This window comes from Pontibacter aydingkolensis, from assembly GCF_019443125.1.
In the GTDB taxonomy this organism is placed as follows: Bacteria; Bacteroidota; Bacteroidia; order Cytophagales; family Hymenobacteraceae; genus Pontibacter; species Pontibacter aydingkolensis.
In genome coordinates, this window is sequence record NZ_JAHYXK010000017.1 from 1 (window position 1) to 57671 (window position 57671).

The window sequence follows — 57671 nt, forward strand, 5'->3', positions numbered from 1 at the left end:
CTGCTTGCCCGTGCACTTTACCCCGTTTTTCACTACTTTCACACTGTGGCAGTAGGGGCAGTTTATCTGGATAGTTATCTCGCACATAACTTCCTGTAAACACCCTTGCTGTCATACTTATTCTAATATCATACATTATAGACCACAACCTAAATTTATAACCTATTACAACGGAGCACCTCCGGTAGAAGTTATAAAGTACACCAGGCAGCCTTAAGTATGCATTTTTATGAAACTTACACCTATCAAACAGAAAGGTTGCCAGGAGGATCAAATCCTATACTTTAGCTGTATAAGGCAGTAGTTTTTCTGGCAATTACTTTATGCACTTAAAGATCAGTTCTCTTCGGCCATCTCCCAGGCTGTTCCTTTTTACCACCTCTTGGGGCAGTGCTAGCCGGTAATCTATTTGCGCTACATTAAAACCCTGCTTTGCGAGCCTTGCTCCAAAATCCGCGCCATGCAACCGGCATAGATCGGGTTCGCCATACTTTTGCAACCTTTCTGCGGCAGTTGTTATACTTTCATCCTCAAATGTATAAGTTAACTCCGGGTTGATGAGGGTAAGTATAAGTGCAGTACCATTTGACTTTAAAACTCTTTTAAGTTCCTGTATTGCCCTGGCCTCATTGGGTACGTGACCCAGCACATGGGAGCAAATAACCAAGTCGAAATAGCTATCAGGGTAGGGTATAGCAGTGATATCTATAACATGATTCGCAAAAGCCGGATTTATGTCTGCATCCACATATTCGCCAGGCAGTTTATACAACTTGTTATATAAACAGGGCTCTGGGGCAAAGTGTAATACCTTTAAGGACCTGCCAAACACTTCAGTTTCGTTTTGCAGGTATAAGTGCAGTAGCCGCGTTCTTTCCAGCGAACCACAGTAGGGGCACACAGCATTTTCACGTTTGATGTTGCCTTTCGGTAAAAACGTTCTGAAGCTTTTACCACAGCAGTTGCAGTAAAAGCGATTTCCAAAATATAAAGGCGATACAAGCTTATTCAGGTCCTGTCGAATGCTGATCCTGTGTTTTTCGGATACTATACTTTTATAAAGGGATTTGATCATTTCCGCCTGATGGAGTTTTTAAGAAGTGGTGCTTTTAAAAGATAGTACAGGTATTCCGATTTAATAAGTTGCTCTACAGGTTTTGATGTGCCTTCTACTGGTATTCTGTGTAAATGGCAATCACTAAAATCGGCTTTCAATCCTGAAATACCAAACGTTAGCTTTAAGTTTGCCTCCGAATGCAGCCATTTTAAGAACTCCAGACTAACACCATCGTCGCTGAACGGAAACGAAAAATATTTGTCTGTAATGCCAAATCGTTGCTCCAGTTGCTTAAAACTCTGCTTTATCTGGCGTTTCTGCTCCTCCAAAGTTATACTTTTAAACAACGGATGGTCTATACTATGCGAGCCCATGGTAAAGCCTCTTTTTATCAGATCGGATATTTCGGTGGCGCTTAAGTATGGTTGCTCTTTTTTTAGATAGGTGTCAAAATCAATATCCAGCAGTTGACTAATTGTAGCTATATTTTGCTGGTCGTGATATGAGAGTTGAAGCAACCGCTGTTTTATGATCTCTTTGCTTTGGAGATCAGTACCTAAGACAGCTGTTATTTGCTTCAGTATAGCGTTATCATCCGTCAGGTTAGCAGCATCTATCAAAAGACTTACTTTGTACCGGTAAAACAAGGCTGTGTTGTCTATAAAATCTGAGTTCAGGAAAACAGTAGCCGGTATGCCTTTTTGCTCCAGGATAGGGGCAATGACAGTATAAAACTCTTTTAAGCCATCGTCGAAAGTTAAATGAAATACCGGCTCAGTAAGTGCTTCCTGGCCAGAGATAACCAGGTACAGTTCACTTAAAGTTATTGGTTTATAATGTCTGCAGTAAAACTCCAGGTCGTTTATAAACAGCTTGGTGTTGCGCAAAGTATACAGGTTGCAGATGTGTGCCAGCCGCTTGTCTGAAACAGTATGGTAAAAGGGGAGAAGTATGTTTTTACCCGTAACACTAACTAAACTTTTCATAGAAACCTGCTGGTGTAAATTACCTAACAAGCTCCGGAGTTGCTGTTTCATATTTATTGAAGAGGCTATACTTCTTTAGCGATCAGAATGTGCTTTGGTATTCAGTGGGTTATACTTCAACGAGATCGTATATATCCCATCATACTACTCAGCTCTGAATGTAATACACTTTTTTCTACTTTATCTGGTGTGAATCTCCAGACTTTAGCATATCCATAACTTTTCTGGTTTGGCACTATTCACATTATAATTTACCAGGCGAATCAACCAATTGTCCCCTTGAGGGGACTTTAGGGGTGTTTACACCTGAGAAAACATCCAAGCCAACTAAGTTAAAGCGGATTCCCCCGTAGCGTTACACCCCTGTAGCCCCCTCATGGGGACAATTAATCAGAATCTGAGTCTATTCCAAAAAAGTTATGTGACAGGATAAGGCGAGGACGCTCGCGCCATGAGAAATAGGTTTGACTATTGCAGGCTAACACATTGGCTTTCTGAATCGCAACTTAAGTTGAGTTCTAACCTTAAAAGTATAAATTTTTTGAAAGGAATCAGCAGCTTAAGTTAAAATAAAAGAGCCAGACCACACAGGTCTGGCTCTTTTATTTATCTGTAAAGTATAAACTTAGTCAATTATATTAAAGATGCGGCTCCATCGTACTTTGCTCAGGAAGCTGCCATTCGGGTCTGTAGACATCCAGATCATCACCGCTTTGCCTACTACGTGGTCCGCTGGTACAAACCCCCAGTAACGAGAGTCAAGAGAGTTGTGGCGGTTATCACCCATCATAAAGTAGTAGTCCTGCTTAAACGTATATTGGTTAACCTCTTTGCCATCAATATACAGTTTACCATCGCGAACTTCAGCATTTTCATTGTGCTCATACTTTAAAATAACACGCTCGTAAAGCGGCAAGGTATTCTCGTTAATGGCTACAGTTGCACCTTCCTTTGGGATATAAAGCGGGCCGAAGTTGTCTTTGTTCCATTCATACTTGCTTGGCACATGCGGGAAAACCTCCGGATCGCCTTTGCCTGGTATGTCCTTCAGCAACATAGTTTCCTTTACAAAGTCAAGAGTAGCCAGTTGTTTTGCTTTTTCCTCAGAGGTATCAATAATATAGCCTCCCTGCCAGCGGGTTACGTCAGTAATGTCACGGTCCAGGAAGAACTTCTCGTTCAGGATGTTATCCGTAGACAGGAAGTACTTGTACTGAATCTGCTCCGGGTTTTCAACTGCTTTGCCATTTATATATACTTGCATGTCGCGGATGGCAATAGTATCGCCGGCAATGCCAATGGCACGTTTAATATAATTTGTGCGAAGGTCGGCTGGGTGTTCGTCCTCGGGAGGGTAGTTAAATACCACTACATCACCGCGGCTTACTTCCGAAAAGCCAGGCAGACGGTAAGACTTAAGCTGTATGGCATCTGAGTAAGACGGAATGTTGGTGCCCCATATGGTTTGGTGTGTTAGCGGAACCTGCAGCGGAGTGATTGGTGTACGGGGCCCGTAATGCAACTTACTTACAAACAGGAAATCGCCCACCAGCAAAGACTTCTCCATAGAAGGAGTAGGGATAGTATAGGCCTCAAACGTTGCCCAGCGTATTAAGCTGGCTGCTATTACGGCAAAAACAATAGCGTCGCCCCATTCTCGGGCAAAGCTTTTTCTTTTTTTGGGCTCTTTGGTCTCAGGTTTCTTATCCCAGAATTTTACTTTCATCAGTAAATGCTATGGTTACAGGTTCAGCATGTCTTTCATGCCGTAAACACCCTGGCGGCTTTTAAGCCACTCAGCGGCCATTACGGCGCCTTCGGCAAAACCAGTACGGCTGTGGGCAATGTGGCCTAACTCAATCTGGTCTACTTCTGAGCTGTAGGTAACGATATGTGTGCCTACAACATCAGGCTCACGCTCCGAAGTGATGTTTAATTTACTTTTTTCTTCCGGATTATCAGCAACCCAGCCTTCTAAATTGTTATAGCTGGCCAGTATGCCTTCGGCTGTTGTAATGCCGGTGCCGCTTGGCTTGTCTACTTTTTGCAAGTGGTGTATTTCACGTATGGTTACTTCGTACTCCTTATACTCCTTCATTTTGCTGGCAATGTACTCATTAAAATGGAAGAAAAGGTTTACGCCCACGCTGTAGTTAGACGCATAAAAAAAAGCGCCTTTGTTTTGATCGCAAAGCTGTTTAGCCTCGTCAAACTTATCCAGCCAGCCAGTAGAGCCAGACACAACAGGAATGCCATTTGTAAGGCAGTAAGAAACGTTACCAAAAGCAGCCTCGGGGTGTGTGAATTCTATGGCTGCGTCGGTATTGCTGCCGTTATAGTTCTGCAGTTCTTCGGCATTGGTGTGGTCTATTTTACCAACAATCGTATGGCCTTTTGCCAGTGCCAGCTGCTCTATGGTTTTACCCATTTTGCCGTAGCCAATTAAAAGTATCTTCATTTTTATTTAGAGTATAAAACAAGCGTTACCCCCGGAGCCATACTATACGATGAGCCCCTCATAGGAATAAGGTTAGGCTGCACCTGTAACGATATGTCTTCGCTTACGTCAAAGTCTTTCAGGTGTGCATGCACATAGGCTTCTGCAATGTTTAGTCCGTAGGCCAGCACCGAAAGCAGGATGGTCAGGTCGCGGTTGCGGCGGTAGAAGTCGCGGCTGTAACGCAGGTTCTCTGTGCCCCGCTGTGTAAGTACCCCGTTTTGCGGATTATAAACACCGTAGATAGGGCTATTTACATACTTGTCGGTTTCGTTGCGGCTCCGTTGGTTTAATGCCAGCCTGAAATCCTGGTAATTTTTATTGTTGTCTATCAGAAAGTAGCCTAGCACAGCGCCAGTGGCATAAACGATGGGTACTTTCCAGTAGGCTTTGTTGTATACCTGGCCGGCTCCCGGTATAATGGCAGAGTAAAAAGCAGCTTTGGCTGGCTTATCCCATGTGCTCAGGAAAAAGCGCTTCTGCGCAGTATCTGGTACAGCTACGGCCACAGGAATAGAGTCCTGCCCGGCAGTTACTACCTGTCCCATGGTTATAGCGGGAGAGAAGTATGAAAGTATACTTAACAGGAAAGCTGCAGCGCCAAAACGTAGCTTCATGTAGGTTTAGTAGTTTAGTATTTCTAAAATACGGTTCAACTCATCAACCGATACAAACGGGATCTTGATCTCGCCTTTGCCTTCGTTGTTTGCCTTTACCTGAATTTTAGTACCGAACTGGGATGTAAGCTTAGACTCAACAGTCTTCAGTTCGCTTTCATACTTGTTAAACTGAAGCTGCTGTTGTGGGTCTGGTTTCTTTTTGGCGTTCTGTAAGTTACGTACCAACTCTTCAACCTTTCGTACAGACAGTTCTTTGGCCACTACTTCTTTAAACACATCCAGCTGCTGCTCTATTGTATCGATGTTAATGAGGGCACGGGCATGGCCCATACTGATGAGGTTGTCGCGCAGGGCAATCTGGATATCCGGCGGAAGCTTAAGCAGGCGCAGGTAATTGGTGACAGTCGTTCTTTTCTTACCTACACGGTCTCCCAGTTCTTCCTGCTTCAAGCTGCACTCGGTTAAAAGGCGCTGGTAGGAGAGGGCGATCTCGATGGCATTGAGGTTCTCACGCTGAATGTTCTCTATCAAAGCCATCTCCAGCATCTGCTGGTCGTCGGCCTTGCGGATGTAGGCTGGTATTACCTCCAGACCGGCTATTTTAGCGGCCTGGTAACGGCGCTCACCCGAAATAAGCTGGAAAGTGTTCTGGTCCAGCTGGCGAACGGTAATAGGCTGAATGATGCCCTGTATCTTGATAGACTCTGCCAACTCTTCCAGTGCCGCCTGATCGAAATGCGTGCGGGGCTGGTAAGGGTTGGTCTGTATTTGGCTAATGGCTATATCTGCGATAGTATTAACTTCGTTAGCGGTGGATGACTCAGTTTTGCCGGTATACTTGTTGCCCTCCAGAAGAGAGCCTAGGCCCCTTCCGAGGCCGCCTTTGCGTTTTGGTGCTGAATTCTTGTTATCGGACATGTAATCGTATTGTGTTATTTCGCCAGCACGACGCTGTTCTTCTCTGCAATCTCTCGTGCCAGGTTAAGGTAACTCAAAGCACCTTTGCTTTCTGCATCGTGCAACAAGGCCGGTATACCAAAGCTAGGCGACTCACTCAACTTCACGTTTCTAGGGATAATGGTATCAAAAACCATCTGCTGGAAGTGTGTTTTCACCTCATCCACTACCTGGTTGCTCAGGCGCAGGCGCACATCATACATCGTTAACAGAATGCCTTCAATAGCCAACTCAGTGTTCAGGCGCGACTGTATGATCTTGATCGTGTTCAGCAGCTTACCCAAACCCTCCAATGCAAAATACTCGCACTGCACCGGAATTACCACAGAATCGGCAGCCGTCAGGGAGTTTACCGTGATCAGGCCCAGCGAAGGAGAACAGTCGATAATGATGAAATCATACTTGTCTTTTAATGGCTTAAGCGCCTCACGCATTTTCTCCTCACGGTTCGGGATATCGATCATCTCTACCTCGGCACCAACCAGGTCGATGTGCGATGGAATCAAGTCCAGGAACTCGATATTTGGCGACTGAAGTATGATATCTTCAACCTTTACATCCTCTACCATGCACTCGTAAATGCTGGTGGTAATGGTGGCAGGGTCGAAACCAAGGCCTGACGTGGCGTTTGCCTGTGGGTCTGCGTCAACTAAAAGCGTTTTATATTCTAAAGCTGCTAAACTGGCGGCAAGGTTAATAGCCGTGGTGGTTTTACCCACGCCACCTTTCTGGTTTGCAACTGCGATAATTTTTCCCATTCTAAAATTATAGGTTAATCGTTTGACCTATTTCCATCAAAATAAGTTCTTTGTCGGCCATTCTGGCCACTTCCTGCACCTCCTCGTGGTCAATCTGAATGTAAGGGAAGGTGTCGTAATGCATGCCTATCACCTTATCCACCTGAACAAAATTGGCGGCAATCATGGCATCGTGTATGTCCATGGTAAAATTGTCGCCAATTGGCAGCACGGCAAAATCCACGTCAAATTGCTCTGGTATAAGCTTCATGTCGTAGGTAAGGGCGGTGTCGCCGGCAAAATAAAATGTCTTTTCTTCGGTTTCTACTACAAACCCAGCAGCCTGACCTCCAGCTGTACCATCTGGCAAAGTGCTGGAGTGTATGGCATTTACCATTTTAACTGTTCCGAATGGTAGTGTTACTTTACCTCCGATGTTCATCGGGTGCACTTTCTCGATACCTTTTTCACCATACCAGCTGGTAATCTCGAAGGCAGCCACAAGGGTGCTGTTATTGTTTTTGGCAATCTGCTCTGCATCGTGCACATGGTCCTGGTGGCCGTGCGAGAGCAGGATATAGTCAGCTTTGATATCGTCTACGTTTATACTTGAGGCCAGCTCGTTAGGGGAAATGAACGGGTCGAATAACACGCGGTTTTCTCCGATTTCGAATAAGAAGCAAGATTGTCCGTAGTACGTTATTTTCATAATTTCTAAAATTTAGTGCTGAACTAGTAACGCAATTTACCTGAAACTTGCACAAAGATACATTTTTTTAACCACAAAGATTGAAGTGTTCCACGGTTCGTTACCTTTTTTTATCCACCTATTTACCCACATTTTTCCCGTGCTCCGGGGCTGGTGAAAGTGCACCATGAGAAGGGGCTTTTGTATTTATTTTGGGGTCTTCAACAGATAGATGCCAGGACTGCATATAGCTGTTCAAGTGCTTTCCTGAGATGGACAATAAGCTGAAGTAAGTGCCTGTCATGGTTAAAAAGTGAGAGGTGTAGAAGAAATGTAATGGTTGTATGGTAAGTTTAAATAATGATGTTTATTCATTTGACAATTAATATTTTACAAATATCTGTATTAAGGACTGATAGCAAAATGAATTTGTACATGTCGCAAGTTTAGCGTCAGCGCAACTTGTGACTGAGTATGAGGCCAGTTTGTAACTGGCGATATTCGGTATTATACTTACGCCTTTACAAACTGACTCTATGTCTAACCTGTGAGTTATTTAGTGGCGTCCCGCCACTTATGCCTTAAGCACAGTTTTAAACGGCCAGAGGCCCTGGGATAGCTCACACTCGCCAGAGGCGAGCGAGCTCGTTACATTAAATGATTTGCACTTGAATGAAACTGCCTCAAGGGGAAATACTTTTCTTAAAGACAGCTTTTATTAAAAGTAGGGCTATAACTCAACCTGACAGACGCTAAAAGCAGCAGAAGCCGGAAGTATAAATTTCCGGCCTCTGCTGCTATACTTCATACTTGCTACTTGTTCTTCATCGTCCAGTTGGCGTAGTCTCTGAAATAATTTGCTTCCCAGTGTTTATACCTTGGAATCACAGTCTGCTCCAGGCGACGTTTGAATTCTTCGAAATCTTTACGCTTTGGATCAGTCCATAAAGCTTCGCTCAGTGCTGTCATCCTCGGGAAAACCATATACTCCAGTTGCGAGATGGTTGAGATGTACTCTGTCCAGACGTTGCCCTGGGCCCCCATGATATACTTTGCCTCTGGCATGCCCTGCAGTTGTGCCGGAATAGGGTTGTAGTTATAAACGGCATCCAGCGGGTTGTAACCGGGTATTTGCAGATTGTCGGCTTTAGTTTTAGACTGATACTGATTAAAGTATAAGGGGAAGCTTGGTGTCATGATAACCGGATGTTTTAGCATGGCTGCTTCAATGCCCTTTTTATCATCTGCCCAGTTCATTACAACAGCAGTGGTGTCCAGTTTACCCTCCAATATCTCGTGCCATCCAATGATCTTCTTGTTCTTTTTATCCAGATAGCCTGCTACCTGCCTTACAAAGTAGGTTTGCAGGCCTTTTTCATCTTTCAGGTTGTTCTTTTTGATAAACTCCTGCGCCTGTGGACTGGCTTTCCACCACATTTTGCTGGTTTCGTCTCCGCCAATGTGAATGTAAGGCGAAGGGAACAGATCAGCCACCTCCTCAAAAACAGTTTTCAAAAACCTGAATGTTTCGGGATGTGGGGCCAGTACGTTGTTCTGGCGGTTATACATGCCCCAGGTATAGGCCACATTCCAGGTAGTGTCGGGGCGAGTACTGAACTCAGGGTAAGCGGCAATAGTGGCGCGGCTGTGGCCCGGTATGTCAATTTCCGGGATAACGTTTATACCTCGTACTTGCGCATACTTTATTACTTCCTTCACTTCCTCCTGGGTAAAGAAACCGCCATAACGCTTCGGGTTATACTTTATAGGTTTATCAAAGAAATGGCCAATCAGGGTAGAGTCGCGCCATGAGCCAATAGAGTTAAGCTTTGGGTAGCTTTTGATCTCTATACGCCAGCCCTGGTCATCGGTCAGGTGCCAGTGGAAATTGTTGAACTTATGGAAAGCCAGATAATCGATGTACTTTTTAATAAACTGTAACGGGAAAGTATGGCGCACTACATCGAGGTGCATGCCACGGTAAGCGAACTGAGGATAGTCTATGATCTTAACCGGCTCTACTTCATATACATTCTTTTTCTCCAGCGGTACCAGTTGCAGTAAAGTCTGGATGCCGTACACGATGCCGTTCACATCCTGTGCTTTAACAGTGATTACTTCATCACCAGACTTCAGCACATACATTTCCTTACGGTTTGCCACTGCCGGGTCGTGCTGTAGGATAATGGCATTTTTTACTTTATGGCCTTTGGAAAGTGGTTTTACACTTAAATCCAGGCCGGTTTGCCCTTTAAGCATAACCTTTAACAGGCTTGCCTGCGTGGAGTAGGGGGCAGCGTAATAAATTATACTTTGCTGGTCTAGCTTTACAGAGTTTTGTTTGAGCGTAACTACCTGCTGCGGCTTGGGAACAATGTCGGTTGCTCTTTGAGCTGATGCTTTTACAGGTAGGTATAAAAGGCAAAAGAGGAGCAATAACTGGATTAGGCGTTTCATGTTACTTGTGGGAGATGTTGTACCGATAAAATTAAGCATTTCAAATTGTCTTGCCTATTTAATGGATGATCCTCTTGATGATCCTCTTAATGATCCTGCTGCTGATGTGAATAGTATCAGAATCGATGCCCCGAAGTTTAGGTAGCATGGGTGTTGGCTTAGCTATACTTGATTGGCAAAACGGTTAAAATAAAAACGGGCAACAATTTCTTGCTGCCCGTTTTTATCAAAGTATGGTTATTTAGCGTCTGTCAGGACCCCTGTTCTCATTTCTAGGATCTAATCTGTCCTTGTCTGACCTTGGATTAAGTTTATCAACTTCAACGTCGGTTTTACGCTCTGTACCTCTTACAGTCTCTTCGCGTTGTTCTACTTCTTTACCCAATCTTACTTCCTCTACTACACGAGCCTGCTTATTAACAATAGGCTTTTCCGCATGCTCAGTCATGGTAATTTCGCCTTCTTTAAAGCCTGCCATGTCTTTTTCGTTGGCTGGGCGGTTTACAGGTCTGCGTTCTACGTGCACGTGTTCTTCGCGCAGGCGCAGTTTCTCTTCTACCGGACGTTCAATTATACGGCTTTTCAGAGTTACACCACCAGTTTCTACTTCACGTTTACCTACCTGCATTTTTTCTTCTACTACAGGTATAGACTGGTTTGAGTTTGTCCATTTACCTTTATCAGAACTGGACATGCTGCGGTATTGTGCCGAACGTTCGTTAACATCTATCGCACCGCACTTATCTAAAAGCTCAGCTGCTTTTGTAGCCTGTTCTTTAGAGTTAGCATGCACTGTTACAATAGAGCCCTGCTTAGCTACTTTATAGTACTTACTCGATTCATCGCGACTATCGAAAAGAGAGTTAAAAAAGTCGTTATCTCTTTTATTGTCTGTTGTGCCGGTAGTTGCTGTTGTATTTGTTGGCCCACCCATATTCGGATTCGATGGGTTTGGTCTATTTTGGTTTGGCGCATTTGTTTTATCTTTAGCACCTCTTACTGCGATATCAATATTATTACTAGGAATACCATTGCGTTCCAGTTCCTGTGCTGCCATTTGGGCATCTACGCCATAGTCGAAAATTCCTATTACTGTCTGTTTCATAGTAGTCGTTGTTTTGGTTTAAAATTGAATGGTAGCATGATTTTCATGCATTGTTATTGTATTGTAGTATTATTTTCTTGTCTGTCTACTTTAACTTCCTCTTTTCGGAGCGTTACTTGTTGCGGATGGTGCTCTTCCACTCTTCTTTTGGTAATGTGAAGTTCTTCAACCAATACAAGTCGTTTCTGAATAACCACCTCTTCCTTAATAACAGGAATTATCATGGTATCACCATCGTAACGTACTTCAGGAGGAGAGTCAATAGATAGGTTTTTAGCAACGCGTTGAACATCGATGTCTTCATAGGCAAAGGGTACGTCAACGATTACATCTTCTTCATGCACCAGCTTTGACACACGCACTTTCCCTTTCTCAACAGTCTGCAAATCAAAGTCTACCTGCTCCTCAATAACCGGGACTACTTCATCTTCCTGAGCAGGGTCATGGTCTTCTATTTTACTTTGCTGCAGTTTTTTTTCGAATTCAGATTGTTGTACTTTATTTTTGTTTATATTTATTTTCATTGTCCATTCGTATATAAAAATATACCTTAAGCAAGATTCTTATTATGGTGTCTATTATATGTTTACGGGCTTAGTTGCATGGAGTTAAGTTGAAGGTTATATTTAATGTTTAAACATTTATATCTGTGCTCAAGTATTTGGCAGGCAAGTATACATAAACTGTGAGTATCCTATAATATTGAGCGAATAGGAGGAGAATGGCGGCTATTTTTTGTTAATTAAACCCCTTTTATGCTTGGCTGCTTAAGAGTGTTCTTATTTATTAAGAACCCAATTGGCCTAAAACTACAGTTAGTATCTACCTAAATGAGCAGTGGAAGGTAAGTAGCACCGAGTATTAACGAATATGATTATTTGCTCTTCTACATCCAGTCCCAAAGTATAATATCCCAATTCTCTCCAGTATCAGATCTGAATTTAAGAATGGACTTAAAGCCAACTTTATAATGGGCATGAACGGAGCGTGTATTGCGTTGGGCAACTCCTGTAACCACATAATCAAAGTGTGGTTGCATCTGGTGTCGTAGGTGGTTGTAAAGGCCAGAAAACACATTTTGTCCGCGGTATTCTTTTGCTACACAAACCTGACCCATGATAAAGTAAGTAGCTGTATTCAGCGGAACATCTTTATAGGTCAGTTCTTCTACCACGTTAATTAGCGGTGTGAGTACAGGCAGCTTATCAGAGAATTCCTTTAACATAACAAGCGCATAACCAATTACTTTTCCATCATCTTTGGCCAGTACATGTTTATACTTTTGGCTCATCTCTTCCAGAAGCGAAAGGGAGTGACGGGCAGTTAGAAAGCCCTGTTCAGTTATTTCGGCAGGAGACAGGTTGTCTTCGCAGTTGAGAGACTGTAAATCGAGTATCTGCTGCAGGTCCTCTGCATTTTTGGCCTGGGCGAATGTGATCATCGGGCTTTGCTTTACATATGGTTAACAAAGGCAAGTATAAAAATTGTTTGGCAATTTTAGGATAGTATAATTTGTAGTATGCAAATTTAGCTAAAGTATAGCTCCAGCTACTGCGCCACCTGATCGGCATCCTTAGGCTTTGCCTTTTTCTTCTTTTGAAAAAGCATTGTCTTTTCCCATTTCTCGAATCGCACAAAAGTATTCTTTATTTTAGGATTGCCAGTATCAACAGTGGCGGAAGTGTTAATATATAATGTCCTTTCCTCATTGCTGCCACTGATTTTCGAAAACAACGCCCTGAAAACCTCGCCTATACTTAGACTTATGGGCACTTTTACAATACTTTGCCCTAGAGGAATATCATAAGTCCTGTTTATGGTACCACAAGCATCCAAGAGGTTTTGGGCACAGATGTTATATGTTATATCACTTATTTCTAAACCTTTAGTGTTGGCATTTTGTATCTGTACCAGTGCATTTAATACAATTCCACTCTTAAGGTTTATACCTTTCAACTTTGTTTTTTGCAGCTCCGTTACCGGCACCTTTGGCATCGGAATCATAAATTCGTTTGCAAGTTTAACCCTTTGTGGTGCTAAATCGGCTATGGTATAGTCCAGCGTTATATTTTCTTTTAAAAGCATGCTGTCCTGCTGCTGATGGTGCTTCAGGTGGTCGCGCCATGTTTTATAGTTAACTCCCAGCGTAATCCAGCCTGTTTGCATACCTCCCGGAGGTAACGTTTTACTTATATTTTCCTGGCTCAAGGCAAAAGTATCAGCCTTATGGGATACTTGTATGCCTATATAATTGATGTGAATCGGAATGGGCAGTGGATTCTTTACCTGCACATTTAACTTTACCCAGGCTGTATCATAAGCAATGGTAACGTCAAGGGTATCAATTTTAGTGACCTGTGGCATTAGCTGACCACCTGATCCTTTGGCTAATTCCAACACTCCGGTAAACTCCAGGTTTATTTTAGTTGAGCCAAGTATTTTGTTACTGCTGACAATAGTCGCTGTGGCTTGCAGATTATACTTCCAATCTGTACTGCCACTAATTGCTCTTTTTATCAGTTGGTTTACATCTGCTGCAGATAGCCGTATCGGAATTTCCACTTCTGCATCCTTACCTGTAATTTCGAGAGGCTCTTTTGTCTGGCCTGTCAGCAGGATATCCTCGCTTAACTGCAGCCGGTAATCCAGGTTTTTAATTTGCAGGTCGGGTAGGTTTGAGCTTTGTACTTTCAGTTTTAGGCCAAGATAGGCACCTTTCTGTGGGTCGAGTTCTCTTACCTCGAGGCCTGCAACCTGTATACCTGCCTGCCCGGGCACCGGTACCTGCACCTGCCGTCTTAATGCCAGCTTTTGAGTTTGCTCCGAATCAGGAAGGTTATAGATCAGGTTGAGTTCAATATCCAGCGCCACCTTCTCCTGTCCTTGTACCTGCTTCATTAGATTTTGGTAAGCGCTTTCGTCCACGAGCAACTCAAGGCGCAGCGACTGATCACCAGACTTTGGCAGAATCTTTTCAAAATCGCGTTTACCTTGCGCTATCACCTTTCCCTGGTGGCGGATAAAGTATGAGGCGCTGTCGATATAAAAAGGGAAAGGAGAGGGGTTGTGTACTACAATGTCAGCCTGTATTCTTGTCTTTTCTTCGTTAGAGTCTATTTTGAGCCGCTTTACTTTGCTAACCGAAGGCATATAGTCTTTACCCGTTCCCATTCCGCCTACATCTAATTCACCGGATTTCTCTACACTCAAACTGAACGAATCAAACAGAGGGTGCTCGCTTTTGATCTGTGCCTCCAGTGCTGCATCATATTCCCAACTCTTATCACCTTTCAGCTTTTTCTTGATAAGAGCAACGGCATCAGATGTAGATAATACCAATGGTATTTCAAGCAGCTTGCTTCCTTTTTCAACTGTAAAAGTTGTATCTACCTGCCCCGTAATCTTAAGTGTATCGCCCAGGGTAACGTTATACTTAAAGTTATCTATTTTAAGCCCGGGCAGGTTTTTGTTTGTCGCTTCTATACTTAATAGCATAGAATACCCATCCTCCACACTAAAGCCTCTAACCTTTAATTCACGTATCTTCATCTCTGGTGATCTCGCAACGGGTACCGTAATTTTACGGTTGATGGTGATGCTTTTAGGGCTCATTAGCGGCAGATCAAAATAAACATCCATGTCCACATTTACTTTGATGCTGTCTTTGCCTTGGTTGTTCTTTATATGGTCTCTGTACTTTTCAAAGTCGAGGAGCATTTTAAAGTCAATCACTCTGTCGCCAAGTGCTGGAAGTGTGTGATCTGTCGTCATCTGTCCGCGCCCCAGGGTGTCTTCTGCACCCTTAAAAACATAATTTACGCTGTCGATGGCAATGGGCAGAGGTATTCTGTTTTGTACATTAATACCTGCTTTTACTATGGCTGTGTCTCTTACCAGGTCCAGGTTGATGTATTCCACACCCTTTACCTTAGGATAGTACTTCTCCTTGATCACGATATAGGCAATGCCACCAATAATTAAAAGGAGCAACACAACAAGAACTATCCATCCAGTTTTCTTCACAGATTTGTATGATACGGTTTGTTACCTCTGTAAACGGGTTTTATACTTATGCTGTTTTTGTGAGGCAATAAGGGGCAGTGTGAAAAGTACTATGGCTGCTCTGCTTTCTGTTTTACCAAATGCATTATTTTTTGGTGTAGCTCCTTCTGAAAAGTAATAAGTGATTCTGGTCCTCCTTCCTGATGCTTTACCCGCTTTATGGCTTTGCCCTTCTCATAAAAAGTGAGGTAGGTACTAGGCCTGTCTGTCCACTGAGTTAAGTAGGAATCTTGCAATGAAGTATAATTAAGCGCCGCTATATCTCTTTTTAGCTGCTGCAACTCAGGCTTAGGCAAACAAAGCTGTACAGTGTCATCTTCGGGTATACCAATGTTACCCCACGAAATCAAGGTTATACTTCCATCGTGCATAATGTTGGCCTCGTAGGAAGGGCAGGGGCCATAGCAGGGGGCTTTCTGGAACTGAAGCAGTGGCAGGGCAGGTTGGCTGCTGTTGCTTGTCTGGCAACTAGCCTGGCTTATACAGCTGCCTAAAGCCATACTTGCAAACAGCAAAAGTATAAAAGACATTAGTTGTTTCGTTATGTTAAATAATCTTGTTCGTAACATAGCTAGTCTCATCATTTTTGAGCTGCCTTTGTAAATCTGCCGTTCTCGAAAATATATGCCTGTGGTTCACAATTGCGACACTCCTGGTAGTCAATTGCAGGGTCGGGGGGATTAATGATAAACAGGCGGCTGTTAGGGCCATACTTTGCGCCATGGTTACTTTGTAGCTTGTCAGCTATTTTACCATTTTCCCGGTCTATAACATAATGCATCTGGCAGTTAGTGCCGCAGCCAACGGTTACTACCGTATACTTGCCGGCGAAATTTACACCTTGCTTTAAACCCTCGTCCAGAGCTGTTTTATATGTGCTTACTTCGTTGCTGCTCTCATCATTTAGCGGCGACAGACGGCCACGGTACATGTTGCCAACATCGTAATCGCTTCTTTTCTGGTATTCTTCCATGGTAATGCGGTATCGCTGGTAGAGTTCCGGATTTTTGCCCTCGGTTATTGGTTCCGACACTGTCTTCTTATCGAGCTGCTTTTCAAGCTTTGGGTGCGTTTCCGCAAAACTACCCTCATTATCTTTTTCTCTGTCCTGCTGGCAGGCTGTACAGGTAATGGCGGCTGCAAACAAGTATACTTTATGTAATTTCATATTTATCTTATTATACTTCCTCATACGGCTGCGCTTTAAGTATAGCCAAAAAAAGAGCCTCTCCGGGTGTGGAGAGGCTCTTTTATACTTTAGCGGTTAAGCTTATTTCTTTGCTTTGTTACGCTTTTGCTGCTCTTTCTCAGCGGCCTGGCGCATGGCTTCCTGCATACGCTCGGTAAACGATGGGCCACCGGATTTCTTTTTCTCTTTGATCTTGTCCTTGTTGGCTTCCAGTTTCGCTCTTACCTTGCCTTCATCCACAAACTTACGGATGATCGCCTGCTGGCCGAAGGTTACCATGTTAGAAACAAAGTAGTAGAACGATAAACCGGCAGGGAAGGAGTTAAGCACGAACATGAAGATAACAGGCATCAGGTAGCTGTAGAACTTCATCGGGCCTTGCATCTGCGAGTTTATCTGATTGTTAGACCAGGTATAAAGTATGGTAGAGGCCGTCATTAACAGCGTAAACATACTCACGTGGCTACCATAGAATGGAATCGTGAACGGCAACCTGGCAAACACATCGTAAGTAGAAAGGTCATCTGCCCACAGGAATGCCTCCTGGCGCAATTCAATAGAGTTCGGGAAAAAGTTGAACATCGCAAACAGGATCGGGATCTGCAACAGCATCGGGATACAGCCGCTCAGCGGGTTAACTCCCATCTCGTTGTAGAGCTTCATCGTCTCCATCTGCGTTTTCTGCATATCGCCGTCGTTACGCTCTTTGATAGCATCTATCTCCGGCTTCAGCACCTTCATTTTCGCCATCGAAGTATACGACTTGTAAGTAAGCGGTAACAGGATGGTTTTGATGTAAAGCACCAGTAGTATAATAATGATACCGTAGTTGCCAATGTAGTTCTCCAGGAAGTCGAACGCCGGGATAATGATCCACTTGTTTACATAAGAGAAGATACCCCAGCCCAGATCAAGGTTCTTGTCAAAGTCGTTGCCGAAGTGCTTCAGTATCTTGTAGTCGTTAGGACCGAAATAGAATGTGAAGTCGGCAGCGCCTGAAAGCACATCTTTTGTAGGGATGAGCACTTCTGAAGATAGCGCTTTTACTACTGTAGTATCTGCTGGGTCTACAGACGACGTTAACTTGGCACCTGTAAACTGGTTGTTGGCAATGATACCGGCTGTAAAGAAGTTTTGCTTGTTAGCAACCCACTTCAGCGGCTCTTCTACGGTAAGTGTTTCTTTATCTTCTGAAATAGAAAGGTAGTCGTAACCATCCTCTACAGTAGCAAAGTTGATAGTGGACTTAGCACGGTTCTGTGTCAGGTCGCGCTCCAGCTGCTTTAACCTGTCGTTCCAGGTAAAAGTAACAGCGTTTCCGCTTAGTTCATTATCGAGGCCTTTGAAATCAAGCTCGTAGCCCATGCTAAAGCTTTCGTCATACAACGTATAAACCTGCTCAATAAACTGCCCGTTACCAACATTGGCCCTGAAAGCAATTGACTTGCCAGGAGTCTCGCCTGTGGTTACAGTACGAACATCAGTAGGAGTAAAGTATAGATCAGACAGTTTAACGGTTTTACCGTCCTTTGTCGAGAAGGCTACATCTGTCTCACTGCTTTCCTTGTCGAACAGGTATAAAGGCTGATCGGTATAGGTTTTGTAATTCTTGAGTAAAACTTCTTCTACCTGGCCACCTTTGGTGTTAAAAGTTACTACCATGTTCTGGTTTTCCAGGGTTACTGTGCTTGCCTCACCGGTTGCAGCAGCGCCAAAAGCACCCAGAGCTGATGCTCTGCGGGCCTGAGCCAATGAGTCGTCTTCAGCAACTGCTATACTTTGCACCTGCTCTACCCTGGCTTTTTCCTGTACTGCCTGCTGCTGCTCAGCCTGCTTCTCCGTTCCCGAAAAGAAGAAGGAGTAAGCCAGGAGCAACACAGCAATCAATCCAAAGCCAATCGCTTGATTTCTATCCATTTACTAAAAATTCTAATTGTGTTGTGTGTATTGTGCTTATTTAGATTTAGCGTAATTATTTGCCGCTTTCACAAATTTAACAAAAAGCGGATGTGGGTTTAAAACTGTACTTTTCAATTCCGGGTGATACTGTGCTGCCACGAACCACGGGTGGTTCTGCAACTCAATTATCTCTACCAGTCCGGTGTCCGGATTGAAACCCGTAGCCATCATTCCAGCCTCTTCAAAAGCAGCTAAGTACTTGTTGTTGAACTCATAACGATGCCTGTGGCGCTCCGAAATGCGGGACTTCCCGTAAATAGAATAAGCCTTTGAACCCTTTTTTAGTTCACAAGTATAGGCACCTAATCGCATAGTTCCACCCATTTGCTTGATTTGTTTTTGATCCTCCATCATATCGATCACAGGATGTGGTGTTTCCGGATCCATTTCTGTGGAGGCAGCATTCTCTAAACCAAGCACATTGCGGGCAAACTCTACGGCTGCGCACTGCATACCCAGGCAGATGCCCATAAATGGTATATTGTTCTCTCTTACAAACCGGATAGCCTCTAGTTTTCCTTTAAAGCCACGCTCACCAAAGCCAGGTGCCACCAGTACGCCGTCCATGTCTTTTAGCAGGGAAGCCACGTTCTCGTCGTTAATATTCTCCGACTGGAACCACTTGATGTTAACTTTGCACTCGTTGGCAGAACCAGCGTGTATAAAAGACTCTACTATGGATTTATAAGCATCCGGCAGCTCTACATACTTACCCACCAGGGCTATATTTACTTCTGATAACGGGTTCTTCAGCTTGCCTAAAAACTCTTTCCAGCTATCTAAATTAGGATCAGCTTTATGCGGCAGCTTTAGTTTGCTGATCACACGCTCATCGAGCTTTTCTTTGCGCATCAGCAATGGCACGTCATAAATCGTTTCTGCGTCGATAGACTCAATGACCGAATTCTGCTTTACGTTACAGAAAAGCGCTATCTTTTTGCGCAGATCCATTGGTATATGGTGCTCTGAGCGGCAAACGAGTATATCGGGCTGCACACCTGCCTCTGAAAGGTCGCGTACTGAGTGTTGTGTCGGTTTTGTTTTTAATTCTCCGGCAGCTTTCAGGTAAGGCACCAGCGTCAGGTGTATAACGCAGGTTTCGTTTACACCAAGCTCCCAGCGAAGTTGGCGTACCGCCTCAATAAATGGCAGTGACTCGATATCACCCACACAGCCGCCAATCTCCGTTATCACGATATCATATTCGCCAGACTCCCCTAAAAGCAGCATGCGGCGCTTGATCTCATCTGTAATATGCGGCACTACTTGTACCGTTTTGCCCAAATAAGCACCCTCACGCTCCTGCATGATCACATGGTAATAAATGCGGCCAGTAGTTACGTTGTTTGCCTGGGAGGTAGGCACGTTCAGAAAACGTTCGTAATGCCCCAGGTCCAGGTCGGTTTCAGCGCCATCCTCTGTCACATAGCATTCGCCATGCTCGTACGGATTCAGCGTGCCTGGATCGATGTTAATATAAGGGTCGAATTTTTGGATGGTTACGGAGAAACCTCTTGCCTGCAGCAACTTAGCGAGAGATGCGGAAATGATACCTTTTCCGAGGGAGGACGTTACACCACCAGTAACGAAAATATATTTAGTAGCCATAAGTTAGGTTAAACTATATGGGCTACAAAGGTACTCTAATTATTTGATTTTCCTGATAAAAGACGCAGGTAGTAGATAAGCCTTAAGATATCTTTCTTAAAATTCAAGTGTAATTCGGCTTAATATCGTTGTTGGTTATTCGTTTTCCAAATGTAGAGACGCAATACGTTGCGTCATATTTGCTACAATAGTAAGCTTGATTTAACGCCAATACTTAACGGCAAGACTTCCCTGCATTACAAGTCACAATTCACCGGTGCGCTGAAGACCTGCGCCAGAAAAGATTAAAAGGCAGGGGAGTTGGCAGTATAAAGTATAAAACAAAACCGCCCCAACCAAAATGGTTGAGGCGGTTATAAAGTATAACTTAACGTAGAGACGCAATATTTTGCGTCTCCAACATTAGCTCTTCGGGTTCAGGATATTGTCAATTCTAACAAGCGCATCCTGCAGGTGATACTTTGTCATGGTGTCTTTTGCCTGCGGAATTGATCTTCTGATCTGGCTTTGCAGGGAAATCAACTCACCACGAACTACCGGACGGATATCAGACTGAGATACATCTACAGAAGTACCTCCTCTGCCAGCACGACCAGCTGCTGAAGACTGCTCCTGATCTTTCATCAGGTAAGCCATGCGCTCCAGGTAACCGCGCTGCAGGCTTCTGCGATAGGTATCAATTGATTTACCAGCATTTAGCTCAGACCAGACACCACCGCGAAGGTCAGACATCATCTCTGTTAACGTATAGGTTTTGTTACCTAACATCGCCTGCGCTTCAATCATACGGGCCATTCTGCCGGCATCCAGCACGTTGTTCAGGATGTTGGTCTGTGCATTGCTTACACGCTCAACAGCACCTGCCGCTTCTATTTTGCGCAGAATGTTATCGTCTAACATCCAGGTTGGCGTACTGAAGCCTTGCTCGTTCAGGAACGAAAGGGCACGCTTCTGCTTTTCCTTTGGTACAAAAGTATACACATCGCCTTTCTGGTCGTAGGTCTTGTAGTTTTCGTATACCCCACCAATGTTTGCCGTAACGTGGCCCATGTAGCGATTCCACTGGCCAAGTACCTGGCCGTACATTTCCTGCAGGTCTGTGTAGTTCTTGTTATCCTCTTTTGTCCACTCGATCAGGTTCGGCATAACGCGCTTCAGGTTCTTGATACCGTAGCTGCTGGCCAGCATCGCATCGTCACCTAAATCTTCTGTTTGAGAAGACGGGTCTACAGGGTTGCCCTGCTGACGACCAAAGCGGTACATCGGGTCGTTCTCGTGCTGACGGATCCAGCTACTTAGTTTAGCAACGTTATCGTGTCCTTTTGTTTCCGGGAAGTAAGTATAACCCCACTTCACAGAGTGTTTGTCGTAGATACCGATGCCTGGCATTAGAGCCACACCCTTGTCTTCCGGCTGCGCCACGTAATTAAAGCGGGCATAGTCCATGATAGATGGGGCAGTACCCATTGTTTTGGTAAACTCAGGATCGCGTAGTTTCTCTACCGGGTAGGCAGCACTGGAACCCATGTTGTGAGGCAAACCTAAGGTATGGCCTACTTCGTGAGCCGAAACGAAACGGATCAGCTCACCCATAACCTCGTCCTTGAACTTGATGCCACGGGCATCCGGGTTAACGGCAGCTGTCTGGATAAAGTACCAGTTGCGCAGCAGGTTCATTACGTTGTGGTACCAGCCAATGTGGCTCTCCAGAATCTCGCCTGAACGTGGGTCGTGTACGTTTGGTCCGTAAGCGTTCTGCGTTTCAGAAGAGAAATAGCGGATAACTGAGTAACGCGCATCTTCAGTGCTGAACTCCGGATCTTCTTCATAAGAAGGCGGGTCTTTGGCAACAATGGCATTTTTAAAGCCGGCCGCCTCAAAAGCTTTGTTCCAGTCTTCAACGCCCTGCTTTAAGTATGGGCGCCATTTCATTGGCGTAGCCGGGTCTATATAGTATACAATCTGCTTTTTAGGTTCAACCAGTTCGCCACGGGCATAAGCAGCCTCGTCTTTCGGCTCCAGTCTCCAGCGTACAATGTAACGGCGCTTGGCGGCACGTTGCTCGTCTGTGCCAAAGTCTGTCTGGCTGATGGTAAAGAATCCAACGCGCTGATCAAAAGAACGTGCTGGCATTGGTGTTTTAGGCAACAGGAGCATTGAGTGGTTTAGCTCCAGCGTAATAGTACCTGTGCTTGAGTTTGCCGGTGCATCAGTAGCCTCATAGGTCATCAAAGAACGTGCTTCAACGTTTATCGGGAAGCTTTTAACGCTCTCAATAAATGAACGTTTGTCGTCCAGCTTACGCACTTTATACTGTTCGCGTCTTCTTTTATCCAGGCCGAGCGGGGTAATATCCTTCGAGAAGAAATCTGTAACATCAATTACCTGTGTGCCAGGGCCGAAGGCTTTGATATCAAAAGCATGAATTACAGGAGCCAGGTTAGAGTTTTGTACAGAGTGGTAAATCTCCAGTGTATCTGCGGCAACGTTCTGGTAAGAGATCACACGTAGCAGGATGTTATTGCCTTTGCGTTCCCAACGTAACATCTGCCTGTTCAGCTCCTCACCGCCATAACCGATATCAGTGGCAGTTTTGGCAATGCGGCTTACCATCAGCATGTCGCGGTTAAGCAGGGTGTCCGGAATCTCGTACAGGTACTTATCGTCGATCTTGTGCACTTTAAAAAGACCTTCGTCAGTAATGGCTCTTGAGGTAACTACCTCGTTGTAAGACTTTGGCTTGCCGTCGTCTTTCTTAGGGGCTTGTGTTGGTGCTGTGGCAGTAGTTTCCTGCTTTGCTTTTTTCTTCTTTTTGCTCTTCTGGGCAATTGCCGACGACGGTGCTATGGTTGCACCAGCCAACAGTAATGCAACCAGCGGAGCAAAACGTAGATTTTTACTCATAATAGGGTGATTAGTTAGTGATTAAGGATTAGATTGTATTAGTTTTTTGAATGTAAGAAATAAAAGTCACAACATCTGTTTCTGTTGCAGCTTTTGTTAAGACTAGGAATGGGGGAGATGGTTTAACGAGGAATCAGGATTTGCAGGATTATTGGTTGGACCAGGTGCTGCAAAAAAATCCTGTCCATCCAATAATGCTAAAAATCCTAGTCTAGAGATCCAACGTTAACTGATAGCCTTCCTGCAATCTGTCATGTTGGTAGAGCAGGCTGCTGACAGATACACCCAGTAGCCGGACTGGTTCTAAAGGGAGTTGGGGTGTGAGCAGTAAATCTCTGGCAATAGTATAAATAGCATCGGGACTACTGAACTCGCTCAGAAATGTTTTGCTGCGGGTGTTCAGGGTAAAATCGAAATACTTGATCTTGAGTGTGACGGTTTTGGCGGTGGCTTTCAGACGTTCCATATCTTGGGCAACTTCCTGGCAAAGCTTGTCTATCTGCAAAAGCATGTCATGTTCCTCTATCAGGTCAACGTCAAAGGTGCGTTCCGAGCCAATGGATTTCCGGATGCGGTGTGGTTGCACGTCACGGTCGTCCTGGGCTCGGGCAATGCGGTAGTAGTAGCGGCCCACTTTACCGAAATTACGCACCAGTTCTTCCTCACTGCGTTCCCTCAAATCGGCGCCGGTAAGTATGCCCATACTTTGCATTTTGGCAGCTGTAACTTTTCCTATGCCATGAAATTTTTCGATAACCAAACCCGCCACTAGTTCCTCTGCTTTATCCGGAGCGATGAGCGTAAAGCCGTTCGGCTTGTTCATGTCGGAGGCGATCTTGGCCAGAAATTTATTGTACGACACGCCGGCTGATGCTGTAAGGCCTGTTTCCTCGAAAATTCGCTTCCTGATTTCCTGGGCAATGATGGTGGCAGAGGGCATGCCTACTTTGTTCTCGGTTACGTCAAGGTATGCTTCATCTAACGATAGTGGTTCTACAAGGTCGGTGTAGGAATGGAAAATTTCTCTAATCTGTCTTGAGACGGAGCTGTATACTTCAAACCTTGCTTTCACAAAAATCAGGTGCGGACATCGCTGGGCTGCAATTTTAGATGCCAGCGCAGAGTGCACGCCATACTTTCGGGCCTCGTAGCTGGCAGCAGCCACCACGCCCCTTGCTCTGGAGCCACCCACCGCCACAGGCTTGCCACGCAGCTCCGGGTTGTCGCGCTGCTCCACCGACGCAAAAAAAGCGTCCATATCAATATGGATGATCTTACGGAAAGGTGTTATCAAGAGGAACGAAATATTTAGGCCTGGCTGGTTCTTAAAAAGCTGTAAGCATAGGTTACCGCCATACTTGCGCTGGCAGTACAAAGATACGCAGCCCGGAAAGTTTTTTAGCAACTATACTTACATATTCCCCTAGGTATACTTTTTTAAGTTTATATTTTACTGAAAGGCCATACTTTTTTATCAGCCTATAGCCCCTAAATTAAAGTAAAACTATACTTTGGGGTTATGCATTAACAGATGCGCCCTCAAGTAACCTGATCTCTGGTGTACCAACAACTCCTGCGCGCTTCATGGCCTCTTTCAAATCATCAGATTCGATAAAATCCAGTGCCCTGTTGTCATTTTTAGCTTCAAACAAGAGAATAACTTCGTTGTGATTATACTTATTCTGCAGCAGGTATACTTCATGCAAACCTGCTGCATCTCTCACATTTTTGTGCTCGTCGTAAACTGTTTTCCACTTGTTAAAGTCGTTTACCTCATGCTTGATTAAGATATATCCCATTTTAATGTGATTTATGTTTATACTTTGATTTTCGTTGAACTGGCTTTAAGGATGCAGGTACTGGTATAGCGTAGTCCAAATTGCCTGGCGTTGTACTAAGCAAGGTTACTCCGGACCTGCAGGGTAAGTAGCAGGCCCGGAGTAAATCTTTCCCTATCTGAGTCAGGCCATGGCCGGTTTTATATTCTGGTTAACCCTGAACAAGTTATCTGGGTCATACTTCCGTTTAATCTTTGCCAGTTTATCATAATTGCCGCGGTATGTGGCGCGTATGCGTTCATCGCCTTCTTCCATCATAAAGTTTATGTAAGCACCTTCCGAGCAATAAGGGTGAAGGGCATCGTAGTATTCGCGGGTCCAATCTGTAATTTTCTGTCTGTTAGCAGGGTCTGCATCCACACCTACAATTACTTCTGCCCAGTTGGCATCCCGGTAACTCCAGGCAGTGGCGTCTGACTTAACATCATGCACGGCACCGTTAATAGGGTATAGGTGCATCGAAGAACCCATACTTGGCAGGTTACGTCCGTGGGCAATGTGCAGGTCTATGGCTTCGTCGCTTAGTTTTTCTACAAAATCGGCTTTCCAGTACCATTGCTGGCCGGCAGGGTACAGCGCATCGAACATACTTTGCAGGGCAGGGTGCGGAATTGGGCCTGTAAGATCTACGGCAGGTGGCGGCAACTGATTTTTTATTTCTTTTAATACTTGCGCCCCTTTATCCAGCGGACCAGTGTAGCACCAAATGATGCCGCCCAAAATCTTAAGATGGTGCTCTTTAGGGAAAGGCTCTACAGGCGGTACCTGCACAAAGGCAAAAAATCCGTTCAGTTCTCTTGGTGCTTTTAGTATAAACTCACGGTACCATTGCATCACCTGTTTTACATGGTCCATTTCCCAGAGCGTTGGGCCGGCATAATCTATACTTACCGGGTGCAGCTTAAAGAGGAAGGAGGTAACTACTCCAAAATTGCCGCCTCCTCCGCGAATTGCCCAGAACAGGTCCGCGTTTTCTGATTCGCTGGCCCGCACAAAGCTGCCATTGGCCAGCACCATTTCTGCCTCCAGCAAATTATCTATGGTTAAGCCATACCTGCGACTTAAATACCCAATTCCCCCACCCAGGGTCAGACCGCCTACACCTGTGGATGAGATAATGCCGCTCGGTACCGCCAGTCCAAAAGTATGGGTAGCATGATCTACTTTGCGCCAGGTACATCCGCCCTCCACGCGTGCCGTTTTCCGGTCCGGGTCTACACGCACACTATCCAACCGCGACAGGTCTATCACCAACCCATCATCGCACATGCCCAGGCCGGCACCATTGTGTCCGCCGCCCTTAATGGCAACAAGCATATTATTTTCGCGGGCATAGTTTACGGCAAATACCACATCGGCCACATCCTCACAGCGGGCTATCATACGAGGGTGCTTGTCTATCATGCCATTGTATACTTTTCTGGCCTCGTTATAATCCTCGTCTGTTTGCTGTATGAGCCTACCAAGTAAACCGGCTTTTAAATCCTTAACTGTGCTATCTTCCATCGTGGTTATCCCTTTCTTTTTAGTGAAGGATTGCACCATGTTATAAAGGGAGTGGGGTGATGACGAGATGTAGAGATGCCTTGAATTAACCTGGTGCAACCTGGTATAATTTTCAGAATAATTTACAGTATTTATACGATGTTAGCAGCCGTATGGTAGGCGAATGGGGAATTAGTACGTGACCACACCCTGACCGCAGTCGGATGCAACAGCGATCAGGGTTAATAGCAATATGTTGCAGATATATTTTACAGAGCAGGTGCGCTTACAGAGAGTGTAATGTTTTCGATGAGCTGCATGAGGCTGGTAGGGTATACCCCAACATAAACTAAAAGTACAGCCAGCAGTGCGATAGTTATGCCACTTACCAGGTAAGCCGATGGATGGAGCGCCTGACGTTCGCGGCCAGCGTTGGTCTGGTAAAACATAACAGCAATGATCTTAATATAATAGTATAAACCGATGACACTATTGAGGGCCAGCATTACTACCATTAGCCACAGATCAGTTTTAACACCTGCCGCCAGCACATAAAACTTGCCTACAAAGCCTGCCGTTAACGGAATGCCAGCCAGTGAAAGTAACATGGCCGTAAACGCAGCTGCCGTCCAGGGGCGTCGCCAGAGCAAGCCGCGGTAATCTTCCATCTGCTCCGCATCGCGTTCTTCATCCGAAAGCAGGGTTATGATGCCAAAAGCGCCCAGACTTGTAATAAAATAAGCCACCAAATAAAATGTAACCGCTTCTACTCCCAAAACATTACCCGCCAGAAAAGCCACCAGTACATAACCCAGGTGCGCAATGGAAGAATAGGCCAATATACGCTTTACGTTGTTTTGCATCAGTGCAAGTATGTTGCCTATAAACATAGAGGCAATGGTAATTATGGTGAAAATAAGTATAAGCGCAGGGTAGTTAAAGCCATTGGTCTCTAAAAAGAACCGGATCAGCAGGGCTACCATGCCACCTTTGGAAACTGTGGCAATAAAGGCCGTAACAGGGGCAGGAGCACCCTCATACACATCCGGCGTCCACATATGGAAAGGCACCACGCCTAGCTTAAAGCCAACCCCGATCACCATCATCCCGAACCCGACCAGAAGTATAAGTGGTGTTTCCTGGAAAGCAGACAAAGCGATGCCAATCTCCGTAAAGCCCATGGTGCCTGTTACAGCATATACCAGGGCCATTCCGAAAAGCAGGAAAGCAGAGGACAAGGCGGCAAGTACAAGGTATTTGATGCCGGCTTCGTCTGAGCGTTCACGGGTACGCAGGTAGGCAATTAGGCCATAAAGCGATACGCTGAGTACCTCCAGTCCCAGAAACAAAGAGGCAAAGTGATTGCTGATCACCATCACGCAGGCACCCAGGGTTGCCAGAATGTGCAGGATATAGTATTCCTCTTTCCGTTCTTCGCGCTGCTCAAAGTAAGCGTACGAAAGCATGGCCACCACCAATGAGGATAGGAGTATAAGTCCGATATAGAACAATGCAAAGCTATCGATCACAAATAGCGGCCTGATGTAGTATGGCTCATCGTATCCGATCTCGAACAGCGAAGCAAAGGCTGCAATAAGAGATAGTAGCGTGATGATGTATATGATCTTATGGTAGCGTTTTACTGCAATTACCAGCATCGTGATGAGCGAAGCCATTACAAGTATAAGCAACGGCATCAGGTATATAAAATCATTTAAGACCATAAGCGCCTCCCTTATTTTTGAGTTTATTTAGTTGCGAAAGAGAATCTGCAGGCTGAAGTATAAGTTGAGGTTGCTCCAGCGAAATGGTTCTGTCTTCAGGCACATTGGTGTAGGCCTGCAGTTGCTCGTCGATAGATGGTTTCGCTGTGTCGATTACCGGTTGCGGGTACAGGCCTAGCCAGAGGATCAGCAGCACCATCGGTACCATGATCAGCATTTCACGGGCAGACAGATCATGGATGATATGATCTGTCAGGTTCTGTCCATAAAATATTTTCTTGAGTATGCGCAGCGAGTATGCGGTTGCCAGCACCAGGCCGATGGTGGCAAAAACCGTTAGCCAGTTGTTAGCCTGCCAGCTACCAACCAGGGTCAGGAATTCTGCGATAAAGTTGCCCAACCCCGGAAGCCCCAGCGAAGCCATCACAAACACCATGGCGATCACACCCATTTTAGGCGCCGTAGCCCAGAAGCCACCCATCTTTCTGATGTCGCGGGTATGAATGCGATCATACAAAAAGCCGGCAAGTATAAATAGTGCACCTGTGCTTAAACCGTGCGTGATCATCTGCATAACCACACCTTGCAGCGCGAGTTCGTTAAAGGCAAAAACACCCAGTATTACAAAACCCATGTGGCTTACCGAAGTATAGGCTACCAGTCGTTTGAGGTCGGTTTGGGAGTAGGCAAGTATGGCCCCGTAAAGTATACCGATCACGCCCAGCAGCATGGCCCAGGGCGCAAAAGCCTGAGCAGCCTCCGGAAAAAATGGAAGCACAAAACGAAGCAGTCCATAAGCACCGGTTTTAAGCAGCAGTCCGGCAAGTATAACGCTACCGGCCGTTGGTGCCTGTGAGTGTGCATCGGGTAACCAGGAATGGAACGGCACCACCGGAAGCTTTACCAGGAAGGCAGCCAGGAAACCAAACATCAGCCACATGCCCACAGCAGGAGAGAAGCTGGTACCCAGCAATTCAAAGTAGTTAAAAGTATAAACTCCTGTCTGGGAGCCATGTATAAAGTATAAACTAAGTATAGCCAGGAGCATTAAAAGTCCACTTGCCTGCGTAAAGATGAAAAACTTGTAAGCTGCGTAGGTTCTGTTCTCATGCCCCCAGATACCGATGAGGAAGTACATCGGTATCAACATCACCTCCCAGAAGAAATAGAAGAGGAACAGGTCCATGGTCAGGAACACACCAGTAATGCCAGCCAGTACCCACAGCAAGTTAAAATGGAAGAAGCCGACTTTGTTGTAGATTTCGTTCCAGGAGACCAGCACAGCTATAAAACCCAGCACAAACGTTAGCAGCAGCATAAGCAGGCTCAGTCCATCCAGGGCCAGGTCAAAGCCAACACCCCATTGCGGAATCCATTCTATGTTCAGTTGCATGAGCCAGGCACCTGTAGCCTTAGGGTTTGCTGCCGGTTCTGCCAACCAGATCCAGGCTGCTAGGGCCAGGTTAGGAAGTATGGCCAGCAGGGAGATCCAGCGGGGCAGGGCATCGTTTATCCTTCCGGAAAGCCAGGCAAGTATACCACCTACCATTAGTATTACGATCATCCAGAGTAGTATCATAGCAGCATGCTTATAGTTACAATAAGTATGGCACCCACCAGCACACCCATCATGTAAGTGCGCAGCATTCCGGTTTGGGTGCGTGAGAACACGCTGTTTAGCCAGCGGGTAAAGTTGGCCAGTCCGGTATAAAAGAAGTCAATTCCATCGTTGCGGTTTACTTTAGACAGATAAACAAACGGACGAACAAACAAGGCATCATAAAGCGCATCGAAACCCCAGCCGGAATACCAGAAACGGTGCAGGCTCATGGCGAATCTGGACCGCTCAATGCTCTGTACCAGGTGCGGTTTTTTAAGATAGAACAGGTAAGCGATGTAAATGCCCGAAAGTGCCACCAATGCTGCCACGATCTGGAAAATCCATTCGATGGTAGAAAGGCCTTCGTCGATCACAATAACAGGCAGCACCGGCTCCAGGTAATTCGTGAAAAGCGTAAAGTGGGCAAAGTTGTGCGGCAACTCTATAAAACCGCCGAATACAGAAAGTATGGCCAGTACGACCAAAGGAAGCTTTATCCAGAATCCCGGCATGTGGCTGATGTACGTTTTCTCTTCCCCGAAAAAAGTGATGAACACCATCCGGAACGTATAAATAGAGGTAACAAAAGCTCCCAGTAAAGCTGCAATGTAAAGTATAATACTCCCGCGTTCTCCTGCCAACCCAAGCCACAGAATCTGGTCTTTACTATAAAATCCGGCGCTTATCAAAGGCACAGCAGCCAGCGAGGCAGAACCAATCAAAAAGGTCCAGAACACAATGGGCATTTTGTGGCGCAGGCCTCCCATCTTAAACATGTCGTGCTCGTGGTGCAATGCCATGATTACTGCTCCGGCTCCAAGGAAGAGTAGGGCTTTAAAAAACGCATGGATCATGAAGTGGAACACCGCGGCTGACCAGGCACCAACGCCCAAAGCCAGGAACATGTAGCCGATCTGGCTGATGGTGGAGTAGGCGAGTACCCGTTTCAGGTCGTTTTGCGTGAGGGCTGTAAAGCCAGCTATAAGCAAGGTGGCAGCACCGATAAAAGCTACTACCATCTGGGCAGTAGGAGCCAGCTCGAACAGCACGTAGGTTCTGGATATTAAGTATACGCCAGCCGTAACCATGGTTGCTGCATGTATGAGCGCACTAACAGGAGAGGGGCCGGCCATGGCATCGGGTAGCCAGGTCTGCAAAGGCAACTGCGCCGATTTACCCACCGCGCCACCTACCAGCAGCAGCGCCACCAGTACGGCAGTCTGTGAGCCAACCGACCAGGTTTGAGGTGCCTGCGTAAGAATTTCCTGAATATTTAATGTGCCAAAATACTGGAAGAGCAGGAACAGGCCAATGGCCATAGCCGTATCGCCTACACGTGTGATGATGAAGGCCTTTCGGGCAGCATATCCATTGGCCGGCTCACGGTACCAGAATCCGATCAACAGAAAACTGCACAATCCCACACCTTCCCAGCCTAAGTATAAAAGCACCAGGTTATCAGCCATCACCAATACCAGCATGGCACAGACAAACAGGTTCATGCTTGCAAAGAAGCGTGAGTAATCGGCATCTTCGGCCATAAACTCGGCAGAGTATAAATGAATGAGAAAACCGACAAAGGTGATCACGAAAATAAACACCATCGTAAGCGCATCCATATGGAAGCCTATACTTGGGTTAAAGCCTGCCACGTTAAACCATTGCCACACTTGTTGATCGTACATGGCAACGCCATCTGATAAAAACTGCAGGCCTAAAAGTATGGTTAATAGTGCCGAGCCCCCCACACTGCCAGCACCTATTACTGGCACCAAAGCACGCGGCATTTTAAGTCCGAAAAGTATAAGCAGGGTTGCCCCAAGTAAGGGCAGGGCGGGAATAAGCCAGATCAGATTTTCCATAATTTATCCTCTCATTCTACTTGCGGCATCGCTGTCCAAGGTTTTTAACTGGTGATACAACTGAAGTATAAGCGCCAGACCCACAGATACCTCTGCGGCTGCCATGGTAAGTATAAATATGAACATGATCTGCCCATCGGGTTGGGCCCAGCGCATGCCTGCCACAATAAAGGCCAGGCCAGCAGCATTGAGCATGATCTCTACCGAGATGAGCATAAAGATGATGTTGCGCCGGATGAGCACCCCAAATAAGCCAAGTATAAAAAGTATGGCCGCTAATAGCAGTCCGGCTTCCATGCTTACTCCGTTCATTGTGCTGCCTCCTTTTCCAGAAATCGGTGAATAACTTTTTTATTCTGACGGCCCAGATGATAAGCTCCTACGATACCAGCCATGAGCAGCATGCCACACAACTGGACTCCCAGCATATAAGGCCCAAATAACGCGATACCAACCAGCCGTGCATCTACAGCCACAACGGCAGTTTGCTGAAATTCAGCAGCCGTGAATATGTACACCAACTCAGCCAGCAGCACCGCTGAAAGTATAGCCGGCCCTATCCAGATGCGGGGCTTCAGCCATTCTTCCTCTGTTTTTACTGATTCTGCATTCAGGTTCAGCATCATGATCACGAAGATGATAAGCACCACAATGGCTCCGGCGTAAATAATGATCTCGAGGGCAGCCATGAAGGGAGCCCCTAGTGTGAAGAACACCACCGCAATTGCCAGAAAAGACACCACTAAGTATAACAGTGCGTGTATCATGTTGTACCTGGTGATAACCATGACGGTGGAAAGTATGGCAACAGCTGCCGCGATGTAAAATGTCAGTTCCATGGCCTTATGGTAATAAGCTTTTGATATCTACCGGAGGAGTTTCGTTCTCTGCCTCTCCTTTGTCTTTGCCGCCGATGGCCATACCGGCCACCTTGTAGTAGTTGTAGCCGTGGTACTTGCCCTCTCCGTTTATGAGCAGATCATCTTTCTCGTACACCAGGTTCTGGCGGTTGTATTCTCCCATCTCAAAATCTGGTATAAGTTGTATGGCATAAGTAGGGCAGGCCTCTTCGCAGAAGCCGCAGAAAATGCAGCGCGAAAAGTTTATTTGGAAAAACTCCGGATAGCGCCTGCCGGTTGGATCTTCGGTGGCTTGCAGTGCAATGCAATCTACGGGGCAGGCTGCAGCGCACAGGTTACAGGCCACGCAGCGTTCGCCGCCGTCGGGGTCGCGGGTAAGTACAATGCGGCCACGCCAACGGGGAGGCAGGTAGTTTTTCTCTTCAGGGTAAAGTACGGTGTCACGCTTATGGAAAGCATGTAAAAACGTGAGCCACATGGTACGCAGTAAACTAAACATATTCCTGCTCCTTTCTTAAAGTGTATTTTATGCTATATTTCTTACTGTCATTTCGAATGGAATGAGAAATCTGAATACTTTTACAGAACAAAATAATCCAGATTTATCCCGAAGGTCGAAATGACAATTGTTATTCACTCATTCACTCACCCATTCATTCAAAATCATTCTCCCAGCCACAACAACACTCCACCTGTAACCACCAGATTTAGCAGTGTTAAGGGTAACAGTATCTTCCAGCCGTACTCCATTAACTGGTCGTAGCGGGGGCGTGGAAGCGAGGCACGGAGAAGTATAAACACGCTGATAAACGCAAAGACCTTAAGTATAAACCAGACAATAGGCGGCAGTAAATCAGGGCCCAGCCAACCTCCAAAGTATAACAGCACCACCATGCAGGAGATAAGCGTAATGCCCATGTACTCTCCAATAAAGAAGATACCGAACTTCATACCCGAATACTCCGAGTGGAAACCGGCACTCAGTTCACTTTCCGCTTCAGGAATATCAAAGGGTAGGCGGTGCGTTTCGGCTATACCGGCGATAAAGAAGATTACAAAGCCCAGCAATTGCGGAATAAAGAACCACAATCCGCGTTGCGCCTCCACAATCTCTGTTAGGTTAAAAGAGCCGCTCATCAGCACCACACCCATCAACGACAAACCCATGAAAACTTCGTAAGAAATCATCTGTGCCGCGCCGCGCATGGCACCCAACAAACTATACTTGTTATTGGATGCCCAGCCTCCAAGTATGATACTGTAAGCACCCATCGACGACATAGCCAAGAAAAACAACAGACCAATGTTGAGGTCTGCCACTACAATGCCGGGGGCAAAAGGTACTACCGCGAAAGCCATCAGCACAGAGGCCATCACAATAGCCGGGGCAATGATAAACACTGGCTTATCGGCAAAAGGCGGAATCCAGTCTTCTTTAAAAAACAGCTTCAGCGAGTCGGCCAGCACGATAAACAACCCGAAAGGCCCGGCGCGGTTAGGGCCGTAGCGGTCCTGCCAGAGGGCCAGCATGCGCCGTTCCACCCAGATGAGCCCTGCTGCCACATTAAGCAGCGCAAACAGCACACCGCCGATGATCAGGAGATAGGTTGAGGTTGCTTCTTCCATGATATTTCCCTGTTTAAAATACCCCATGCCGGTAACGCCGCAAAAGGCAAACCTGGCAAGCCAATTGGTAATCCTGCTGCTCCACGCGCTATAAACGAACCCGTTTTTACAGGCAACTGGTAAACTTGTTCTTCAATTTTAAAGGCTAAGGTATCGCCTTCTGCCAGATTCATTTCCTGTGCATCGTGGCTGTTGAGCATCACGTATGGTTCCGGCGATTTTTCCAGTATACCTTTGGTGTGGACACTTAACTCTTCTGTTCCGAAAGTATGGTAAAGCGGTACCAGGAACAGGTGCCTGTCGAGTGGCTGGAAATGTTCCGGGGCTTCATTGAAATGTGTACTTCTGCTTTGGAGTGTAGGCTTGATGAGTCTTGCTCCCGGATCGCCGCCTCGTAATGGTCCGCCTACCTCCAGTTGATACTTATTAATGGCCTGCACCGAGTTCCACCCCGGCGACCAGTAAAATGGTATGATGGAGGATGGGGCCTGTCCGCGGTAACCTTCCATAGTAAAGCTTAGCGCTGAGTCCGGGTCTTCGGCAGGTTTTGGCTCACTCACGTTGTTAACCGCGTTCATGGCGGTGCGTCCGCTAAAGCGATGGGTGGCGCGGGGTATTTTCTGGCCTGCAATCCGGAATTCTGCAGGTGGCGTTATACTTTCTATACCTATCAGATTAGGATGAGCAACTACCATGGCAGGAAGCAAATCGTCGAAATGTTCCCATCCGCGCATGTGCTGGTGTTGTACCTGGTCGCCAAGCTGTATGAGCCAGCGCCAGCTTTCCTGCATATCTTCTGTAGTAGGGTATACCTGGTAAAAGCGTTGTGCCCGGCCTTCGTTGTTCACTAATGTTCCGTCAGATTCAGCATAAGTGCCAGCAGCAAATAGCACGTCTGCCCGTTCTGTTGTTTTGTTGTGCAGCGAGTCCAGCACGATCACATGCTTACACTTGTCGAAGAACTTGTTTACCTGTGCGGCGCTTGCTCTGCGGTAAAGGTCATTTTCCAGGATGATCACTGTATCTGCGTAACCATTACCAATAGCATCGAAGGCAGACTCCAACCTGTGACCTCCCAGCATATCTAGCCCAATGCTGTTGCATTCAGGGGCAGTAAGCATGATACCGACATCTTTGCCTTTGGCCTTAAGCGCATTGCCAATGTTAGCAGCCGCTTTTATTATACTTTCGCGTCCGCCATGGGTGCCGGAAATAACTGCTGGTTTTTGTGCAGATAAAAGAGTATCGGCAATTTGCTTTGCCAGCCGTTGTGTTTGTTCGCTTACATCGTGCACTGTAATCTCTTCACCGGCAATAATGCTTGCAACTATAAAACCGAGCCGGGCAATCTCGGCGGGTGTTGCATTAAAGGTTTCAGTGGCAATCTCATCAAGTTTCGTAGGTTGGAAAGAGGCGATAAACAGCGGTCCTTTTTTGTCCTGAATCAGTTCACGCACAGCCGCGTCCTGCCACATGGGAAAACCTGCTTTGGGTACATCTTCCAGCATGGGTTGCTGCCTGACAGATTGCCTTACAGCCAGGTCGAGCATAGGGGCAGTATTGGTCAGGTCTTCACCAAGTATAAACACGGCATCGCAACGCTCCACTTCTTTCAGCGAAAGTATGTGAGCCTCTGTTTGCTGCAAAACTTCCAGGTTAAACTCTACCAGGTCGTGGTCCGGCTCTGAAACACCCTGGTAAAAATGCTCGTCGCCAACCAGTGTCTTTAAAGCAAAGTTAGATTCCATAGAGGCACGCGGTGAACCAATGCCGATTACCCTGCCATTACGGATCATTTTTGCTGCTTCTTCCAGGGCTATACTTTTGCTTGTCGACTCAGGCAGTTTACTTCTTACCAACGGCTTGCGCACACGGCTGGCGCTGTTTACAAACTCATATCCAAAGCGGCCACGGTCGCAGAGGAAGTAACCGTTTACTTCGCCGTTAAACCTCGTGGTGATGTTGCGCAGCGTGCCGTAGCGTTCGCCGGCAATGGTGTTGCAACCGAGGCTGCAGTGCTGGCAAACAGAAGGTGCTGTGGTAAGGTCCCATTTACGGGTATAGTGCTCTTTCAGCGTTTTGTCGGTGAATACGCCGGTTGGGCATACTTCTGCCAGGTTGCCGCTGAACTCGCTTTCCAGCATGCCGTCTTCGTGACGCCCAAAGTATAAATGGTTGTGTGCGGCAAATACATCCAGGTCTTTTCCGCCGGCATAGTCTTTATAGTAGCGCACGCAGCGGTAGCACTGTATGCAGCGGTTCATCTCGTGGTTCAGGAACGGACCCAAGTACTGGTTACGGTAGGTGCGCTTCTCAAACGTATACTTTCGGTAGTTGTGTCCGGTCATCACAGTCATGTCCTGCAGGTGGCAGGAGCCGCCCTCGTCGCACACGGCACAGTCGTGGGGGTGGTTGGTCATGAGCCAGCCTATGATGTTGCTCCTGAAATCCTTTGCCTGCGGGTTTTGGATGGAAAGCCGCAGGCCATCGCGCACCGGCTCCATGCACGACATGATCAACCTGCCAACTGTATCGTTTTCGTCTTTAAATACTTTTACTGCGCATTGGCGGCAGGCACCTACTGAGCCCATAGCCGGATGCCAGCAAAAGTATGGCAGGTCTTCGCCAAGGCTCAGACATGCCTCCAACAGGTTTTTGCCTGGCTTTACCTCAAACGGCTGGCCGTCTATGAATATGGTTACCTTTGGTGCTACTTCTTCCATGGACATCTTTTTTCTGTGATATGCCGTTCAAAATCAGCTCTGAAATATTTGAGGGCGCTTTGCAGAGGCTCCATTGCGCCAGGTGCCAGGGCACAAAAAGTGTTGCCAGGCCCTAAAAACTGTGTATGAAAGTCAAGGATATTTAAGTGTTCCGGTTTACCTTCGCCGCGCTCCATGGCCAGTAAGATCTTCTCAACCCACGGCAGGCCTTCCCGGCATGGCGTACAGAAACCACACGATTCCTGCGCAAAGAAATGCTGCAGGTTAAGCACAAACCCAACCGGACAGGTTTTATCATCCAGAATGATCATGGTGCCGGTACCCATACGGCTGCCTGCCTTGGCTACAGACGCATAATCCATCTTCACATCCAGGTGCTCCTCTACCATAAAGTCTGTGGAGGCCCCGCCAGGTAAAAGACCTCTGAACTTAAGTCCGTCTTTCATACCGCCGGCGTAGTCTTCAAGCAACTCCCGCACCGTTACGCCCATAGGTAATTCCCAAACGCCAGGCTTTTTTACCCTGCCGCTGATGCCGTATATCTTGGTGCCGGCATCTTCGGAGTTGCTTATACTTTTAAACCACTCGGCGCCTTTGTTTACGATATGCGGCAGGCAGCAAAGGGTTTCTACATTGTTCACGATAGTTGGCCGGCCATACAAACCACTTACCTGCGGGAAAGGAGGTTTAGCTCTGGGGTTGGCACGTTTACCTTCCAGTGCATTCAGTAGAGCCGTTTCTTCGCCGCACATGTAGCGGCCTACGCCGGTATGCAGGTGCATGTCCAAAGTATAACCGGTACCCAAGATGTTTTCTCCGAGATAGCCGGCATCGTAGGCTTCCTGTATGGCTTTAGTAATTTCGTGGGCTGCCAGTTTGTAAGCCCAGCGCAGGAATACGTAAGAAATGTTTGCCTGTATGGCGTAAGACGCTACAATCATACCCTCGATCAACTGGTGCGGGTTGCCCTCTAGCAGCAGCCTGTCTTTAAAGGTGCCCGGCTCCATTTCATCGGCGTTGGCTACCAGGTATTTCGGGCCCGGTACATCCATCGGCACAAAGCTCCACTTCACGCCTGTACCAAAACCTGCTCCGCCACGCCCTTTCAGGTTAGAAGCTTTTACCAGCTCAGTTACTTCTGAGGGTGTCATCTGCTTCAGCACTTTTCTGACAGACTCATAGCCACCCACACGCTCATACTCTTTTAAGCTGAGAGGTTGCCTGTCTGCTACGATATGTTGGGTCAAGGGCGTTTCCATGGTAGCCATATTTTAGGCGTATTTGTTTAGTATTTCGTCCAGCTGGTTCGGTTCCAGATCTTTGTACAGGTCGTTGTCTATCATCAGGGCAGGAGCGTGATCGCAGCAGCCAAGGCAAACATTTGGTAGCATGGTAAAACGGCCGTCTGGTGTGGTTTGACCATACTGTATGCCGAGTTTAGCTGTGAGGTATTCGCGGATGTTCTCATAGCCAACAACCCAGCAACTGATGCTGTCGCAAACCAAAATTACGTGCCTGCCCACGGGTTGCCTGAAAATAAGGTTATAGAATGTAGCCACGCTATCAAGCTCCGCCGGAGACATATCCATTAGGTCTGCCACTGCTTTTATACTTTCATCCGACACCCAGCCACGGTGCTGCTGCACCACTTTTAATGCTTCGATGCAGGCTGCTTTTTTTACAGGCACAAGGGAGATCTCATGCTCGATCTTCTCTATTTCTTCGGCTGTTAGGTTTTCCATTCCAGTAGGCGTTATAAATTCTTCGATTCAGTTAATCTTGCCTGCTTCGGATTGTATCCGTAGCTTTTTGATTCTAGCAGCTGCCTCCGCTTTTGCGGATTATAAAACCGCGGCTATTATACTTTCGGATTGCAACCCCGAAAGAGCAGAGGGGTGGGTGTTGGTAGTAGGTAGTATATTTTGGTGGTACAAGTGGCGACGTACTTAAATACATGCGCCGCTTTGTACTATTTTATTCACTCATCCACTCATTCAAAACTCACACATTGCCTACCTGTCAATATCGGCCAGCACGTAATCCATGGCTCCAAGTATAGACAGCATATCCGCTACCGTATAGCCTCTGCTGATGTAGGGCAGCATTTGCATGTGCGGAAACGATGGAGTGCGAATGCGCACCCGGTACGGCGACGTATTTCCGTCGCTGGTCAGGTAGTAGCCGTTGGCGCCCTTGGTTGCCTCTATGCAGCTCATGGCCTCGCCGGCAGGTATCACAGGGCCCCAACTTACACCCAGAAAGTGCGTGATCAGGGTCTCAATATCGTGCATGGTGTTTTTTTTGACAGGAGGGGTGGTTAACGGATGATCTGCTTTATAAGGGCCCTCCGGCATGTTTTTGAGGCATTGCTCGATAATGCGCAGGCTTTGGCGCATCTCTTCTACGCGAACCACAGCACGGTCGTAGCAATCTCCGTTGGCAGCAGTTGGAATATCAAAGTCGAACATTTCGTAGCCGGAGTATGGCTGCTTCTTACGGAAGTCCCACTCCATGCCGCAGGCCCGTAAGCCCGGACCTGTTACACCCCATTCAATGGCTTCATCCAGGGTAAAAATGCCGATGCCTACGGTTCGTGCTTTAAACAGGCTGTTCTTCATTACCATGCTGTCGTACTCGCGGAGTCGTTTCGGGAAGTAATCTAAAAAGTCCTGCACCAGTTTTTCCCAGCCTTTTGGCAGGTCCTGTGCTACACCGCCTATGCGGAACCAGTTTGGATGCATGCGGCCACCGCAAATTCCTTCTATGATGTTGAATATTTTTTCACGATCTGAGAACATGTAAAATACAGGCGAAAGCTGGCCCAGGTCTTGTGCAAAAGTGCCGTACCAAACCAGGTGGCTGGCAATCCTAAACAACTCACAAAGCATGACCCTGATCACTTTCACCCGCTCCGGCACTTCAATGCCAGCCATTTTTTCCACTGCGAGCAGGTAGGCCAGGTTGTTCATTACGCCACCCAGGTAATCTACTCTGTCGGTATAAGGTATGTAAGTATGCCAGGTCTGGCGTTCGCCCATTTTCTCGGCCCCACGGTGGTGAAAGCCTATGTCCGGAATAGCATCTACAATATCTTCTCCGTCCAACTGAAGTATGATGCGCAAAACACCGTGTGTGCCAGGGTGCTGCGGACCGATGTTGAGAAACATGAAATCGCTGTCTTCGCTTTGCCGTTCCAGGCCCCATTCTTCGGGTTTAAACTGCAATGCCGCCTGCTCCAGGTCTAGTTTTTCATCAGATAGCAGGAACGGTCCCATTTCGGTGGCGCGTGAGGGATGCTCTTTCCGTAGGGGATGGCCTACCCAGGTACGTGGCATAAGTATGCGAGACAGGTGAGGGTGCCCATCGAACTTGATTCCGAACATGTCGTAGATCTCGCGCTCGTACCAATTGGCATTTTCCCAGAGGCTTGCTATACTTGGCGCTTTCGGGAATTCATCTGAGAGGGCTACCTTAAGCCTTATAAAACTGTTGCGTTCGAAGGAAAGAAGGTGGTAAACAAGTGTAAAAGTAGAGGAGGGGCTGCCGTTTCGTTTCTGATGTGTCCGCTCGTCGATGGCAGTAAGGTCGTAGAGCATTCTGTAGGGCTGCTGTATTCCTGTTTTCAGGAATTGAAGAACTTCTTTCAGCTTATCGCAGGGCAGCCAGAGGGTGAGCATGTCATCCATGGTGCTTTGCTGTGTAAACGTGTCTTCCCCGAACCGGGACTGTAGCCCGATCAGTATGCTGCTGTTATTTTCCATAAGGAGGAATGAAAAATGATTGCCTGTAACCCTTTAACTCATTGTAATGCTATGCGTGTGCTCTTTATGCTTGACTAATGATTTTACTTGTATAGTGCTTACTTAAAGTAATTTACTCTGCCGTAACAGGATCGATTACTGACTTTACCTCGCTAACTGAATTAGCAGGTATGCCTACCTGCCTGGCATGCTCCCTGATCATCTCTTCGTCAGGCGCATTGTAAATGCAGTATACTTTTTCGCCGGTAACGTAACTGTGCACCCATTGTATCTGTGGACCCAGCTTAGAAAGAACGCCACAGGATTTCTGTGATACACCTTTCAACTCTTCAGGGGATAAATTTCCGGCTCCCGGTATTTCCCGCTCAATCACATATTTTGGCATATTTATACTTTTAAAATTTTGAATCTTATACCTAATTGTTTCAAAGGGCCTGCAAACGTTAGCAGGCAAGATGCTCACAGGTCTTAAAGACACTGTGAGGTCAATACTTCTCTAACTCCTAAACTTCATCTGGCGAGCGGAATTCAGTCATGGTTTTCCAGCGTTCTTTTTTGCGTTCGTTCACTTCTATTTTGTCAGGTTTGATGATGCCTTGCTCACCAATGGTCCAGCTAAGTGGCCTACGTTCTTTGCCAACACTTTCAGCCAGCAGCATCAGGCCTTCCATAAACGCATCGGGTCTTGGCGGGCAGCCTGGTACGTACACATCCACCGGTAAAAATTTATCCACGCCCTGCACCACGCTATAGATATCATACATACCACCGCTGTTTGCGCAGGAACCCATTGAGATCACCCATTTGGGCTCCATCATCTGCTCGTGCAAACGCTTTATGATAGGGGCCATTTTAATGAAAACCGTTCCGGCAATGATCATCACATCGGCTTCACGGGGAGTACCACGAATAACCTCCGCACCAAATCGGGCCACATCATACTTTGGTGTCATGCTGGTGGCCATCTCCACAAAACAACACGATAAACCAAAGTGGAACGGCCACATGGAATTTTTGCGCCCCCAGGCCAGCAGGTCCTGCACCGTGGTAAGCATGATACTTTGCTGCACAGCTTCCTCGTAAGAACCTGTACCTTTCACGGTATTTGCCGGTGCGTTGGGTTTACTTAGCCACCATTTCATAGGCTCGTTATTAGTTGTTCGTTATTGGTTATTCGGGCAGACCTTTTAAAAATCAATCCTTTTGTCTCAGGTCCATTGTGTTTTGTCAAAAAGTCCTTTGTATAATTTAGATCGTGCTACGAGATACGTCCTTCGTCAACTGGCTTGTTCAGCAGCTTCTTATAGGCTTTCAGTATCTTTTTTCCGTCCGGGCCAAAGTCCAGGGCTCCGTTTCGCCATTCGTAGACCAACACCACCACCAGCAAAAGTATAAACACCACCACGCCTATGTAGCCGTACCAACCAAGATCCCGAAAGGCTATAGCCCAGGCAAGTATAAATACCGTTTCCACGTCGAAGATGACAAAGAGCATGGCAACAAGGTAAAACTGAGAGGAGAAGCGGAGACGTGCAGAACCGGCGCTAAGTATACCGCCTTCGTAAGGCTGCCCGGTGGCACGCTCGTTATGCTGCTGGCCAAGCACGTAAGACAGACTCATGATAAGCGCGATGAGGCTAAGCACAATGGCGCCATATACAAGCAAAGGCCACAATACCACACTATTTTCCTGAAGCATACACAACCACTCCGCCCTGCGGCGGCATTTAAGTGAAACATCCTGTGTAGGTAAGCAACACGACAAAAAACAACCCAAGTGCACATGTGTGACTTTGCCTGTATCAGATGATGAAAGGGCAACAACCTGCTTTAAGTCCTTTGTCCTTTATCATACTTTCTTTTGTCAAGCTCCCTAATTCAATTCCGAACCCTGGGCTTAACTAACCATCAGGTACCGGAAATGTAATGCTCGAGATTCTCGATTATGAATTTTTGCTCGTCGATTATATACTTCACAATGTCGCCGATCGAGATCAGGCCGACAAGGCTACCAGCTTCGAAAACAGGAAGGTGCCGGATGTACTTGGTTGTCATCAGGCTCATGCATTCTTCAAGTGTGTTGTCCGGTGTTACAGAAACCGGATGCTCGGTCATCACTTCTTTAATGCGGGTTTCTTTGGAGGCTTTGCCTTTCAGGATCACTTTGCGTGCATAGTCACGCTCCGTAAAAATGCCGGCAAAATGTTCTGTTTCGTCTAATACTACTAATGCGCCTACGTTTTTCTCCACCATCTCTTCCAGCGCGCTAAAAACAGTATCATTGGGATGAACAGCGAAAATTGAATTTCCTTTAGCTTGTAAGATACTTCTGACTGTTCCCATACTAACCTCCTGTAAATTAATGGGTAATAAGATGTGTTATTTTCGTTGTTATACGGTAATTAAAAAAAAAGGACAAAAAAATTATATAAATGTGATATTTTTTCAAAAATCTTTCCCATAACGCTCCAACCTAACTTTTTAAAGCAGGAAATTTACTGAATGGCTTAATATATCGCGTTAATGGTTAAACAGTTATCAAGGTTGGGAGTAAACTTAAAGTATACTTTACAGGCTTGCTTATGAACGATAATCAGTTACCCCAGGGATTTACTGAGATGCTAGCGTTTGGACTGGTTGAGGCATTGCTGGGACGCAGGTCACGGCGTTTTTTTATGGGTGCTGAAATACCTGACGGTGTCTTTGCCTACAAATCAAAGCACAAGCCTGTGCCTCTCTCTGAACTTGAGAAGCTGTTGGTAGTTACGGCATGCGGTGGCAACACAGGCTGGCACTACATGATACAACGGGCACAGCGGTATGCACCACACCTTTCAAACTACGCGGCTGCAGCGGGTGGGCGTACTTTCCCGTCAGCAGCGGGGTTTCATACCAGCAAGACTTTTTTTACCGATGATGAGGGTGTATATGTGCTGGATAACCGCGATGCTCCTGCAGCCGCAGACAGAAACCAGGACGGCTCTCTGGATCATGATGCTATACTTTCTGCATTAAAAAGTAATGTAAGAAAACTGCAGGATGGCCGTTTGCGCCTGCCCTCTGAGGTGCCTTACGTAGAGGCGCACAATACGTGGGTAGCCAATAAGCCGGGCACACTGCTGGTTTTTCCGGTGGCAGACCTGGCGCAGCATGTGTTGCTTAGTTTATGCTATATGCTGCAAAATGGCATGGTACTGACCGATGATATAAATAAGCGACCCATACCCGGCATCGAAAAGTATAAAGACATGGTAGACATCACCAATAACTGGAACATAACGTTTCTGGAGCAGTTAGCGCTGACCGAGGTAACCGTAGAACTATCAACCGGTTGTTATGCCGGCGCTTTAATGTTGCAGGCAATGGGTCTGGGCGGCTGGATGTACGATGGCATAGACCTGTTCAGTGTGCTGGGGGCCAGCGGTAACCCGGATGTGCCCGGCCTGGGTTTCCGGTACGATACAAACGACAACTGGCCGTATCCAAACCCAACAGGTTTAAAAGGCGTGATGGAAGGATTCTGTCCACCGCATTACCCCGACATGCGTGCAGCCGTTGAGGCAGTTTGCGACCGTAAATTCGGCAAAGGTGGGCCTTTTAACGAAGCCACTTCCGGACCATGGAAAGAAACAGCAAAAGTGCGGGGAGCAGCGCAGGTGCACGACGAACGGTTCAGAGAATGCGTTGCATTGCAGGCACAATACGTTTATGATACCTTTGGCAAGTTTCCGGCAACAGTACCCTCTATTTTTATGCTTACCTACCTGCAGGCGCACCACCTCGACCTGGAGTTCTACGATAAGTTCTACAAGCCAGGCGCGTACTTAAAAACACATGCAGATCATATGACTAAGTGGCATTAAAAGTATAAACTATCTTTTAGCTCTGAATCTTGTGGTTGTATTTGCTGCTTGAGTAACATTTATACCTGATTTACTTACTCGCGTATGGCATAAAGTATGCGCGACTTTATACTTTGGCTTGAACGGGTTACTGGGCTTAGCGCTGAGTTTTATGAACACCTGTTTTTAACGCTGGCTGTGGTGCTGGGGCTATGGCTGGTTAGTACCCTCGTGTTGCAGGTTGTTTTTAAAAGGGAAAAGGACATACGCAAGCGGTACAAGTGGCGCAAGTTCACAAACTATATCATTACCATTGCCGGATTGCTGTTTCTTGTAAATGTCTGGTTTGGGGGATTCAGGTCTATCGCAACTTTTATGGGATTGCTCTCTGCCGGCTTGGTTCTGGCTTTGCGCGAACCACTTTTAAATATTGCAGGCTGGCTCATTATCATCTGGAAGCGTCCGTTCAGGATAGGAGACAGAATTCAGGTGGGAGAGTATATTGGCGATGTGATTGACCAAAGGCTTTTCCAGTTTACTATAAACGAGATAAGGGGATGGGTAGATGCAGACCAGGCAACAGGACGCGTGGTGCATATTCCGAATGCAAGGATTTTTACGGAGGAGCAGGCAAACTATAACTATGGCTTTCCATTTATCTGGAATGAATTAACTGTAAGGATAACCTTTGAGAGTAACAGGCACAGAGCCAAAGCTTTGCTTGCCGAAATTGTTGAGCGCCACGGCGAGCATCTCTCAGAGCAGGCCCTTAACCAGGTAAAGTGGCAATCACAGCAACACCTTATTTTTTATGAGGATTTCGGCCCAAAAGTATACACAGAGGTAAGGGAGTATGGGGTAAAGTTAACGATGCGCTACATGTGCAGCATCATGCGGCGCAGGCAAAGCGAGCATGACATATGGGAAGATGTGCTCAACGCCTTTGCAAGTACCGCAGATATCCAGTTTGCCTATCCGACAACACGATTTTACCAGACTTTTGAAGGGCAGGAGATGCCCCGGCAAGATCCCTCTTCCTAAACAAGCCAGTTTTATACTTAACTACTACTCTAGTATGATGATGGGTAACAGATTTAAGCGCTATATTTTGTAAAACCGGTGCAGTTAAGATAGATTTAAGTATAGCTTTAAGCCTGAAACTATGCTTGGTAACATCGTTATACTTGTGATCACCTGGTTTTTATTGCGTCTGGAGCACAAGCAATTAAAAAACGCTTTGGGGCTTACACCTCCCTTGTACAGGTTACTTCAATTCAGCCTGGGTCTTTTAGCAACGGCTATTCTGGCCATACTTATTAAGTATACTTTTTCTTTTGCAGCAAATTTTGCCTGGGTACCTGCCACAAGTATAAGTTCGGGTTACCTGCTTACAGGCCTTTATACTGTAATTAACTCGGTGGTTTATGAGGAGTTGCTGTTTAGGGGCTATATACTTTACAAGGCCATCGGCTACCTGGGCGAATGCAAAGCTAACTTTTTAAGCGCTGCGGCATTCGGCATTTATTATTGGTTCACATTTGGTATTCTTGGAGCTCCGGTGGTCATGGCCTGGGTGTTTTTCTATACCGGTGTCTGGGGGCTAATGTTCGCGTATTCCTATTCCAGAACCCGCTCCCTGGCATTGCCTGTAGGTTTGCACCTGGGCTGGAATCTCGTAGACCAGTATGTATTTTCAGGTGATCGCTTAAGCCTTTTTGAGCCAGTAACCACTATACATACCCAATACCTGAGTTCACTCCAGAATATGCTCTATCTGTACCTGCCTACCCTGGGGTTCGCTGTAATCGTAATTGTGTTACTGTCAAAAACACATGCTGCGTACAAAGTCAGGTAAACGTATAAAAGGGTAAATGGCCATGATAGCAAGTAACTTATACTACCCAGAGCAGGTACATCATTACACAAATCTTAAAACAATGGACGAATTTTTAAAGGTTGCCCTAGAGGAGGCAAAAAAAGGATATGCAGAGGGCGGTATACCAATTGGCTCTGTGTTGGTACACAATGGCACAATAATAGGCCGGGGACACAATAAACGCGTGCAGCAGGGAAGCGTGGTTTTGCATGGCGAGATGGATGCGCTTGAAAATGCCGGACGCCAGCCAGCCTCTGTTTACCGCGAATGCATCATGTATACTACCTTATCGCCATGCCCGATGTGTTCCGGCACTATGCTGTTGTACGGTATTCCGAGAGTGGTTATCGGGGAGAATCTTACCTTTATGGGAGAGGAGGAACTGCTGCGCAGCAGAGGAGTAGAGGTGGAGGTACTGAACAACGAGGAGTGCTATAACCTGATGCAACAGTTTATCAAAGAAAATCCCTGCCTCTGGAACGAAGACATCGGGGTTTAAGCTTGAGTATAATCTTTGGCCTTGTTTTAGTTTATACTTTTGCTGACAAGCTTTAGAATGATGGTTAGCTTAAAAGTATAAAAAGGGTGATGCAGTTACTACATCACCCTTTTTATAAGGTTTAGAGTTTACTTTATAAGTATCTACTCAATAACTTTTATCAACATACCTTTTTCAACGCGGTCCTGTAACTGCATACCGTTTAGCACAGCTACTTCTTCCAGCCGCTTACTGTCTTGTGAGTACGACTGTAGTGCCTGTGCCAGCGTAGCAGTTTGCTTTACCGGTTTGATTTGTATACGCTCTGGTTGTTTGTTTATTTTAGAGGCGTCTGTTAGGTGCCTGAAGCTTTCCATGGTGTTGCTGAACAGTTGTGCGTAAGCATCGAACTGAGGTGCTGTAGTAATGCCCATGATGCTGTAAATTCGGCCGTCATATTGGATCAGGTAGGTAAGTGTCCGGATGGTTGCCTGCTGTTGCTGCTGCTGCTGTTGCTGTTGATCTGCAATAATAGCTAGCGCCGGCAAGCCGTTTACTGTTGTATTTCCTGATTTTACAGGCGTAAGACTGTACCGCTGCATCATCTGCTGTGCCGCCTCCTGTAATGAGTTACCTGGAGCAAGCGTCAGGTTCATCATGGCTTTACCATCTTTATCCCCCATCTGAAACACCTGAGGCGAATTCAGGTAAGACCAATTAGTAGGAATCTGGAACTGAAATTTTAACTCCGGATGATAAAAGACGTGGTTCTCCACAAAGCCCTGCTTCGGGTCTTCGCCATAGATCATGCCATCTATCATCTTTAGATAGTTATTACGGTTCACATCCAATGTGGTCAAGCTAAGTTTCTGTTTCCATTCAGTGGCTAGCTGCTGCACCGTAGTATAGCGGTTACCCGGGTCAGGGTGAGTGGAAAGGAATTCCGGTAAAGCTGATCCGCTTTCCTGTTGCTTGCGCTGCAGCGTTAAAAAGAAGTCAGCCATCTCATCGGCATCATATCCTATTTTTGTTGAGTACTCTACACCTAACCTGTCAGACTCACGTTCGGCATCGCGGCCGAACTTAAGAAAAAGCAAACCTAAGCCCTGAGATGCCGCCTCACCAAACTGTGCCAGTTCAGGAGCAAGCACCATTCCGGCTATCAAGCCAACCTGGGCAAGTATGGCTTTACTTTGCTGCTGGACCGTGTGACGTGCGGCAATGTGGCCGATCTCGTGACCAAGCACACCGGCAAACTGGGCTTCGTTGTTAAAGTGCGCCATAATTCCGCGCGTAAAGTATACGTATCCGCCAGGCACGGCAAATGCATTTAGCACAGGCGAGTCGAGTACCTTAAAACTATACTTTATATCACTGCGGTGTGAGATAGCGACCATCTGCTGTCCTTTCACATCAATAAAGCGCTGCATGGCGGGGTTATCGTAAAGGCCGAACTGTGCCACAATCTGTGGGTCGGCTTCCTGTCCCATAGCCAGTTCTTGGCCTTCTGACATCAGGGCCACGTTTTTCTTTCCTGTTACTGGGTTTGTGGAACAGGAACTCCATACGGACATTAAGCCTGCCAGCAGGCAGGCCGATATATACTTTTTCATAGTCATTTTTTATATTAATGCATGGCTCTTCCTGTAAATGTGTTTTTCTTGGAAAAGCTATATTTACCTTTATCAAACGCATCAAAAAACTATAGGTTACCGGGTCGTGGCTATGATGGTTGATAGCTCGTTTTTATACGTGTAGCTACTGCATTTAAATAGTGGTGCGAAATTACAGAAGACAAGCTATGATAGTATAAAAGTACAATAGCTATACTTTTTTGCTTATACTGGCTATGGCGTGCTCATCAAGTGGTTTTTGCAGAAACCCGGTTACGAGTTTATACTTTGCGGCTTTTTCGATTTCACTGGCATCTACTGAAGAGGTGAGAATGTAGATCAGGCATTTGTTACGCAATACGTTCTCGTAAGGCAGCAGTGAGTCCAGCAGTTCCCAGCCACTCATAAAAGGCATGTTAAGGTCCAGAAAAATGATATCGGGTAATTGTTGTGTGCAGTCATTGCGTAGTGCCGATACTAGTTCTGTAAGGGCGTCATGAGCGCTCTGAAAACCAACAAAGACGCGGGCAAAATGAGCCACCTCCAGTATGGTTTTTGTTAAGAAAATACTGATCTCGTCGTCGTCAATAATAAGTACTTTATTGTACATGCTTTGCCCCCAGGAGTAATTTAAATGTTGTACCTATACCGACTGCACTATCTACCATTATTTTGCCACCAATAGTTTCTACCTGTGTTTTTACAAGAAACAAGCCTATGCCTTTACCGTGTGTGCTAGGATGAAAACGCTTATACAATTTAAAAAGTTGGTTTTCTACAACATGCATATCCATCCCCAGGCCGTTATCGCTTATAGTGTACACAAAGCCGCGCTTATCCTTTTTTACACTAATGTCTAAAGTCAATGCACGATCGGGAGAGCGGTATTTTATAGCGTTAGATACCAGGTTCTGTAGTATGCTGTACAGGTAGGCTTTATTCGCCATCATCCCAAAGCTACGATCAATATCCAAAGTTACCAAACAATTGCCTGAAGTCAGTTCATCCTCAAATGGTGTGAGTACATCTGTAACAATGGCCAGTATGTTAACCATTTCGCGGGGCAATGTACGGGCTGCGTCGCGTACAGATAAAATGTTGCTAATGTCTTTAATTACAGTATCCAATTGATAAACAGAGGTTTCCAGCTTATTCAGGATGGAGTTAAACTGAGGAGATCCGGCATCAATTTTACTGATTAACCTGGTTAGGCCTAAGGCATTTGCCACAGGCGCCCTGAGGTTATGCGATACCATGTACGTAAACTGCTGCAGGTTAAGATTTTGTTTATAAAGGTCGTCGGCAAGCTTAACCAGTTCTGCCTCGGCTTTCTTTTTTTCAGTGATGTCGGTTTGAATAGCGATGTAATTAATTAACTTTTCGTCCGGACCTTTAATTGGAGTGACATCGATGTTAACCCAATATGGCTCACCGCTCTTGCGATAGTTAAGTACTTCTGCATTAAAGTATACTTGTTCCTGGTACTTCTGGCGGATATAACTTTCAGTTTCAGGGTCGGTTGCATTCCCCTGTAGCAGCATACTTGGCACCAAGCCAACAACTTCGTTTCTACTGTAACCGGATAACCTGGTAAAACCATCGTTTACCCATTCTATTTTGCCTGTCGGGTCCATGATCACTACCCCGTTTATTGTTTTACTGGCAACCAGCGACAATTTCTCCATTTCGCGTTTTAAGGCGCTTTGTGCTGTTACGTCAACAAAATGTATGGCGATGCCCCCATCGAAGGGGAATATGCTGAAACTGAGCGTTACGAGCCCATTTATTATAAAGACCTCTTCAAGATATTCTGTTTTCCCTGTTTCAGCGACTTTCTGGCATTTTTGGTAGAATTCAGAGTGGAGCAGATCGGGATACAGCTGCCAGATAACCTGCCCATTGAAAAAGTCGAAGGAGTCGCCTATCAGTTCGCAGTAGGCCTTGTTCACAAAAGTATACCGCCAGTCCGCATCCAGAGCAATAAACGGTTCTGTTACACTTTCCAGTATTTTTCTAAGTTGCTCGGTACGCTCTTTTACCAGTTGCTCGGCAAAAAGAGTTTCTGTAATATCTTTGCCAATACCCTGTACACCAATAACACTACCCTGCAGGTATACAGGCAACAGAGTTACGTGTATTACTTTTACTATATTGTCGGCATCTGTCACTCTAAACTCCAAGGTTTGTGCAGTACCTTCGGTAGCGTTCAAAAACATGGTTCGCACCAGGCTTAAGTCATTTTTAACTATAAACTCTGTAAAATGCGCGCGCAGCAGTACATCTTCCGGAAATCCTAAGATAAGGCTAAACTGCCTGTTTAAAGATTTAAAGTAACCCTGCTTATCCAGCGAAAAAACAGCGTCGGGGTGCGCTTCAAAAAGCGACTTATAATAGGCCTGGTGAAGGTCTTTTTTAGATCTTTCCTCTAAAGTTTCTGTTATATCCCGTGAATTGGTAATATACCCCTTAATGGCCTCGTTATGCAACTGGTTGGTTATAGTGCATTCTATCCAGCGCCAGCCATCGTGTTTGGACAAAAAGCGAAAGGGAGGAGTAATTATTTTATCGGTTGCTGATGCTTGCTCTAGCAACGCCATTGTGGCCGGAACATCGTCTGGATGTAAGTAACTAAATGCGCTATTACCTACGAGTTCCTCTGGCGTATACCCTAAAATAGAGATAACAGAATCACCTACAAATTTATAAACGCCTGTTTCATCTATTACAGAAAGCAGGTCGGTACTGTTTACCAGTAATTGTTTGTAAAAATCTGAAGTTAACAGACTCATCTCACTTATGCTAAATGTAGTTACTCTCTTTTGTTTATAAGTCTGTTAAAGGGTAGTGTAAATGATATATATAGCTATATCAACCGACATAATTTTATGGCTGATTTATACTATAGCTTACTTTATTTGGCATGTAAAATTTCTTTGAAATTAAGTATTAATTCGGATTATACTTCACAAACGTGCAATAAAAAATACAAATTATTTTCACTATAAATTGTACTGTGCAAAGTATAAAGTGCTGTGTTAAAGGTTGTGTGAATTTATGTCACTGAGTTCTGACTTAAATACGGAGAGGTTTATTTATCTAGAGTATAGTGCTGCTTTTACAAATTTGTGTAGAATGTGATTTGCGTATGCCGTTAGATATTTAACTTTGTATAAAATATACTGCCATGGCAACCTTAAAACTACATATAAAGAATATGGTGTGCGCCCGCTGTAACAGGGTAGTATCCGAAGAGCTTGAAAAGTTGGGGTATAAGGTGCTCCATGTAACGCTGGGTGAGGCCGAGATCAGCAGTGTGGTCAATGATTTTGATGTTGCCAGGATAAGGGAGGTGTTAGTCGCAAGTGGCTTTGAATTACTCGATGACCGCAAGACCCAGTTGATTGAGCAGGTAAAGCTGGTGATTATTGAGTTGGTCCATCGCCAGGGAGAAGCAGACCGCCACATCAACATCTCTGATTTCCTGTCTGAAAGATTAGGCATGGAGTATAGCTATATCAGTTCGCTTTTCTCGTCGCACGAAGGTGTTACCATTGAAAAATATCTTATACTCCAACGTATAGAACGGGTAAAAGAATTGCTTGTCTATAACGAGTTAAGTTTGAAGGAAATAGCCTATCAGTTAGGTTACAGCAGTGTGGCGCATTTATCTAACCAGTTTAAAAAGGTAACCGGCCTTACACCCAGCTATTTTAAAGAGATAAAAGACAAAAAGCGTAAGACCATAGATCAGGTTCAGGAAGAGTAAGCATCTACTGGCTGTATGAAAGCTGTTAATTGCATAATTTGCTGTAAGTATAAACCTGTTATCTAAATCTAATTACATGTATTCCCGCGAGCAGGCATCACAATTAAGGCAGGCATTCTGGACAGCTTTCGGGCAGTACATAGCCCCGCATCCATCCGCCGACGGCTATAAAATAAACTGGTCTAACTACAAAACCGGGCTAAAGCATGTATACTTCCGGATGCAGGCTGATAAGAAAATGGCCTCTATTGCCATTGAACTTACTCATTCTGACCCAGATATTCAGGAATTGTTCTTTGAGCAGTTTATAGAGCTTAAAAGCCTGCTGCACGAGTATTTGGGTGAGGAGTGGGAATGGGAACTACATGCGGTAAACAGTGAAGGCAAAACCATCAGCAGAATTTACACTGAACTGCCCGGCGTGAGTGTTTTTAACCAGGACGACTGGCCGGCCCTTATCTCTTTTTTTAAACCCCGCATAATTGCCCTCGATGAGTTCTGGAGTGGAGCAAAGTATAGCTTTGATGAGCTTAAGGATTAGTTGTTGATTGTTTTTCGGGAATGCAGAGACGCAACACTTTGCGTCTTGTTTGCCATGGTAACAGGCCTTTCCTGGTGCAAGTCTTCAGCGATAGCGGTGACTTGTGAGACTCTGCATGATAGGAAGTCTTCAGACTTCCGTGAGCCATACTCTATACCTTAAATTTCAGCCTAAGTGTAAATCCACGATGACCTCACAGCGTCTTCCAGACCTTTGAGTGTCTTGTCTCAACGAAGCAAAGGCTACTGCCAAAGACACTCACAGGTTTTCAAAACACTGTGAGGTCTTTTGAGCAAGCCGCAAAGTATTGCGTCTCTACAATCATAAGTAACCAAAAACCAACAACAATCTACTTAAACAAGGCGGGAAGCTGCTCAACCAAAGTATAGGCTCCCATCCAGGCCATCACCATTACAACCAGCGCTCCGAAAATCGTGAGTAGTACTGGATGCTTATAATCACCGACTACCTTGCGTTTGTGTGCTGCCCATAGTATGGTGCCAAGCGTTATCGGAAGTATAAGTCCGTTTAAGGCACCGGCAAGTATAAGCAGGTGTACCGGTTTGCCGATGGTTACAAAAATTATAGTAGAGATAAGTATAAACCCAATGATGAGCCAGTTCTCATATTTCTCGAAAGCTGGTTTAAACGATTTGATGAACGATACCGAAGTATAAGCCGAACCGATAACCGAGGTAATAGCCGCAGATAACATCACCACACCAAATATTTTATAGCCCAGGTTGCCTGCCGCCAACTGAAAAACCGAAGCCGGAGGGTTACTCTCGTCTAACACCAGACCTTTACTTACAACGCCTAGTGCTGCCAGAAAAAGAAACACCCTGATAACGGAGGCAATAGTAATACCGGATACAGCGCTTTGGGTTACCTCTGGCAAAGCAGCTCTGCCTTTTATACCGGCATCCAGAAGCCTGTGTCCGCCGGCGAAGGTAATGTAGCCGCCAACTGTGCCACCTACCAATGTAACAATGGCCGTAAAGCTGATCTCGTCCGGAAGTATGGATTTTATAGCGGCTTCGGCAAGGGGAGGAGATGAGGTAAATGCCACGTACACCATCAGTAAAATAAGGAGCAACCCCATTACCTGCGCAAACCTGTCCATCACTTTTTTAGCCTCACGCACCAGGAAAATACCCACGGCAATAGCAGCGGCAAGTATGGCACCTGCTTCCGGACTTAGCCCAAACAGCACGTTAAAGCCAAGTCCGGCGCCGCCAATGTTACCAATGTTAAACGCAAAGCCACCCAGCACGATCAGCACAGAAATGAACATGCCCAGGCCCGGCAGTACAAGGTTTGCAATATCCTGGGCACGTTTCTCGGACACGGCAATTACGCGCCATACATTTAGCTGTGCGCCAATATCCAGGATGATAGAGACAAGTATAACAAAGCCAAAGCTAGCCCCAAGTGTTTGGGTGAAAACAGTAGTTTGTGTCAGGAAACCCGGACCAACGGCAGAAGTGGCCATGAGAAAGGCAGCGCCAAGTAGCACACCCCAGTTCTTGTTTTTTAGCATAGTTTAAATTGCCTTTAGCCGGATACCTTCTTTGTTAAGCGTTTCGTGGATATACTTTGCAAACTCCAGCGCATGCGCACCATCACCGTGAATGCAAACTGTATCGGCCTTTATACTTACATCGGTGCCCTGCTGCGATCTTACCTTTCCTTCCTTTATCATGCGGATAACTTGCTTTAACGCCAGCTCCGGATCAGTTATCAGCGCATCTGGTTGCTTACGGGAGGTTAAAGTGCCATCCTGCTGGTAAGTTCTGTCTGCAAATACTTCGCTGGCGGTTTTTAGCCCGATGGCTTTACCGGCTTTTATCAGTTCGCTGCCTGCCAAACCATACAATACCGCATCAGGACATATTTTATACATCGCCTCGGCAATGGCCCGGCCAAGGGCAGGATTTACAGCGGCCATGTTGTAAAGAGCGCCATGTGGTTTTACATGATGCAGTACAGCGCCTCCAGCTTTTACAAAAGCCTGCATAGCACCAACCTGGTAAACTACCATGGCATACACTTCAGCCGGACTTACAGCCATTTCCCGGCGTCCGAAACCAACAAGGTCGGGCAGGCCGGGATGTGCGCCAATGGCAACGTTGTGCTGTAAGGCCAGCTCTACGGTTTTTTGCATAACCAAGGGGTCGCCGGCATGGTAGCCGCAGGCAATGTTGGCAGAGGTAACGAAAGGAAGTATAGCCTCATCGTTGCCTAAAGTATAGGCTCCGAAGCTTTCTCCCATGTCGCAGTTAAGGTCTGTTGTCAGCGGTTGCTCACCGGTTGGTATCATACTTTGGTAAATTTTAGGCTAAGGGCGCTTTTCAGTTGCTCCAGGTCAGCTTCCTGTTTTAAGTAGAGTGCGTGCGCATCCTGTAAACTTACTTCTTTAAACTGAATAATTCTGCCTGGCTGCACCTGGGCAAGTTTTGGCAGGTCGGCTGCTATAACCTGTGCTATTCGCGGGTAGCCGCCTGTAGTCTGGTGATCAGCCATAAGTATAATGGGCATGCCCTCCGGCGGTACCTGCACCGTGCCAAAGGTAACGGCACTGGAGAGCAGGTCTTTGTGCTCTGAAAGCAGTAAGCTCTGGCCCAGCAACCGGTACCCCATCCTGTCGGACTGCGCTGTAACCTGAAACTGGCTTTGCCAGAAGCCTTCCTGGCTGGATTCTTTAAATAGGTCATGTTCCAGACCCTTCATAGCCCTGATAACAGGCTGATCTTCGTAAACCATGTATGACTGTGGTTCTAGTGTCCAGTTAGGTTGGGAAAACCAATTGCCAATCGCCTCATCGGTCAATTTAAGCTCAAGCGCAGCAACTTTATTTGTGGATTCATGGCAAGAAAGCATGTCGTCGGCCAGTAAAGACCTGCCTTGGTAACCTCCAAATACGGCACGCAAATAGGTAGAGGCGCTGCCCATAATACTTGGCACATCTATTCCGCCTGCAATGGCAAGGTAAGTACGGCAGCCATGTTTCGCATTTTTTAAAACCAGAGTGCTACCTGCTCTTACCAGCAATGGCCGCCACATACGCACAGGCTCATTATTTATACTTGCGGCCATATCGGCACCAGTAAGCGCTACCAGCTGGTCCTGCTCAAAGTATAATGTAGGGCCCTGTAGCGTGGCCTCCAAGGTGGCTGTGTTTTCAGGGTTACCCACAAGGAGGTTGGCGATGCGCATGGCAAAGGTATCCATGGCACCGCTAACGATAACGCCTTCCTGTTGGTGTTTGTACCGGCCCATGTCCTGCACTGTGGTAAGCAGGCCGGGCTTTATTACCTTAATGCTCATGCAGCTTCACCTGTTTTTTAAATTCTTGTTCAGAGATTGCTATAAACCGCACCTGGTCACCGGCTTTCAGAATACTTGGCTCTTCCCGCTCCGGGTTAAAAAGCGTTAACGGCGTACGGCCGATCAGTTGCCAGCCTCCCGGTGTTTCGAGTGGGTAAACACCTGTTTGTGTACCGGCTATGCCTACAGACCCGGCGGGTATAACTGCTCTTGGCTTACTTTTGCGCGGCGTTGCAATGCGTTTATCCATGCCACCCAGGTACGGGAAGCCAGGTGCAAAGCCAATCATGTGCACCAGGTATGATTTTTTAGTGTGTAGCTCAACTACCTTTTCGGGTGTCAGGTTGTTTTTTTCAGCCACTTCTTCCAGGTCAGGGCCAAAAGCACCGCCGTAACAAACCGGTATCTCTACTAACCTTTTGCCATTTGCTTTATGGTCATCTTTTGCTTTAGATAAGGCACTTTGAAGTATGCCTACTACTTTATCGTAGGGGTTTTTTTTCCCTTTTTCGCTTAGTATCCATGGATCATAGTATACAGTTAGGGTAGTATAGGCTGGTACATACTCCAGAATGCCGGGTGTGGGATGGCTGTCCAGGTAATGTGCCACGGCCTGTATCTTGCTCTGCGTGCCCTCCGAAACTTCCTCCCCAAACTGTAGCACAACAGCTTTATCACCTAATGGAATGAGTTGGATGGGAAGCAGTTCTTTGCGGTTCATAGGGTTTAGTACGGTGTGTGGCTATACTTCTGTTTTAAGTAGGTAAAAATTGAGTTAGAATGACAAGCTTAATACTACCCCAGCATATCCAGTTCCATGCGCAGGTTTTCTCTTGCCTGTAGTTCGAGGCGCTCTCTAAAGAAAGGGGTTTTATAGATGTGCTGCTGACTCAGGAAATGCTGCAGTACTTTTCTTCTGCCGGGTTTGTACACAAGGTCAGGGTAAATGCTGTATTCTTTGCGCACTGCCTGCCGGTACACATTATACTTTTGCCAGCCAGCGCCAAGTATAGCCAGGTCCAGGTCGAGCAGGAAGTTTGTTGTTACATCCGGATGTTCCTGGTGTGCTTTGGTAGCCACGATCATTTCTTTAATAGAAGCGATGTCATTAGTATTTAACCCTATTTTTGCCAGTTTTTTTGCTGCCAGTTCAGCACTTTTCTCTTCGTTATCAGAGCGGGTTGGGCTGTAAAAGATGTCGTGGTAAAAAATGGCAAACTGCAGCGATTCATACTTTATAGCATCGTGTTTATACTTTTCTGCCAGTTCCAGCATGTAGGCCAGATGATCCAGGTTATGATAATGCCTGCTTTTAGAAGTATAAGCTTTTTCAAGTTCCTCCCAAAGGTTGTTAACAAGTGTGGTATCAGTTGTATACTTTCCGCAAAGGGTTTCCCATTGCTGTTTCAGGTTTTCAGCCATTTATTCGTTGTTTTGAGGCTTAAAGTGCACCGTAATTTTAACCTGCTGTGCTGTGTTGCTACCATCTCTTGTGGCCGGTTTCCAGCGCGGCCCTTCTTTTATCAAACGCAGCGCTTCAGTGTCGCAGGCTGGGCAAAGGCTTTTTAAAACCTGCAGGTTCTGTAATTCTCCGGCAGGCGATACAGTTGCCTGCACCACTACACGCCCTTTCTCTGATTTAGAAGTATAACGTATGTTCTCTTCAAGGTATTTACGGTAGGCACGCTTGCCCATAATCGGTCTGGCCGACACCACAACAGGAGCTTGGGTTTTTGTAGCACCATACCCGGTAACCACCACTTCGCTTAGGGACTTGTTATCTTCAGTCAGGTTTACGGTCAGGTTATCGGTGCTGGCGTCTATATTTTTTTCCTGCCGTTCAAATCCGATATAGCTAAAGGCCAGTGTTGCTTTGTCCTGTGGAAGATTGATGGAAAAGTTGCCATTGGCATCGGTAGCTAC

Annotated in this window: 52 protein-coding genes (1 of these 52 running past the window's edge); 6 read left to right on the forward strand and 46 right to left on the reverse strand. The window is 46.2% G+C overall.

What is annotated here, in order from left to right; translation table 11 throughout:
* The 37 genes from K0O23_RS20575 to K0O23_RS16375 all read right to left on the reverse strand — a co-directional run.
* On the reverse strand, window positions 1-87 hold an 87-nt coding region (locus tag K0O23_RS20575; protein ID WP_449580018.1), incomplete at its 3' end, for a transposase-like zinc-binding domain-containing protein.
* A 229-nt stretch (window positions 88-316) separates the two neighbouring features.
* The gene (locus K0O23_RS16200) at window positions 317-1075 is read right to left on the reverse strand and encodes a class I SAM-dependent methyltransferase (RefSeq protein WP_219878495.1); all 759 of its coding nucleotides are present in this window, start codon (window positions 1073-1075) and stop codon (window positions 317-319) included.
* Entirely contained in the window at window positions 1072-2043 is a 972-nt protein-coding gene (locus K0O23_RS16205; protein WP_219878496.1) for a polysaccharide deacetylase family protein, read from the reverse strand. The genes K0O23_RS16200 and K0O23_RS16205 overlap by 4 nt, the downstream gene beginning before the upstream one ends.
* A 625-nt stretch (window positions 2044-2668) precedes the next feature.
* Complete coding sequence (gene lepB / locus K0O23_RS16210) at window positions 2669-3769, reverse strand: signal peptidase I (protein WP_219878497.1); 1101 nt, start codon at window positions 3767-3769, stop codon at window positions 2669-2671.
* 15 nt (window positions 3770-3784) lie between these two features.
* The gene (gene dapB, locus K0O23_RS16215; protein ID WP_219878498.1) at window positions 3785-4501 is read right to left on the reverse strand and encodes a 4-hydroxy-tetrahydrodipicolinate reductase; all 717 of its coding nucleotides are present in this window, start codon (window positions 4499-4501) and stop codon (window positions 3785-3787) included.
* A gap of 2 nt (window positions 4502-4503) precedes the next feature.
* Window positions 4504-5157: a DUF5683 domain-containing protein gene (locus tag K0O23_RS16220; protein ID WP_219878499.1), complete on the reverse strand. Its 654-nt coding sequence runs from the start codon at window positions 5155-5157 to the stop codon at window positions 4504-4506.
* 6 nt (window positions 5158-5163) lie between these two features.
* Entirely contained in the window at window positions 5164-6078 is a 915-nt protein-coding gene (locus K0O23_RS16225; protein WP_219878500.1) for a ParB/RepB/Spo0J family partition protein, read from the reverse strand.
* A gap of 14 nt (window positions 6079-6092) precedes the next feature.
* Window positions 6093-6875 carry a ParA family protein gene (locus K0O23_RS16230; RefSeq protein ID WP_219878501.1) on the reverse strand — a complete coding sequence of 261 codons (783 nt, stop codon included), beginning with the start codon at window positions 6873-6875 and terminating at the stop codon, window positions 6093-6095.
* A 7-nt stretch (window positions 6876-6882) separates the two neighbouring features.
* Window positions 6883-7563, reverse strand: a complete 681-nt coding sequence (locus tag K0O23_RS16235) for a metal-dependent hydrolase (RefSeq protein ID WP_219878502.1) — start codon at window positions 7561-7563, stop codon at window positions 6883-6885.
* A gap of 792 nt (window positions 7564-8355) precedes the next feature.
* The gene (locus K0O23_RS16240) at window positions 8356-9999 is read right to left on the reverse strand and encodes a beta-N-acetylhexosaminidase (protein WP_219878503.1); all 1644 of its coding nucleotides are present in this window, start codon (window positions 9997-9999) and stop codon (window positions 8356-8358) included.
* A 241-nt stretch (window positions 10000-10240) separates the two neighbouring features.
* Entirely contained in the window at window positions 10241-11104 is an 864-nt protein-coding gene (locus tag K0O23_RS16245; protein WP_219878504.1) for a YsnF/AvaK domain-containing protein, read from the reverse strand.
* A 53-nt stretch (window positions 11105-11157) separates the two neighbouring features.
* Window positions 11158-11628: a YsnF/AvaK domain-containing protein gene (locus K0O23_RS16250; RefSeq protein ID WP_219878505.1), complete on the reverse strand. Its 471-nt coding sequence runs from the start codon at window positions 11626-11628 to the stop codon at window positions 11158-11160.
* 362 nt (window positions 11629-11990) lie between these two features.
* On the reverse strand, window positions 11991-12545 hold the full coding sequence (locus K0O23_RS16255) for a GNAT family N-acetyltransferase (protein WP_219878506.1): 555 nt from the start codon (window positions 12543-12545) through the stop codon (window positions 11991-11993).
* Between the two features lie 107 nt (window positions 12546-12652).
* Window positions 12653-15127, reverse strand: a complete 2475-nt coding sequence (locus K0O23_RS16260) for an NDR1/HIN1-like protein (protein WP_219878507.1) — start codon at window positions 15125-15127, stop codon at window positions 12653-12655.
* Window positions 15128-15216: 89 nt separating this feature from the next.
* Complete coding sequence (locus K0O23_RS16265; protein WP_219878508.1) at window positions 15217-15735, reverse strand: DUF6438 domain-containing protein; 519 nt, start codon at window positions 15733-15735, stop codon at window positions 15217-15219.
* Window positions 15736-15746: 11 nt separating this feature from the next.
* Window positions 15747-16334, reverse strand: a complete 588-nt coding sequence (locus tag K0O23_RS16270) for a hypothetical protein (protein WP_219878509.1) — start codon at window positions 16332-16334, stop codon at window positions 15747-15749.
* 102 nt (window positions 16335-16436) lie between these two features.
* Window positions 16437-18272 (reverse strand): membrane protein insertase YidC, encoded by a 1836-nt coding sequence (yidC, locus tag K0O23_RS16275; protein WP_219878510.1) that lies wholly within the window; start codon window positions 18270-18272, stop codon window positions 16437-16439.
* Window positions 18273-18308: 36 nt separating this feature from the next.
* Complete coding sequence (locus K0O23_RS16280; protein WP_219878511.1) at window positions 18309-19922, reverse strand: CTP synthase; 1614 nt, start codon at window positions 19920-19922, stop codon at window positions 18309-18311.
* A gap of 402 nt (window positions 19923-20324) precedes the next feature.
* Complete coding sequence (locus tag K0O23_RS16285) at window positions 20325-22826, reverse strand: zinc-dependent metalloprotease (RefSeq protein WP_219878512.1); 2502 nt, start codon at window positions 22824-22826, stop codon at window positions 20325-20327.
* A 211-nt stretch (window positions 22827-23037) separates the two neighbouring features.
* The gene (gene dinB, locus K0O23_RS16290) at window positions 23038-24117 is read right to left on the reverse strand and encodes a DNA polymerase IV (protein WP_449580019.1); all 1080 of its coding nucleotides are present in this window, start codon (window positions 24115-24117) and stop codon (window positions 23038-23040) included.
* Window positions 24118-24343: 226 nt separating this feature from the next.
* The gene (locus K0O23_RS16295) at window positions 24344-24625 is read right to left on the reverse strand and encodes a hypothetical protein (protein ID WP_219878513.1); all 282 of its coding nucleotides are present in this window, start codon (window positions 24623-24625) and stop codon (window positions 24344-24346) included.
* Between the two features lie 162 nt (window positions 24626-24787).
* Window positions 24788-26209, reverse strand: coding sequence for an FAD-binding oxidoreductase (locus K0O23_RS16300; protein ID WP_246597160.1), 1422 nt, complete (start codon window positions 26207-26209; stop codon window positions 24788-24790).
* A gap of 209 nt (window positions 26210-26418) precedes the next feature.
* Window positions 26419-27873, reverse strand: a complete 1455-nt coding sequence (locus K0O23_RS16305) for an NADH-quinone oxidoreductase subunit N (protein ID WP_219878514.1) — start codon at window positions 27871-27873, stop codon at window positions 26419-26421.
* On the reverse strand, window positions 27860-29452 hold the full coding sequence (gene nuoM, locus K0O23_RS16310; protein WP_219878515.1) for an NADH-quinone oxidoreductase subunit M: 1593 nt from the start codon (window positions 29450-29452) through the stop codon (window positions 27860-27862). The genes K0O23_RS16305 and nuoM overlap by 14 nt, the downstream gene beginning before the upstream one ends.
* Complete coding sequence (gene nuoL / locus K0O23_RS16315) at window positions 29449-31335, reverse strand: NADH-quinone oxidoreductase subunit L (RefSeq protein WP_219878516.1); 1887 nt, start codon at window positions 31333-31335, stop codon at window positions 29449-29451. Before nuoL ends, nuoM begins: the two co-directional genes overlap by 4 nt.
* A 3-nt stretch (window positions 31336-31338) precedes the next feature.
* Complete coding sequence (gene nuoK / locus K0O23_RS16320) at window positions 31339-31647, reverse strand: NADH-quinone oxidoreductase subunit NuoK (RefSeq protein ID WP_219878517.1); 309 nt, start codon at window positions 31645-31647, stop codon at window positions 31339-31341.
* Window positions 31644-32174, reverse strand: a complete 531-nt coding sequence (gene nuoJ, locus K0O23_RS16325; RefSeq protein ID WP_219878518.1) for an NADH-quinone oxidoreductase subunit J — start codon at window positions 32172-32174, stop codon at window positions 31644-31646. Before nuoJ ends, nuoK begins: the two co-directional genes overlap by 4 nt.
* Before the next feature lie 4 nt (window positions 32175-32178).
* Complete coding sequence (gene nuoI, locus K0O23_RS16330; RefSeq protein WP_219878519.1) at window positions 32179-32694, reverse strand: NADH-quinone oxidoreductase subunit NuoI; 516 nt, start codon at window positions 32692-32694, stop codon at window positions 32179-32181.
* 164 nt (window positions 32695-32858) lie between these two features.
* Window positions 32859-33821 (reverse strand): NADH-quinone oxidoreductase subunit NuoH, encoded by a 963-nt coding sequence (gene nuoH, locus K0O23_RS16335; protein ID WP_219878520.1) that lies wholly within the window; start codon window positions 33819-33821, stop codon window positions 32859-32861.
* Window positions 33791-36544, reverse strand: a complete 2754-nt coding sequence (gene nuoG, locus K0O23_RS16340) for an NADH-quinone oxidoreductase subunit NuoG (RefSeq protein ID WP_219878521.1) — start codon at window positions 36542-36544, stop codon at window positions 33791-33793. The genes nuoH and nuoG overlap by 31 nt, the downstream gene beginning before the upstream one ends.
* Window positions 36532-37803 carry an NADH-quinone oxidoreductase subunit NuoF gene (gene nuoF, locus K0O23_RS16345; RefSeq protein WP_219878522.1) on the reverse strand — a complete coding sequence of 424 codons (1272 nt, stop codon included), beginning with the start codon at window positions 37801-37803 and terminating at the stop codon, window positions 36532-36534. Before nuoF ends, nuoG begins: the two co-directional genes overlap by 13 nt.
* Window positions 37804-37815: 12 nt before the next feature.
* Entirely contained in the window at window positions 37816-38286 is a 471-nt protein-coding gene (gene nuoE, locus K0O23_RS16350) for an NADH-quinone oxidoreductase subunit NuoE (protein WP_219878523.1), read from the reverse strand.
* Window positions 38287-38556: 270 nt separating this feature from the next.
* Window positions 38557-40305, reverse strand: coding sequence for an NADH-quinone oxidoreductase subunit C/D (nuoC, locus tag K0O23_RS16355; RefSeq protein WP_219878524.1), 1749 nt, complete (start codon window positions 40303-40305; stop codon window positions 38557-38559).
* 112 nt (window positions 40306-40417) lie between these two features.
* On the reverse strand, window positions 40418-40690 hold the full coding sequence (locus K0O23_RS16360) for a DUF4242 domain-containing protein (RefSeq protein WP_219878525.1): 273 nt from the start codon (window positions 40688-40690) through the stop codon (window positions 40418-40420).
* Between the two features lie 118 nt (window positions 40691-40808).
* Window positions 40809-41447 carry an NADH-quinone oxidoreductase subunit B gene (locus tag K0O23_RS16365; RefSeq protein ID WP_219878526.1) on the reverse strand — a complete coding sequence of 213 codons (639 nt, stop codon included), beginning with the start codon at window positions 41445-41447 and terminating at the stop codon, window positions 40809-40811.
* Between the two features lie 116 nt (window positions 41448-41563).
* Entirely contained in the window at window positions 41564-42004 is a 441-nt protein-coding gene (locus K0O23_RS16370; RefSeq protein ID WP_219878527.1) for an NADH-quinone oxidoreductase subunit A, read from the reverse strand.
* Window positions 42005-42213: 209 nt separating this feature from the next.
* Window positions 42214-42648, reverse strand: a complete 435-nt coding sequence (locus K0O23_RS16375) for a CBS domain-containing protein (RefSeq protein WP_219878528.1) — start codon at window positions 42646-42648, stop codon at window positions 42214-42216.
* A 239-nt stretch (window positions 42649-42887) separates the two neighbouring features.
* Between K0O23_RS16375 and K0O23_RS16380 the strand changes: the two genes are divergently transcribed.
* From K0O23_RS16380 to K0O23_RS16395, 4 genes are all read left to right on the forward strand, one after another.
* A complete protein-coding gene (locus tag K0O23_RS16380; protein WP_246597161.1) occupies window positions 42888-44168 on the forward strand; it encodes a hypothetical protein in 1281 nt (426 codons plus the stop codon).
* A gap of 96 nt (window positions 44169-44264) precedes the next feature.
* A complete protein-coding gene (locus K0O23_RS16385) occupies window positions 44265-45188 on the forward strand; it encodes a mechanosensitive ion channel family protein (protein WP_219878529.1) in 924 nt (307 codons plus the stop codon).
* A gap of 121 nt (window positions 45189-45309) precedes the next feature.
* Complete coding sequence (locus tag K0O23_RS16390; RefSeq protein ID WP_219878530.1) at window positions 45310-46002, forward strand: CPBP family intramembrane glutamic endopeptidase; 693 nt, start codon at window positions 45310-45312, stop codon at window positions 46000-46002.
* Window positions 46003-46084: 82 nt separating this feature from the next.
* Complete coding sequence (locus K0O23_RS16395) at window positions 46085-46522, forward strand: nucleoside deaminase (protein ID WP_219878531.1); 438 nt, start codon at window positions 46085-46087, stop codon at window positions 46520-46522.
* A 143-nt stretch (window positions 46523-46665) separates the two neighbouring features.
* Here the strand turns inward: K0O23_RS16395 and K0O23_RS16400 are convergent, their stop codons facing one another.
* The 3 genes from K0O23_RS16400 to K0O23_RS16410 all read right to left on the reverse strand — a co-directional run bounded on the left by K0O23_RS16400 (window position 46666) and on the right by K0O23_RS16410 (window position 50903).
* The gene (locus K0O23_RS16400) at window positions 46666-48114 is read right to left on the reverse strand and encodes a M48 family metalloprotease (protein ID WP_219878532.1); all 1449 of its coding nucleotides are present in this window, start codon (window positions 48112-48114) and stop codon (window positions 46666-46668) included.
* A gap of 211 nt (window positions 48115-48325) precedes the next feature.
* Entirely contained in the window at window positions 48326-48724 is a 399-nt protein-coding gene (locus K0O23_RS16405) for a response regulator (protein WP_219878533.1), read from the reverse strand.
* On the reverse strand, window positions 48714-50903 hold the full coding sequence (locus K0O23_RS16410) for a PAS domain-containing sensor histidine kinase (protein WP_219878534.1): 2190 nt from the start codon (window positions 50901-50903) through the stop codon (window positions 48714-48716). Before K0O23_RS16410 ends, K0O23_RS16405 begins: the two co-directional genes overlap by 11 nt.
* 395 nt (window positions 50904-51298) lie before the next feature.
* Here K0O23_RS16410 and K0O23_RS16415 point away from each other — a divergent pair, with 395 nt between their 5' ends.
* Together K0O23_RS16415 and K0O23_RS16420 are read left to right on the forward strand one after the other, a co-directional pair.
* Window positions 51299-51880, forward strand: coding sequence for an AraC family transcriptional regulator (locus K0O23_RS16415; protein ID WP_219878535.1), 582 nt, complete (start codon window positions 51299-51301; stop codon window positions 51878-51880).
* A gap of 76 nt (window positions 51881-51956) precedes the next feature.
* Window positions 51957-52421 carry a DUF4268 domain-containing protein gene (locus K0O23_RS16420; protein WP_219878536.1) on the forward strand — a complete coding sequence of 155 codons (465 nt, stop codon included), beginning with the start codon at window positions 51957-51959 and terminating at the stop codon, window positions 52419-52421.
* A 349-nt stretch (window positions 52422-52770) separates the two neighbouring features.
* Here K0O23_RS16420 and K0O23_RS16425 read toward each other — a convergent pair whose 3' ends face one another.
* The 6 genes from K0O23_RS16425 to K0O23_RS16450 form a co-directional block, all read right to left on the reverse strand.
* Entirely contained in the window at window positions 52771-53961 is a 1191-nt protein-coding gene (locus tag K0O23_RS16425) for an NRAMP family divalent metal transporter (RefSeq protein WP_219878537.1), read from the reverse strand.
* A gap of 3 nt (window positions 53962-53964) precedes the next feature.
* Window positions 53965-54741, reverse strand: a complete 777-nt coding sequence (locus tag K0O23_RS16430) for a LamB/YcsF family protein (protein WP_219878538.1) — start codon at window positions 54739-54741, stop codon at window positions 53965-53967.
* Window positions 54738-55748, reverse strand: a complete 1011-nt coding sequence (locus K0O23_RS16435) for a 5-oxoprolinase subunit C family protein (protein ID WP_219878539.1) — start codon at window positions 55746-55748, stop codon at window positions 54738-54740. The genes K0O23_RS16430 and K0O23_RS16435 overlap by 4 nt, the downstream gene beginning before the upstream one ends.
* Window positions 55738-56469: a 5-oxoprolinase subunit PxpB gene (gene pxpB / locus K0O23_RS16440; protein WP_219878540.1), complete on the reverse strand. Its 732-nt coding sequence runs from the start codon at window positions 56467-56469 to the stop codon at window positions 55738-55740. The genes K0O23_RS16435 and pxpB overlap by 11 nt, the downstream gene beginning before the upstream one ends.
* A 74-nt stretch (window positions 56470-56543) precedes the next feature.
* Complete coding sequence (locus K0O23_RS16445; protein WP_219878541.1) at window positions 56544-57170, reverse strand: HD domain-containing protein; 627 nt, start codon at window positions 57168-57170, stop codon at window positions 56544-56546.
* A protein-coding gene (locus K0O23_RS16450; RefSeq protein ID WP_219878542.1) for a TonB family protein crosses the window boundary here: on the reverse strand, window positions 57171-57671 show its 3' end. It continues 873 nt past the right edge of the window; 501 of the gene's 1374 nt are visible here — the last part of the coding sequence; its start codon lies beyond the right edge, outside the window — the gene reads right to left on this strand; its stop codon occupies window positions 57171-57173.

Excerpts from the sequence above, each read along its gene's own strand:
- K0O23_RS16200 (WP_219878495.1), bottom strand. The coding sequence starts at position 1,075 with ATGATCAAATCCCTTTATAAAAGTATAGTATCCGAAAAACACAGGATC.
- K0O23_RS16205 (WP_219878496.1), bottom strand. The coding sequence starts at position 2,043 with ATGAAAAGTTTAGTTAGTGTTACGGGTAAAAACATACTTCTCCCCTTT.
- lepB (WP_219878497.1), bottom strand. The coding sequence starts at position 3,769 with ATGAAAGTAAAATTCTGGGATAAGAAACCTGAGACCAAAGAGCCCAAA.
- dapB (WP_219878498.1), bottom strand. The coding sequence starts at position 4,501 with ATGAAGATACTTTTAATTGGCTACGGCAAAATGGGTAAAACCATAGAG.
- K0O23_RS16220 (WP_219878499.1), bottom strand. The coding sequence starts at position 5,157 with ATGAAGCTACGTTTTGGCGCTGCAGCTTTCCTGTTAAGTATACTTTCA.
- K0O23_RS16225 (WP_219878500.1), bottom strand. The coding sequence starts at position 6,078 with ATGTCCGATAACAAGAATTCAGCACCAAAACGCAAAGGCGGCCTCGGA.
- K0O23_RS16230 (WP_219878501.1), bottom strand. The coding sequence starts at position 6,875 with ATGGGAAAAATTATCGCAGTTGCAAACCAGAAAGGTGGCGTGGGTAAA.
- K0O23_RS16235 (WP_219878502.1), bottom strand. The coding sequence starts at position 7,563 with ATGAAAATAACGTACTACGGACAATCTTGCTTCTTATTCGAAATCGGA.
- K0O23_RS16240 (WP_219878503.1), bottom strand. The coding sequence starts at position 9,999 with ATGAAACGCCTAATCCAGTTATTGCTCCTCTTTTGCCTTTTATACCTA.
- K0O23_RS16245 (WP_219878504.1), bottom strand. The coding sequence starts at position 11,104 with ATGAAACAGACAGTAATAGGAATTTTCGACTATGGCGTAGATGCCCAA.
- K0O23_RS16250 (WP_219878505.1), bottom strand. The coding sequence starts at position 11,628 with ATGAAAATAAATATAAACAAAAATAAAGTACAACAATCTGAATTCGAA.
- K0O23_RS16255 (WP_219878506.1), bottom strand. The coding sequence starts at position 12,545 with ATGATCACATTCGCCCAGGCCAAAAATGCAGAGGACCTGCAGCAGATA.
- K0O23_RS16265 (WP_219878508.1), bottom strand. The coding sequence starts at position 15,735 with ATGTTACGAACAAGATTATTTAACATAACGAAACAACTAATGTCTTTT.
- K0O23_RS16270 (WP_219878509.1), bottom strand. The coding sequence starts at position 16,334 with ATGAAATTACATAAAGTATACTTGTTTGCAGCCGCCATTACCTGTACA.
- yidC (WP_219878510.1), bottom strand. The coding sequence starts at position 18,272 with ATGGATAGAAATCAAGCGATTGGCTTTGGATTGATTGCTGTGTTGCTC.
- K0O23_RS16280 (WP_219878511.1), bottom strand. The coding sequence starts at position 19,922 with ATGGCTACTAAATATATTTTCGTTACTGGTGGTGTAACGTCCTCCCTC.
- K0O23_RS16285 (WP_219878512.1), bottom strand. The coding sequence starts at position 22,826 with ATGAGTAAAAATCTACGTTTTGCTCCGCTGGTTGCATTACTGTTGGCT.
- K0O23_RS16295 (WP_219878513.1), bottom strand. The coding sequence starts at position 24,625 with ATGGGATATATCTTAATCAAGCATGAGGTAAACGACTTTAACAAGTGG.
- K0O23_RS16300 (WP_246597160.1), bottom strand. The coding sequence starts at position 26,209 with ATGGTGCAATCCTTCACTAAAAAGAAAGGGATAACCACGATGGAAGAT.
- K0O23_RS16305 (WP_219878514.1), bottom strand. The coding sequence starts at position 27,873 with ATGGTCTTAAATGATTTTATATACCTGATGCCGTTGCTTATACTTGTA.
- nuoM (WP_219878515.1), bottom strand. The coding sequence starts at position 29,452 with ATGATACTACTCTGGATGATCGTAATACTAATGGTAGGTGGTATACTT.
- nuoL (WP_219878516.1), bottom strand. The coding sequence starts at position 31,335 with ATGGAAAATCTGATCTGGCTTATTCCCGCCCTGCCCTTACTTGGGGCA.
- nuoK (WP_219878517.1), bottom strand. The coding sequence starts at position 31,647 with ATGAACGGAGTAAGCATGGAAGCCGGACTGCTATTAGCGGCCATACTT.
- nuoJ (WP_219878518.1), bottom strand. The coding sequence starts at position 32,174 with ATGGAACTGACATTTTACATCGCGGCAGCTGTTGCCATACTTTCCACC.
- nuoI (WP_219878519.1), bottom strand. The coding sequence starts at position 32,694 with ATGTTTAGTTTACTGCGTACCATGTGGCTCACGTTTTTACATGCTTTC.
- nuoH (WP_219878520.1), bottom strand. The coding sequence starts at position 33,821 with ATGGAAGAAGCAACCTCAACCTATCTCCTGATCATCGGCGGTGTGCTG.
- nuoG (WP_219878521.1), bottom strand. The coding sequence starts at position 36,544 with ATGGAAGAAGTAGCACCAAAGGTAACCATATTCATAGACGGCCAGCCG.
- nuoF (WP_219878522.1), bottom strand. The coding sequence starts at position 37,803 with ATGGAAACGCCCTTGACCCAACATATCGTAGCAGACAGGCAACCTCTC.
- nuoE (WP_219878523.1), bottom strand. The coding sequence starts at position 38,286 with ATGGAAAACCTAACAGCCGAAGAAATAGAGAAGATCGAGCATGAGATC.
- nuoC (WP_219878524.1), bottom strand. The coding sequence starts at position 40,305 with ATGGAAAATAACAGCAGCATACTGATCGGGCTACAGTCCCGGTTCGGG.
- K0O23_RS16360 (WP_219878525.1), bottom strand. The coding sequence starts at position 40,690 with ATGCCAAAATATGTGATTGAGCGGGAAATACCGGGAGCCGGAAATTTA.
- K0O23_RS16365 (WP_219878526.1), bottom strand. The coding sequence starts at position 41,447 with ATGAAATGGTGGCTAAGTAAACCCAACGCACCGGCAAATACCGTGAAA.
- K0O23_RS16370 (WP_219878527.1), bottom strand. The coding sequence starts at position 42,004 with ATGCTTCAGGAAAATAGTGTGGTATTGTGGCCTTTGCTTGTATATGGC.
- K0O23_RS16375 (WP_219878528.1), bottom strand. The coding sequence starts at position 42,648 with ATGGGAACAGTCAGAAGTATCTTACAAGCTAAAGGAAATTCAATTTTC.
- K0O23_RS16380 (WP_246597161.1), top strand. The coding sequence starts at position 42,888 with ATGAACGATAATCAGTTACCCCAGGGATTTACTGAGATGCTAGCGTTT.
- K0O23_RS16385 (WP_219878529.1), top strand. The coding sequence starts at position 44,265 with ATGCGCGACTTTATACTTTGGCTTGAACGGGTTACTGGGCTTAGCGCT.
- K0O23_RS16390 (WP_219878530.1), top strand. The coding sequence starts at position 45,310 with ATGCTTGGTAACATCGTTATACTTGTGATCACCTGGTTTTTATTGCGT.
- K0O23_RS16395 (WP_219878531.1), top strand. The coding sequence starts at position 46,085 with ATGGACGAATTTTTAAAGGTTGCCCTAGAGGAGGCAAAAAAAGGATAT.
- K0O23_RS16400 (WP_219878532.1), bottom strand. The coding sequence starts at position 48,114 with ATGAAAAAGTATATATCGGCCTGCCTGCTGGCAGGCTTAATGTCCGTA.
- K0O23_RS16405 (WP_219878533.1), bottom strand. The coding sequence starts at position 48,724 with ATGTACAATAAAGTACTTATTATTGACGACGACGAGATCAGTATTTTC.
- K0O23_RS16410 (WP_219878534.1), bottom strand. The coding sequence starts at position 50,903 with ATGAGTCTGTTAACTTCAGATTTTTACAAACAATTACTGGTAAACAGT.
- K0O23_RS16415 (WP_219878535.1), top strand. The coding sequence starts at position 51,299 with ATGGCAACCTTAAAACTACATATAAAGAATATGGTGTGCGCCCGCTGT.
- K0O23_RS16420 (WP_219878536.1), top strand. The coding sequence starts at position 51,957 with ATGTATTCCCGCGAGCAGGCATCACAATTAAGGCAGGCATTCTGGACA.
- K0O23_RS16425 (WP_219878537.1), bottom strand. The coding sequence starts at position 53,961 with ATGCTAAAAAACAAGAACTGGGGTGTGCTACTTGGCGCTGCCTTTCTC.
- K0O23_RS16430 (WP_219878538.1), bottom strand. The coding sequence starts at position 54,741 with ATGATACCAACCGGTGAGCAACCGCTGACAACAGACCTTAACTGCGAC.
- K0O23_RS16435 (WP_219878539.1), bottom strand. The coding sequence starts at position 55,748 with ATGAGCATTAAGGTAATAAAGCCCGGCCTGCTTACCACAGTGCAGGAC.
- pxpB (WP_219878540.1), bottom strand. The coding sequence starts at position 56,469 with ATGAACCGCAAAGAACTGCTTCCCATCCAACTCATTCCATTAGGTGAT.
- K0O23_RS16445 (WP_219878541.1), bottom strand. The coding sequence starts at position 57,170 with ATGGCTGAAAACCTGAAACAGCAATGGGAAACCCTTTGCGGAAAGTAT.